General features: G+C 67.7%; 32 protein-coding genes, 4 pseudogenes and 1 riboswitch. Of the genes and pseudogenes, 15 read left to right on the plus strand and 21 right to left on the minus strand.

Features of this window, described 5'->3' with window-relative positions:
- The first annotated feature begins 479 nt into the window (after positions 1-479).
- The 6 genes from ACIHCQ_RS41835 (at position 480) to ACIHCQ_RS41860 (ending at position 6,079) form a co-directional block, all read left to right on the plus strand.
- Positions 480-1,046: an ATP-binding protein gene (locus ACIHCQ_RS41835; protein WP_399674247.1), complete on the plus strand. Its 567-nt coding sequence runs from the start codon at positions 480-482 to the stop codon at positions 1,044-1,046.
- A gap of 349 nt (positions 1,047-1,395) precedes the next feature.
- The gene (locus ACIHCQ_RS41840) at positions 1,396-2,298 is read left to right on the plus strand and encodes a hypothetical protein (RefSeq protein WP_399674248.1); all 903 of its coding nucleotides are present in this window, start codon (positions 1,396-1,398) and stop codon (positions 2,296-2,298) included.
- Between the two features lie 173 nt (positions 2,299-2,471).
- Positions 2,472-3,371: an endonuclease/exonuclease/phosphatase family protein gene (locus ACIHCQ_RS41845; RefSeq protein WP_399674249.1), complete on the plus strand. Its 900-nt coding sequence runs from the start codon at positions 2,472-2,474 to the stop codon at positions 3,369-3,371.
- Positions 3,372-3,643: 272 nt separating this feature from the next.
- Positions 3,644-4,288 (plus strand): hypothetical protein, encoded by a 645-nt coding sequence (locus ACIHCQ_RS41850; RefSeq protein ID WP_399674250.1) that lies wholly within the window; start codon positions 3,644-3,646, stop codon positions 4,286-4,288.
- A gap of 487 nt (positions 4,289-4,775) precedes the next feature.
- Entirely contained in the window at positions 4,776-4,928 is a 153-nt protein-coding gene (locus ACIHCQ_RS41855) for a hypothetical protein (RefSeq protein WP_399674251.1), read from the plus strand.
- Complete coding sequence (locus tag ACIHCQ_RS41860; protein WP_399674252.1) at positions 4,925-6,079, plus strand: MFS transporter; 1,155 nt, start codon at positions 4,925-4,927, stop codon at positions 6,077-6,079. Before ACIHCQ_RS41855 ends, ACIHCQ_RS41860 begins: the two co-directional genes overlap by 4 nt.
- A 637-nt stretch (positions 6,080-6,716) precedes the next feature.
- Here ACIHCQ_RS41860 and ACIHCQ_RS41865 read toward each other — a convergent pair.
- Entirely contained in the window at positions 6,717-7,388 is a 672-nt protein-coding gene (locus tag ACIHCQ_RS41865; protein WP_399674253.1) for a hypothetical protein, read from the minus strand.
- 250 nt (positions 7,389-7,638) lie between these two features.
- Between ACIHCQ_RS41865 and ACIHCQ_RS41870 the strand changes: the two genes are divergently transcribed.
- The 3 genes from ACIHCQ_RS41870 to ACIHCQ_RS41880 are packed head-to-tail and all read left to right on the plus strand — an operon-like array spanning position 7,639 to position 11,954.
- The gene (locus ACIHCQ_RS41870; protein ID WP_399674254.1) at positions 7,639-9,126 is read left to right on the plus strand and encodes a DUF4331 domain-containing protein; all 1,488 of its coding nucleotides are present in this window, start codon (positions 7,639-7,641) and stop codon (positions 9,124-9,126) included.
- Positions 9,123-10,415, plus strand: a complete 1,293-nt coding sequence (locus ACIHCQ_RS41875; RefSeq protein WP_399674255.1) for a tetratricopeptide repeat protein — start codon at positions 9,123-9,125, stop codon at positions 10,413-10,415. Before ACIHCQ_RS41870 ends, ACIHCQ_RS41875 begins: the two co-directional genes overlap by 4 nt.
- 3 nt (positions 10,416-10,418) lie before the next feature.
- The gene (locus tag ACIHCQ_RS41880; protein ID WP_399674256.1) at positions 10,419-11,954 is read left to right on the plus strand and encodes a nickel transporter; all 1,536 of its coding nucleotides are present in this window, start codon (positions 10,419-10,421) and stop codon (positions 11,952-11,954) included.
- Between the two features lie 388 nt (positions 11,955-12,342).
- On the opposite strand, the gene ACIHCQ_RS41885 is transcribed toward ACIHCQ_RS41880, so the two are convergent.
- Both ACIHCQ_RS41885 and ACIHCQ_RS41890 read right to left on the minus strand, forming a co-directional pair.
- The gene (locus ACIHCQ_RS41885; RefSeq protein WP_399674276.1) at positions 12,343-13,824 is read right to left on the minus strand and encodes an IS1182 family transposase; all 1,482 of its coding nucleotides are present in this window, start codon (positions 13,822-13,824) and stop codon (positions 12,343-12,345) included.
- A gap of 83 nt (positions 13,825-13,907) precedes the next feature.
- Complete coding sequence (locus ACIHCQ_RS41890) at positions 13,908-14,501, minus strand: dihydrofolate reductase family protein (protein WP_399674257.1); 594 nt, start codon at positions 14,499-14,501, stop codon at positions 13,908-13,910.
- Between the two features lie 220 nt (positions 14,502-14,721).
- Here ACIHCQ_RS41890 and ACIHCQ_RS41895 point away from each other — a divergent pair, with 220 nt between their 5' ends.
- Entirely contained in the window at positions 14,722-15,303 is a 582-nt protein-coding gene (locus ACIHCQ_RS41895) for a TetR/AcrR family transcriptional regulator (protein WP_399674258.1), read from the plus strand.
- A 144-nt stretch (positions 15,304-15,447) separates the two neighbouring features.
- Here the strand turns inward: ACIHCQ_RS41895 and ACIHCQ_RS41900 are convergent, their stop codons facing one another.
- Positions 15,448-16,347: a NucA/NucB deoxyribonuclease domain-containing protein gene (locus ACIHCQ_RS41900; protein WP_399674259.1), complete on the minus strand. Its 900-nt coding sequence runs from the start codon at positions 16,345-16,347 to the stop codon at positions 15,448-15,450.
- Between the two features lie 625 nt (positions 16,348-16,972).
- On the opposite strand from ACIHCQ_RS41900, the pseudogene ACIHCQ_RS41905 reads away from it, so the two are divergent.
- Positions 16,973-17,173: pseudogene (locus ACIHCQ_RS41905) on the plus strand (IS1380 family transposase); the annotation flags it as partial.
- A gap of 286 nt (positions 17,174-17,459) precedes the next feature.
- On the plus strand, positions 17,460-17,759 hold the full coding sequence (locus tag ACIHCQ_RS41910; protein ID WP_399674260.1) for a hypothetical protein: 300 nt from the start codon (positions 17,460-17,462) through the stop codon (positions 17,757-17,759).
- A gap of 325 nt (positions 17,760-18,084) precedes the next feature.
- Here ACIHCQ_RS41910 and ACIHCQ_RS41915 read toward each other — a convergent pair whose 3' ends face one another.
- Positions 18,085-18,978 (minus strand): DUF5655 domain-containing protein, encoded by an 894-nt coding sequence (locus ACIHCQ_RS41915; protein WP_399674261.1) that lies wholly within the window; start codon positions 18,976-18,978, stop codon positions 18,085-18,087.
- Positions 18,979-20,723: 1,745 nt separating this feature from the next.
- Between ACIHCQ_RS41915 and ACIHCQ_RS41920 the strand changes: the two genes are divergently transcribed.
- Positions 20,724-22,094: a hypothetical protein gene (locus ACIHCQ_RS41920; protein ID WP_399674262.1), complete on the plus strand. Its 1,371-nt coding sequence runs from the start codon at positions 20,724-20,726 to the stop codon at positions 22,092-22,094.
- A gap of 394 nt (positions 22,095-22,488) precedes the next feature.
- Here the strand turns inward: ACIHCQ_RS41920 and ACIHCQ_RS41925 are convergent, their stop codons facing one another.
- From ACIHCQ_RS41925 to ACIHCQ_RS41960, 8 genes and pseudogenes are all read right to left on the minus strand, one after another.
- Positions 22,489-23,193 carry a transposase gene (locus ACIHCQ_RS41925; RefSeq protein ID WP_399674263.1) on the minus strand — a complete coding sequence of 235 codons (705 nt, stop codon included), beginning with the start codon at positions 23,191-23,193 and terminating at the stop codon, positions 22,489-22,491.
- Positions 23,194-23,440: 247 nt separating this feature from the next.
- Entirely contained in the window at positions 23,441-23,908 is a 468-nt protein-coding gene (locus ACIHCQ_RS41930) for a hypothetical protein (RefSeq protein WP_399674264.1), read from the minus strand.
- Complete coding sequence (locus ACIHCQ_RS41935) at positions 23,905-28,509, minus strand: putative T7SS-secreted protein (protein ID WP_399674265.1); 4,605 nt, start codon at positions 28,507-28,509, stop codon at positions 23,905-23,907. Before ACIHCQ_RS41935 ends, ACIHCQ_RS41930 begins: the two co-directional genes overlap by 4 nt.
- A pseudogene (locus ACIHCQ_RS41940) lies at positions 28,509-29,152 on the minus strand (hypothetical protein). The gene ACIHCQ_RS41935 and the pseudogene ACIHCQ_RS41940 overlap by 1 nt, the downstream one beginning before the upstream one ends.
- Complete coding sequence (locus ACIHCQ_RS41945) at positions 29,149-29,643, minus strand: SseB family protein (protein WP_399674266.1); 495 nt, start codon at positions 29,641-29,643, stop codon at positions 29,149-29,151. The pseudogene ACIHCQ_RS41940 and the gene ACIHCQ_RS41945 overlap by 4 nt, the downstream one beginning before the upstream one ends.
- Positions 29,644-30,492: 849 nt before the next feature.
- On the minus strand, positions 30,493-31,698 hold the full coding sequence (locus ACIHCQ_RS41950; protein WP_399674267.1) for an MBL fold metallo-hydrolase: 1,206 nt from the start codon (positions 31,696-31,698) through the stop codon (positions 30,493-30,495).
- 83 nt (positions 31,699-31,781) lie between these two features.
- The gene (locus ACIHCQ_RS41955; RefSeq protein WP_399674268.1) at positions 31,782-32,222 is read right to left on the minus strand and encodes a PPOX class F420-dependent oxidoreductase; all 441 of its coding nucleotides are present in this window, start codon (positions 32,220-32,222) and stop codon (positions 31,782-31,784) included.
- A 128-nt stretch (positions 32,223-32,350) separates the two neighbouring features.
- Complete coding sequence (locus tag ACIHCQ_RS41960) at positions 32,351-32,935, minus strand: hypothetical protein (RefSeq protein WP_399674269.1); 585 nt, start codon at positions 32,933-32,935, stop codon at positions 32,351-32,353.
- A 157-nt stretch (positions 32,936-33,092) separates the two neighbouring features.
- Between ACIHCQ_RS41960 and ACIHCQ_RS41965 the strand changes: the two genes are divergently transcribed.
- Entirely contained in the window at positions 33,093-33,971 is an 879-nt protein-coding gene (locus tag ACIHCQ_RS41965) for a carbohydrate kinase family protein (protein ID WP_399674277.1), read from the plus strand.
- A 54-nt stretch (positions 33,972-34,025) separates the two neighbouring features.
- Here the strand turns inward: ACIHCQ_RS41965 and ACIHCQ_RS41970 are convergent, their stop codons facing one another.
- The 3 genes from ACIHCQ_RS41970 to ACIHCQ_RS41980 all read right to left on the minus strand — a co-directional run bounded on the left by ACIHCQ_RS41970 (position 34,026) and on the right by ACIHCQ_RS41980 (position 38,498).
- A complete protein-coding gene (locus ACIHCQ_RS41970) occupies positions 34,026-34,829 on the minus strand; it encodes an SGNH/GDSL hydrolase family protein (RefSeq protein WP_399674270.1) in 804 nt (267 codons plus the stop codon).
- 128 nt (positions 34,830-34,957) lie between these two features.
- On the minus strand, positions 34,958-35,917 hold the full coding sequence (locus tag ACIHCQ_RS41975) for a peptidoglycan DD-metalloendopeptidase family protein (RefSeq protein WP_399674271.1): 960 nt from the start codon (positions 35,915-35,917) through the stop codon (positions 34,958-34,960).
- A gap of 4 nt (positions 35,918-35,921) precedes the next feature.
- Positions 35,922-36,093, minus strand: a riboswitch (cyclic di-AMP (ydaO/yuaA leader).
- Between the two features lie 311 nt (positions 36,094-36,404).
- On the minus strand, positions 36,405-38,498 hold the full coding sequence (locus ACIHCQ_RS41980; RefSeq protein WP_399674272.1) for an alpha-galactosidase: 2,094 nt from the start codon (positions 38,496-38,498) through the stop codon (positions 36,405-36,407).
- A gap of 178 nt (positions 38,499-38,676) precedes the next feature.
- On the opposite strand from ACIHCQ_RS41980, the gene ACIHCQ_RS41985 reads away from it, so the two are divergent.
- On the plus strand, positions 38,677-39,495 hold the full coding sequence (locus ACIHCQ_RS41985) for a tyrosine-protein phosphatase (RefSeq protein WP_399674278.1): 819 nt from the start codon (positions 38,677-38,679) through the stop codon (positions 39,493-39,495).
- Between the two features lie 22 nt (positions 39,496-39,517).
- Here the strand turns inward: ACIHCQ_RS41985 and ACIHCQ_RS41990 are convergent, their stop codons facing one another.
- The 5 genes and pseudogenes from ACIHCQ_RS41990 to ACIHCQ_RS42010 all read right to left on the minus strand — a co-directional run.
- Positions 39,518-39,679 (minus strand): DUF6126 family protein, encoded by a 162-nt coding sequence (locus tag ACIHCQ_RS41990; RefSeq protein WP_399674273.1) that lies wholly within the window; start codon positions 39,677-39,679, stop codon positions 39,518-39,520.
- Positions 39,676-40,264, minus strand: a pseudogene (locus tag ACIHCQ_RS41995) (helix-turn-helix domain-containing protein). The gene ACIHCQ_RS41990 and the pseudogene ACIHCQ_RS41995 overlap by 4 nt, the downstream one beginning before the upstream one ends.
- Before the next feature lie 71 nt (positions 40,265-40,335).
- The gene (locus ACIHCQ_RS42000) at positions 40,336-41,757 is read right to left on the minus strand and encodes an aspartate aminotransferase family protein (RefSeq protein ID WP_399674274.1); all 1,422 of its coding nucleotides are present in this window, start codon (positions 41,755-41,757) and stop codon (positions 40,336-40,338) included.
- A 3-nt stretch (positions 41,758-41,760) separates the two neighbouring features.
- Positions 41,761-43,635 (minus strand): 1-deoxy-D-xylulose-5-phosphate synthase, encoded by a 1,875-nt coding sequence (gene dxs, locus ACIHCQ_RS42005; RefSeq protein WP_399674275.1) that lies wholly within the window; start codon positions 43,633-43,635, stop codon positions 41,761-41,763.
- Positions 43,636-43,658: 23 nt separating this feature from the next.
- Positions 43,659-43,800 (minus strand): annotated as a pseudogene (locus ACIHCQ_RS42010) (4-hydroxy-3-methylbut-2-en-1-yl diphosphate synthase); the annotation flags it as partial.

Consider the following 43,800-nt stretch of genomic DNA (forward strand, 5'->3'; position numbering starts at 1 on the left):
CTTCACCGTGGACACGGTCCGCCGACCAGCGCGAGCATGCCAAGACGCCCGCACACCAGACCCGTGACCTGCAACTTCACGATGCACACCGCTCATTGCTGCTGAGCCGGTACGTGGCTCCGGGGAACGCGCTTGGTCTGATCTCTGGTCGACCTTCGTTCCGCCGGGAGCGTCGATGACGCTGTCTGCGCTGCCCGCTGACGAGCAGGACCGCTATTTCGCTCAATAGCGACAAGCGTCAGTGGTCGCAGCAAATGGGAGCCTGGTTGGCGGGGGCGTAGTGACATTGCCGCAGTGATATCACCACAGAGGTTGGGAGTTTGGGCAATTCTTGGGCATGGTGGTTGCCCGCCGCCTGACCGGGATTCCACTGGAGGCACGGTTCTGAGGTACTTCCCGGTGAGGCTGGCAAGCGATCCGTTCGCCTGTGGGAGATCGCGTTGATGTCCTGGCTCACTGCCCCACGAGAGGTCTCAGCCATGCCACGCCCGCTCCAAGAGTTGCCTCACGGTTTCAAGGTCCCCGCCGCCCTTGAGGAAGTGGCAGCGGCGCGCAGACGCGTTGTCGAACAGGCTCGGCACCTTGGCGTAGTCGTGGACGATCAGATGCAAGGCGACCTGGAGCTCTTGGCCGGAGAGGTGATCGCGAACGCCGTCTGGCACACGGCGGCACCGTGTGTAGTGGGCGTGCAATGGAACGGGCAGCGGCTGCGTGTGGAGGTGACCGACACTGGCGTCGACTCCTGCGAATTGCGCGCATCACAGGCTGGGCCGGAGGACGAAAGCGGACGCGGCCTCGCCATCGTGGACGCGCTGGCGACCGCTTGGGGGACGCAGCTGCACTCGGCCTCGTCGAAGACCACATGGTTCGAGTTGGCAGCCCGCTCGGCCGCGCAGGTTTCGCAGTCCGCCATAACGGCGTCGTCCGCTACAACGCCTGCACGGCGTGTGGTCTTCACCTGCACGGATGGGTTCGGCTCCTCGGCACCTGTAAGTGCGCCTGTGCCGATATCGGGCCGAGTACTGCACCGCTACGAAGCTGCCTGACGGTTGTCTTTGGCTGGACTGAAAAGGCCGAATACGACGTTCTGCCAGACCGCCTGCTACTCCAGCCAGCGGTCCACCAGTTACTTCCTATCCCCAGTCTGGCATCCCCGCGGCGGGTACGGCCACTCGGTGCGCTCCCAGCCCTCCAGCCGCACGCGGTAGGAGCGTCCGTCCTCCACCAAGTCGACATGCACCGGTGGCGGGGAGCTCCTCTTTCGAGACAGACCGGACTCGAAGGGCCATTGAGCCGTTGCACGGTCTCCCCGGCAGGGTGGCACAGAAAGGACAGAGCCCCGTGTCGCTGACACGACCACGTACGTGTGGCACACGTATTCCCCTCACCCGGAGCATGTGGCGCCCGGCCAGCGACGCCGCGCCGGGCAAACCGGGACTGGCACGCAGCTCCATCGTCTGCGAACTGGCAAAGCACACCGACACGGCGCAGCACTGCGGAATTGCCCGGGAGTTCCCGGGACCGCTGGGAGGCGCGGTGTGGGCGGAGTGGCTGGACGGCAGGGAGCCCCACTTCCCAGCCCGGGAGGACTGCGCTGGGCGGGTGTCGTTCCCGGACGGTCCAGACGATGTGTGCGCGCTGTTTGCCGACCATCCGGAACCGTGCATGTCCGCCCTCTCCAGCGTCTACCGCGAGAGCCCGGCGCGGCTTCCCCGGATTCTCGATGTACTGGGCGTACTCGGCCACGGCGACCGGCACGAGCCTGCGGCCGTGCAGGCCACCGCCGAGGAGGCGGTACTGCTCGTCTGGGACGAGCTCACGGCTCGCGACGCCTGGGCACCGATGGCCGACTGGAACCACGCGGCTATGTACCGGCTGTTGAGCTGGGCACACTCGCGAGAGTCGAGCCCTGACCTCCTCTCCGCCCTGTCGGGCGGACTGGCCGATTTCGCCCGGCTCTGCACAACACCATCAGAATATGCGTGCCGCCGCGGCGAGGATGCTGCGGCCATGCTCACGTGCATTCGTGACCTGCCTCAGCCGTGGCAGGTCACAGTGCTGGGAGGGCAGCGCAAGCCGAAGTGCCGCGAGTCGAGCTACTACGACCCTGATCCGCGTCCATCCACGCCTCGCCGCGGTCTTGCTGAGGCGCTCGCAGACGCGACCGAGCGCGCGGGCAGAAACGAGGACCCGCCCCGCCCCCACCCGAACTACTCACGCTCCGACTGGGATCTGGAGGAAGACTGCCGTCTCGGCGCCACCGCGCTTGAACGGCTGTCGGGGTTGCCGCACGGGTGACAAGTGGATGCCGTACGACAGATCGCCTCAGGTGCCGAAGCTCTCTCGGCCGTATCTGACGCGGGCCAAGGCATCAACATCATCCGCACCTTCGGGGTGTACGTCGCCTGATGCGCACCGCACCAGCCCCGCCGGACGCCGCCTGCCGAAGACGCCGATACGTAGGAGTCCCCTTGACCACCCACGAAGAAGAGTTACGCGTCGCGAGCTGGAACATCGAGCACAATGGTCGCGGACGTGACGGCGGTGAGGACCACCGCCACCTGGCGCACGACATACTCGCTGAGTTCCGGCCGCACGTCCTGTTCCGCCAGGAGCTCACCGGCGCCTGGGACAACGGGAAGCGAGACCTGTACGCGGAAGCGAACCGTCTCGGGCTGATCCCGTTCATGTCCCTGCCCAAGGAAGGCCGGAGCCGTAATCCCGTCGGCGTGATGATCGACCCAAGCCTCTTCCTCACGGACGCCCACTTCGATCACGACCTGCCGTGGAAGGCGATCTGCAACCCGCAGGTCCGCCTCAAGGGCTGTCCGAAGCAACTCTGCCTCGCTTCGGCGCACTTGTGCCATTTCGACCCCTCGCTGCGCGAGACCGAGGCCAGGAGGCTCACGGTCCTGGCCGACAGCGGCCGTAGCGCCCTGTTCGGGATCGACGCCAACAGCTACCCCCACCGGATCGGGGAGGAGGCAGTCTCCCTCCCGGACTGGCAGCAGGTCGCAGACCGAGTTCACTACGAGCACCGCACGGTTGAACGGAATGGGCAGCGCGGCTCCGACACCCGCCCGGACGAGATTCTCTCCGGCGGCAAGGGCGTGTTCGTCGACCTGGGCCACTACGCGGGCACGGTCCTGAAGCAGCCCGGCGCTCTGGCCGCAACAGCGAGCCTCAAGCGGACTGACCAGGGCCCAGCACAGCGCATCGACCGCATGTACTGCACCCCTGACCTTGTCCCTGCCCTGCGCCACTTCGAGGCCGTCGTCACCGACGAGGTAGGAGAAGTGTCCGACCACGCGCTGCTGGTCGCGCGCTTCGACCTTGCCGTGCTTCGCCGCATCCTCACGCCCACGCACTGACCAGACCCAGGGGTACCCGTGATCATCAACGTCGCGAGCTGCAACTTCGAGAACAACGGAGGAGGCGATCGCGAGCTCTGGCAGCGGATGCACGACCGGCTGCGCTCACTCGACGTGCACCTGCTGCTCCGGCAGGAGATGTGGGGCGCGGACGCCAATGACGGGGAACTCGCGGACGCGGCCGAGGCCGTGCTCGGCATGCCTGGTCTCATCGGGGAACGCTGCTGTACCGCCGTCTACCACGCCCCCGACCTCTTCACCCCCGTGCGCGAATGGTCGAGTACCGGACCGATGTGGGTGCTGCCCCCGCCGTCCGGAACCTGCGGCTGGCCGGCACCCCCGAGACCGCGGCGCCGCTCGTGGTCGGCTCGTACCACCTCAACTACGCCTCGACCACCACGAGGCTGGCCGAGGCCGAGTGGCTGACGACGTGGAACGACAAGTGGGAGCGCAGGGGGAACCGGCGGATCAGGCTGCCCGCACTGCTCGGCGGAGACAACAACAGCTATCCGGAGCCCGGCGCCGACGTCGACCCGGCTCTGCCGGTCCTGGAGCACATCCAGGACCTGCCCCATCGGGCTCACCGTTCCTACCAAGGCCCTGACAGCACACGGCTGATGGACACCCGGCCCGACAACGTTCTGCGTACCGCGGGCCTGGAAGATGTCGCACGCTACCTCGCCGTCCGCAAGGGCATCGGCTCCGCCGTGACCTCAACCGTTGACGCCTACAAGACCCACGGCCCGCAAGCCCGAATCGACCGCATCTACGCCAGCGAGCAGCTGCTCCCCGCTGTGGTCGACGTCGAGGTCGTCGACATGAAGGGCCTGTCCGACCATGACACGGTGCTGCTCCGCCTGGACCGTGACGTGCTCGCGGACATCCTTAACAACCCGATCACTCAGGAGGCCGCATGACGTCCCGGAGACGGCGATAGGGACACAGGTTCGACCGCGTCGAGACCGACGCGCGCCGGGCCCGTCTTCCCGGGCGGAGGGGGCGGCGCAATGCCCGAAGTGAGTGACCGCTCACCGGGAGGGCGAATCGCACACCTCCTACCCCGGCCGCGGCCTTCGGGCAGACCGGCGCCACCCCGTAGACCGAACTCGAATTCGAGGAATCGCCCCGAGATGGGCGTGACATCCCTCGGTTGGACGTCGTTTCGCCATCACCCGTTCGACGCGAGGAGCAGCGATGGACGAGCACCGGGCAACCTCTTCGAAGGGGTGCGGGCGATTCGAACGGCACGTCCACACGGCGCAGTAGCACGAGGACAAGGGAGTGCAACGTGAACGGCCTCGCCATGGGCGTCCGCAAGCTGATCGGCACCGTGGCCCAGGACCTCAGCGTCGTCGGCGCGCGGACGTGGAGTCGGCGAGGGCACGCTGGGCAAGGGCGGCTGGCATGAGTGACCACTGCCGCCGCGCAGTCGGCGTTCTGTTCCTCCAGCGCGACGGCTGCCGGCCCTTCACCCGCGAGTTCCTGCCCAACTTCGGTGCCCGTCAGCCCTGCGCCAACATCACCGCCCCGGAGCGGGAGGCAGGTGGGGCGGTGTGATCACATTTGGCAAGGAGCCGCCCGCGACGGCGTGGCACCACCGCGGCTTCCGCTCGTTCCTCGCCGGCCAGTGCGCAAGCCTGTCCGGTAGTGCGGTCAGCTCCGTCGCCGTGCCCGCCCTCGCCGTCCTCGACTTGGACGCCACCACCACCCAAGTCGCCACCTTGACCTTCCTTGGGCAGCTGCCGAACTTTCTCATTGCGCTGCCCGCCGGCGCGCTCTGCGACCGCCGTCCGAAGCGCCCTTTGATGGTCTTCGGGGACCTGGCTGCCGCCATCGTCCTGGTGAGCGTCCCGGCCGCCGCCGCGCTGGGCACGCTCACGATCGGCCACCTGTACGTGGCCGTCCTCCTGCTCGGCGTCTCCAAGGTCATCCACGACGCAGCCGCCATCAGCTACCTGCCTGGCCTCGTCGGACCAGAGCTGGTGCAGAACGCCAACTCCAAGATGGGTGCCGCCTTCTCCGTGGCCGACAGCGCGGGCCATAACGCGGGCGCCATCCTCGTCGGCGCCCTGGGCGCAGCCCGATCCGTGCTCGTCGACGTGCTGTCGTACCTGGTCAGCGCCTGGTGCATGTGGCGTATCCGCACCCCCGAGCCGCCCCGTCGCCCAGCCCGGCACAGCCTGGTCGCTGAGGTCGCCGAGGGCCTGCGCTACGTCGCCCGGCACCCCACGATCCGTTCCTTGATCCTTGCCCTGTCCTTGCTCAGCTTCGCGCTGGGCATGATGAACACCTACTGGACTTTCTACTTGTTCTCGACGCTCCATTGGAGTCCGACCGCCCTCGGCGTCGTGATGGGTGTGGGCGGCGTCGGCAGCCTGGCCGGCGCGCTCTGCGCTCCGTGGACCGGGGACCGGATCGGCCCCGGGCCGCTGATCATCGTGGGGTTCGCGCTCACCCCGCTCGCCGAACTCCCCCTATTATTCGCCCACCCCGGGCGCGGCTGGCAGATCGTCCTGGCCGCGGCCCTGGTGGTGCAGCTGTTCAGCGCGACCGCCGCTGGGACTACTCAGCGCTCGGCCCGCCAAGTGCTGTGCGAGCCCGGCCTCCAGGCGCGGCAGCAGGCCGCCAGTACCTGGCTCACCGCCGGGTCTCGCCCGCTTGTAGGTTCCGCGTTTCGATGGACACTGCTCATGCGAGATGGACAGTGAATGGGCATTTCCGCGTTTTCGTGGGCACTGGCTGCGCTCAGTAACTACGGTCGATCGTATGGCCGTTGAGAGTCCAAGGCGATCCGGAAAGAAGAATGTGCCGGTCCTGGCGTCGATCCGGTACGACGACGCGTCGGTGCGCCCCAAGCACACTGCTCGCGACGAGACGCGTCAGCGACGATGGACGGGCCGTGGCCGAGAGTCGGTTGGAACTCGCCCGTCTACTCCTAGCCGACATGGATCCTGCAGTACGCGGGATCTACGCCCAGCCGTGCCATCTGAGTGCCTGTGCCGGCGACCGGGTGCGACATCATGCGCCGGACTTCCTGTGATCACCGCTCAGGGACGGCCCGGGTGGTCAACTGGGAACATGTGCGACCTCATAGGCGCCATCAGCCACGTCCGACGGACCCGCCCATCCTGGCTGGCTGAATCAGAACGGGGCCCCGGGACAATCTCCGGGACCCCGTATTGGTGATGGGTGTTCGCTGGTTGAGAACCCGGCTGCTTCCGCCGCTCGCTTTCCTTCAGTGCCGTGATGTGCTCTAGCAGGGCGCGGGGCCAGGAGGGCGGCTCATCGTGCTGGACGAGTTCGACGATGAGTGACGAATCAATGAGGGCTCGGGACTGCCGCCGATTACGCCGTGGGGACGTAGTCGAAGTTGGGGGTGAGGGTGCCGAACAGGGCACCGACGCGCGGGGCTTCGCCCCCTGTCACCGATGCGAACATCTGTGAGGCTCCCGCGGTCATGTAGAACGGTGCCTGCTTGATGCGCCAGCCGGTGAAGCTCGGTCGGGCTCCGGCGATGACCTCCGCGTAGGTGGACTCGGCGACCGTGAGCTCGTCGGAGAACGTTTTGCCGTCGACCGTGATGCCTGCGCTGTAGGCGGGCGTCGGCATGACGCGGATGTAGGTCGGCATGAGGGTGATGGTCTTGCCGGAGGGTGCGTGGTGGAGCTTGAGACCGCCGGGGTAGAAGATCCGACCCTTGGAGTCGAGGCCGTCACCGGCCGTCGAGCCGATGGGCATGCTGAAGCCTTGGGCGTCCGCGTCCATCGCGAATGGGCTGATGGCTTCCAGGGTGATGTCCTCGCGGGCCATCCATGCCAGCATTTCGTCCCCGAGCTCCACCTGCGCGTCGCCCCACGGGGAGAGGTAGAGGCCGGGGAACGGGTCGGAGGCTGCCGCGGTCCGGGTGGCGGTGGCCGGCTGCGGAGCGGCCGCTCCGGCCGAACCCAGACCCAGCGGCACGGATAGTGCGGCTACGGCGGCGAGGACGGTGAGACGGCGGAGTCCGTGCATGAACATCAAACGTGTCCTGTCTGTGAGGGGTGGGGGCTGGAAGAGTTCTGCGGACCGAACCCAACAGGTATGTCAGGGACCACGAATCATCAGCGGGCGGACGCAGATCTCCTGGTGCGCATGCCTATCAATGCATAGATGTGCGGCCAAATGAAAGCACCATTGGGCCAGTCGGGTGAAAATGTCGTACTACGGTCAAATCGAGATCGCCACCACTCCAGACTGAAGCGACTGCCCCTCACTACTGGAGAGCCGCATGCCTGGAATCGCCGGAAGAACAGGATCAGTTGGACTGTCGCGTCGGAGGCTCGCCGCCCTGACGACGGCCACCGCCGCGCTCGCCACCGCCTGCCTGTGCGGGCAACTGACGGGCGTCAGCGAGGCCGGCGGGCACATCGACGCCCCGTCGTCGGTGCTTGACTCACCGGCGGATCTGACCGATGTCTACGCCTTCACCAGCCCCGACGATGCGGACATGGTCACGCTCATCGCGAACGTCCGGCCCTTCCAGGTGCCGGGCACCGCGGCCAACGCGCTCGTGGACTACCCGTTCGCGACCGGTGCCCGGTACGAGATCCACACGGACGCCGACGGTGACGGGGCGCCCGACACCACGTACCGCTGGACCTTCCGCGACGAGGACCGCAGGCCCTTCGGGATCGGGCCGAAAGTCGGTCCGCTGCCGGTGAATTCGCTCGACGACCGGTCGCTCGGCGTGCGCCAGAAGTACACCCTGGAGAAGATCAGGGCAGGCGGCTCCACCGAGACACTGCTGCGGGACGCGATCGCCTCGCCCACCAACACCGGCCGGGTCCTGATGCCCAATTACGGCAAGCTCCGGACACAGGCGATCCGCGAACTTCCCGGCGGCGGACGGACGGTGGCCACCCAGGCAGCGGAAGCCTTCAAGGCCGACACCCAGGTCTTCGGCCTCTACACGGTCGGCACCAGGGGCCCGGTACCGGGATGGCTGCCCGATGCCCAGCCGCTGTCCGCGTTGAATGTGAACAGCCTCGTCCTGCAGGTGCCCAAGCGTGACGTTGCCCTGAACGGCGATTCGAAGCGCAACCCGGTCGTGGGCGTGTGGGCGACAGTCTCCCGGCAAGGGGCGGACCTGGGCCGGAGTCTGTCCGCGCAGGCCGCCACGTTCCGGCAGGTCTCCCGGCAGGGCACCCCGCATATCGCCTTCGGGCTGTTCGGCTCCACCATCGGGCTGGCCAGGCCCGGCGGGCCCGAGGACCGGCTCCAGGCGCGCGCGCCGAAGGACGACCACCTTCAAGCCGACTTCCTGGCCGCGACACTCGATCCCGTACCGCCACACCGCATCGAGCGGGCCCAGGGACGCAAGGCTCCGGCGACTCCGCGTCGTGACATCCAGGCCCTGTTCATGAAAGGCATCGGCAAGGACAACGGGGCCGCGTTCGGCTTCGACCTCAACACCCACACGATGAACGCCGACGCCGACCCGAAGCGCATCGTGCTCGCCGAGGAACTACGGCTGAACCTCAGCACCCCGCTCACGGCCAACCCCAAGGCGTACGGGGTCCTCGACGGAGACCTCCAGGGCTTCCCCAACGGGCGCCGCCTCAACGACAACATCGACGGGCCACTGATCCGGATGCTGGAGGGTGAGCCCGCCGGGCCGTCCGCCGCAGATCTGCTGCCCAAGCCAATCGTCAGCCTGGAACCCGCCGACGCACAGAGCACCTTCCCCTACCTCAACCTCCCGCACGCAGGCCCGTGAAGCCTCTGATCACCGCCGCGGGCGCAGCGGTGGCCGTAGCCGGGTGTGTGGCGGGACTTCTGTACCTCGGTCCTGACACCGCCCGGCCACAGCCCAATGCTCCGCCCGCCGGAGCGGACAGCGGTTCCATGGCTGCGGGCAGCGATTCGATTGCCGCGGTCGGCGCCGCCCGGGAGCGTACGCGGGCATTTCCCAGCGATCCGGCGGCCTGGGCCGGCCTGGGCCGCGCCGAGATCGAGCAGGCCCGCACCACCCTCGACGCGAGCCGGCTCGACGCCGCTGAAACGGCGCTGGGCCGCTCGCTCACCCTCGACAGCACGGACAACTACGACGCCGTAACGGGCCAGGGGCTGCTCGCCAACGCCCGGCACGAGTTCGCCCGCGGGCGTCAGTACGGGCTGCGCAGTACCCAGATGGCGCCCGACCGGCCGGACGGCTACGCCGTCCTGGCGGACGCCGAGATCCAGCTCGGAAACTATCCCGCGGCGCGGACGGCCGTACAGCGGCTGCTCGACATCGCCCCGACCGCGGCCGCCTACAGCAGGGCCGCCTACGACCTGGAGACCCACGGCAGGCCCGAGGACGCCGCCATCGCGCTTCAGCGGGCCGTGGACAGTGCGAACACAGCCGACGAACGAGCCTTCGCCGAGGCCCGCCTGGGCGACCTGGCCTGGTCCTCAGGCAAGGTGGACCTCGCGGAACAGCACTACCGGCGGGCACTGGACGCCGTACCGGATCACCTGTACGGGCAGGCCGGAATCGCCCGTATCACCGCGGCACGAGGACACCCGGACACGGCACGTGAGCTCTACGGGCGGCTGACCGAGCGGACGCCGTTGCCTCAGTTCCTGCTGGAGGCGGTGGAACTGCGGCAGGCAGCAGGGGCCTTTGGCCAGGGAAACGAGGGGGCCGCGCTGGCGGCTCAGGTGCGGATGGTGCGCGCGGACGGTGGTCCCGTCGACCCCCATCTCGCCCTCTACACCGCAGACCACGGAGATCCGAAGATCGCGGTGGACCTCATGCGAAGAGAGTGGAACCACACGCGAAGCGTGATCGTCGCCGACGCGCTGGGGTGGGCACTGCACCGTGCGGGACGGGACACAGAAGCCCTCACCTACGCCCGGCAAGCGGCCACAACGGGGTGGCGAAACGCGCTGTTCCGCTACCACCGGGGCGCGATCGAGCAGGCACTCGGCATGCCCGAGGGAACCCGCCGTCTGCGCGAGGCCGCCGCACTGAACCCGCACCTCTTCCCGCACCGACCGCAGGAGGATGAGGAGGATGAGTAGGTCATGAAGCGTCTTCACTGGGCGGCGGCCGTCTCGGCACCCGTGCTGGTGCTGCTCTGCCTGACCACGCCACCCACAGCCCATGCCCACCCGCTGGGCAACTTCAGCGTCAACCACCACGACGGGCTGCGGCTGTCGCACGACCGGATCGAGGACACTGCCGTCATCGACAGTGCGGAGGTCCCCACCGCGCAGGACAAGGAGGCCACGGACACCAACCGCGACGGGACCATCTCACCGGCGGAGGCAGCGAACCGGGCCGCCGAGCGGTGCACCGAACTCGCCCGCCGCACAAGGGGTTCGGTGAGCGGTAAGCAGATCGTCTGGCGCTCGGGACGCTCCGCCCTTGCGTACGGGAGCGGGGCCGCGGGCCTGGCGGTCGCCCGGCTGACCTGCGCGCTGCTTGCCGACGCCGACCTGTCACAACGGGCCGAAGTCACCTTCGTCTCCGGGGCGGACCCGGCGCGGACCGGCTGGAAAGAGATCACAGCAGTCGCGGGAGACGGAATCCGGCTGGCCAAGTCATCAGCCCCGTCCAGAAGCCCCAGCAATGTGCTGACCCGGTATCCAGCGGACGAAGGCGAACACCCCCTCGACACAGCCGCTGCACAGTTCCGCACAGAACCGGCCGCTTCCGGGGCCTCCGGACCCTTGAAACAGGGGCAGGCGCCGGCCGTTCACGCGGTGGACCGGGGCGCCGTCCTCTTCCCGGCGCTGGAGAACCGGCTCACCAACCTGACAGCGGGACGGGACCTCACCCTGCCCGTGGGCCTCCTCTCCGTCCTGCTGGCCCTGCTCCTGGGCGCCGGCCATGCGACACTCCCGGGACACGCCAAACTCGCGGTCGCCGCCTGCCTGGCCCGCCGGGAAGGCGGTGTACGGGCCGCACTCGCGGTCGGGACGACAGTAACGGTGACCCATACGGCCGGAGTCCTGGCCATGGGCCTGATCTTGACCGCGGGAAGCGGATTCCTGGGAGAGCGGCTGCTGGCCGGGCTCAGCGCGGCCAGCGGCACGCTGATCGCGGTACTGGGCACCCTGCTCGCCATCACAGCGGTACGGACCCTAAGAACGGGACGACCCGCGTCGCACTCGCACTCGCACCACGGACACAACCATCGCCATGCCCACGCGCACACACACGGGCATGACCACGCGCACCCGCACGAAAACGGTCACAGGCACGACAGCGCTCACCACGACCGGAAAAAAACCGGCCGCGCCGGCCTCCCCACCCTCCTAGGCGTGGGGCTCGCGGGCGGCCTGGTACCCAGCCCATCAGCCCTCGTCGTGCTACTGGGCGCCATCGCGCTGAGCCGCACGGCCTTCGGCGTCCTGCTCGTCCTCGGCTACGGCCTCGGCATGGCCCTCACCCTGACCACCGCCGGCCTACTGCTCTCAGACGGCACCAGCAGACTCGCCACCCTAGGTCAACAGCGCCTGCCCACTCTGCGCCGCTACACCCCCTACGGAACCCTCCTGACCGCACTGGCCGTCCTGACCGTCGGGATCGGGCTCACCCTGCGCAGCCTGCTCTGAAAAGGTGCTCGGTGTGGGCGAATCGTACTTTATCGGCGCAAGGAGCAGAGCCCAGCGTCGCCAGCACCATCGAATGAGACGCGACAGGCACTTCTGCCGACCTCGGGTGGGCGAGCAATTCGGGAGCGTCTGGAATCTCCTCGCCTTTCAGGCACGCTCCAACCTCGTGAGTGCAGTTGGTAAGAGCTGGTCGTGATAGCTAACGGTACTGGGCTGGAACAGCGGCGGGCTAGGAGCGTGTCTCAGTAACGAGCAAGCGGCCCGCTGGCCGTGATCGATGGGATCCGGTCGCGGCCGTCCCGTCAGCACCTGTGAGGCCGTGGCTGGGTCCTGACAGGCAGGTGTTCGGCCAGTAGGGCCCGTGGAGTGGGCCAGGGTGCCTGGCTGGTCAGTCGGCCAGGGCGGCGAGCCCGGCGGTCCCGGCGTGTCGGAAGATCTTGCGGAGGTTGTGGCAGGCGGCGAGCAGGCGCCATTCACCGCGGGCTCCGTCTTCGCCGCGCAGGTGGAGCCGGCGGCCGTTCTGGCAGGTCATGATCTGTCCGAAGACAGGTTCGACGATGGCCTTGCGGCGACTGTAGGCGGCCTTGCCGGGTTTGGTCCGCAGCTTGCGGGCCATACGTTCCTTGAGGGTGGCGTCCTTGGGGATGCGTCCGCGGGGTGCGGGCGGGACCTGCTCGTCGTGGGCAAGGCGGCCGGTGGCCATGAACGTGTTGGTGCCGCAGGCGAGTTGGCGCTCTCGCGCGGCTTCGAGGTTGGTCTCGGAGCAGTAGCCGGCGTCGACCAGGGCCTGCTTGGGGTGGACGCCGGTATTTGCCGCGGACTGGTCGAGCATCGTGGTGTAGTTCAGCGCGTCCGAGGGGTTGGTCGTCACGTCGGCGGCGGTGATGACCTGGTGCTTGTCGTCGACGACGGCCTGTGCGTTGTAGGCCTGGATGTAGGCGCCGTCGCTGTTTTTCATGATCCGCGAGTCGGGGTCGGTGAAGTTGGCCTGGGCCTTGGGCTTGGGCCGCGCCTTGGCTGCTGCCCGCCCGCCCGCGTCGGTGATGGCCCGCTCGTCGCCAATGCCGGCACGCTCCTGACGGCGGCGTTCGGTGCCCTCGGCGTGAGCGCGTGCCTTCTCGGTGGCTTCGGCCTCGATCTGCGCGCGGGCTGCCTGCAGCTTGGCCAGGCGCTTCTCACGCCGGTCCAGCTCGGCGGGCAGGTCCGCCTCCTTGCCGTCCACGCCGAAGGTCTGGTCCTCGGCTTCGTCGGCGGCCTCCGCGTCGGCCAGCAGGCCCTGGGCCTTCGCTTCCAGCTGGGCGGTCTCGGCTTCGATGCGTCCTTCCTTGTCGATCAGGCGGCCGTAGCTCATCGCCTTGTGCTTGGAGGCACTGGCCTCCAGTTTGGTGCCGTCCAGCGCGACGCGTCCCATCTTGACCATGCCGAGCTTGGTCGCGAGGTGCAGGGACTGGGCGAACAGGCCGGCGAGCGCATCGAGGTGGCGGCGGCGGAACCGGGCGATCGAGCGGAAGTCGGGGGCCAGGTCGGCGGCCAGGAACCGGAACGCGACGTCGTCGGCCAGGCGGCGCTCGATTGCCCTGGAGGAGCGGACGCCGGTGGTGTAGCCGTAGATCAGCAGCCGCACCATGAGCCGCGGATCGTAGGGCGGGTAGCCGCGCTTTTCGGTGTAGTCGGCCAGGATCGGCCCGAGGTCGAGCACCTCGTCGACCAGGTCGGCGACGAACCGGGCCAGGTGGCCCTCGGGCAGCCAGTCGTCCAGCGACGGCGGGAGCAGTAGGACCTGATGCGGGTCGAACGCCCGAAACGTCTTGTCCACCGCCGCCAAAGGGCCCTGCGGCCGCTTCTTGCCGACCGGCTCGACCTCGAACAGCCCATCCCCATCACGCATACCGAGATCATCCCGCATGAATGATCACGAACCGCAAGCGGGTTGCCGGCTACTGAGACACGCTCCTAGCGGTTCCTGGCGTAGCTGAGGAGGGCCGTGCCGCTCTTCAGGACCGTGCTGTCGGTCAGCTCGTACTGGACGGGGTCGAAGGCGGCCAACGGGGCGAACAGCGGAGTGCCGGAGCCGAGGGTGAGCGGGGCGAGCTTGATGATGAGTTCGTCGATCTCGCCGTACAGCGCCGCGGCCAGCTTGCCGCCGCCCATCAGCCAGATGCCCTTGCCCTCCTCCTGCTTGAGCTCACGTACCTTCGCCACCGGGTCGGTGCCGACCAGCTCCACGCGAGGGTCGGGGCTCTCGGTCAGCGTGCGGGAGAAGACCAGATGCCGCAGGTGCGGGTAGGCGTCGGTGATCCCGGCATCCAGCCCGTTCTGGTACGTCCGGCGGCCCTCGAGCACGGTGTCGAAGTGGGTGCCCTCCGCCGTGACGCCGAGCGCGTTCCTGGCCGGGGCAGGCAGGATCTCCGGGTAGACGGCGGCGAGATGGGCCACATAGTCCTCTCCGATCGGCCAGAAGCCGTCCGGGCCCGTGGGGTCGCTGCCGTCAGGGGCGGAGATGAAGCCGTCGAGTGAGCTGGCGATGCAGTAGGTCAACTTGCGCATACGGGTACCTCTTTCGGTGGGGTCGATCGAAGTCGAGGGTGCATCGGGCGGGATCAGTGAACCGAGCCGGGCTTGGGCAGCGGACGGGCCGGGGCGCCGAGCGCAGCTTGGGTGCCGGCGGTTCTGCGATAGGCCCTGCGGCTGATGTACTTTATTTGAAGTGGTTTGAACGTAGTACTGTACTCGCAGTGGTGTCAACGACTTTCTACGGAGAAATTCCTTGCGACAGAACCCAGCGCGCCGGACCGCCCTGCTCGACGCCGCCATCGAAGTCCTCGCCCGCGAGGGATCACGCGGCCTGACGTTGCGGGCGGTCGACACGGAGGCCGGCGTCCCCGGCGGCACCGCGTCCAACTACTTCTCCAACCGTGCCGAGTTGCTGCGCCAGATCCTGACCCGCACCCACGAGCGCCTCACCCCCGACCCGACTGAACTGGCCTCCACCATGCAGGCGCCACCCTCACACAAACTGGTGGTCACCCTGCTGCACCAGCTCGTCGGCCGGATGCGCGCCGACCGCAGCAGCCATCTGGCCATGCTGGAATTGCGCCTGGAAGCCACCCGGCGCCCCGAGCTGCAGGCCGACCTGACCCGTACCTTCAGCGCGATACTTGAGGACAACATCGGCTGGCACCTCGACGCCGGCCTGCCCGGCGACCGCACCACCGTGGTGCTGCTCTACCTCGCCATGCTCGGCCTGATCGTCGACGACCTCACAGTGCCCGAGCTGCTCTCCCCTCACCCTTTCGACGACCTGCTCACCGAGCTGGTGGCACGCACCCTGCCACCGGCCGCTCCTTAACCCGAAGTCCGCGGGCCGATGGCGGCTTCCCGTGGCATCTCCTCGTACCGCACAGCTCGGCCGCCCCCTGCGCAGGCCCCGACGTCGCATCCCGCATGAATGATCACGAACCGCAGGCGGGTTGCCGGTTACTGAGACACGCTCCTAGCTGATGTGCACGTAGAACTTGTCGAAGTGGAGGGTCCGGTCCGCCACATACCAGTTGTTGAGGTCGGTTCCGGCATTGCCGTTCTGTGTGCCGTCCACGTACTTCACTGAGAACATGGGGCCGCTGCCGGCGCCCTCCCATGTCGATGCGAACGGGTACTCGTCACACTCTTCTCCGTCCTGGTGAGGAAGGTTCGCGCATGTGGCCCGCACCGTGTTCCGGTTGTCCGCGTACCGGTTGGCGACAGCGGTGTCCCAGGTGGACATGAGCCTGTTGAGCGTCCTGCCGGAAGCGATGCTCCCGGGAATGAGCTTGGCACTGCCGTCCGGAAGCGGCGGGTAGGTCGCGTTCGGGTTGGTCTGGGCGAGCTGGACGTGGCGGGCCACCGCCCCGTTGCGGGTCGAACTGGTCGCGTATTCCTGCATGATGGGGACGACGCGATCGAAGATGCCAGCTCCGTTGGAGCCGAGATACGAGGCGGAATCGAATCGCACCCCGGTGCCGCCGTTCAGGGTCTCGCTGGTGCCGCGTACCGTGAACCAGTGCGCGATGCCGCAGCGGGATATGTAGTCGCGACTGTACCCGTCGGTCTTCGCCGAGGAGATCGTGTAGATCGCGGTGCCGCCGGCCACCCACTGGGCGACATCCCTCGGCCCACTGCCGCTGACACCGCAGGGCTTGTTGCTGTTGGTGCCGTCGTTATAGCCGCCTGTAGTCCAGGTGACGCTCAGGTCGGAAGGCCCCGTCTCCCCGGTGAACTTGAACTGGTCCATCCCGGTGGTGAGACGGACGACCCGGGAACCCTTCGTGCCTTCGCCGGCGTATGTCGTACGCCAGGTGATTTTCCCGACAACGACTCCGTTGCGGATGAAGTTGATGCCAGCGCCCTTTTGCACGAAACAGCGGTTGTAATGATCGAGTATTTCTTCGTAGTAGTCGCGGGTTCCGGCCCTCTATCGGCAACTGGCGAGCGTGACGGGTGCACGAGTCTTGGAGCCACTTGAGTAGGTGACCCCAAGGCGTTGTGCTGTCGCGTCTCCCGTTTCCGTGAGCGTTCTCGGTGGCGACGGCGCCACGATCGACTGCTCTGTGCGGAATCGCTCTCCGATCGCCGAAGCGTCTTGTCCCGCGGTGAAGGGAACCGCGGTGAGACCCTCGTCGGCGCCCGCCCCGGAGACGCTCGAGACTGTGGTTGCCAGCAGAGAAGCGGCCACGAATACGGCCGACAATGTACGACGCATTGACCCCCCAGTGTGAAGCCGTGAGTTGACGAGGCGGCACAGTAGCAACACGTGTACGCACGAGTCGCACGCAAACTCGAATTTGAGCCAAGATCGGATTTCCCCTGTCGATCATTCCTGGCCGGTGGGATATGGCTGCGTTTGGTCGTGAGCGGGCCTGGGCACGGGGGATCGCAACGGCACAACGGGACTCCCGAGGAAAGGATCAACGATCGGCGAGGAAAGTCGATCATTCAGTCTCGGGAGTCCCGTTTACAGGAGAAGCCTGTCGTCCCCCGTCTGGCGCCACCACCCGTTCTTCACCGACAACCCCGCACCGGTCCTCCAGGCCGAATGCGAACACCGACACCACGCCGTCATCCAGCAGGTCATCGCCGACAGCAAATCCTCCGCCCTGGCCCACCTGCCCTCGGGACACTTCAACGCCAACGCGGCCTGGCTCACCCTGTGGGCGATGACCTACAACCTGCTACGGGCAGCCAGGGCGCCTCGTCGCGTACGGCCGAGGTGCGCTCGGCCCACTGACCGGTGCAGAACCGTTCCACCCGGCGGCGTAGCGCGTCCAGGGCACCCGAGCGCCACGCTCCGGAAATGAGTGGGGGAGATTCCCGGGAGCGGCGTCGAGGGTGTTGTCATCACCGCGGACGGCAGACAGCCGACCATACGAATGCCCAGCCCGACGTGCGGCGTGGGGCCTGCGGGAGCACGCTGGTCCTGGAGCTGTCTGTCCCTTCGACGGGCAGTCGGCCAGGGAAGGATTGGCAGCGATGTTCGCGAGGCTGAGCACCTATCAGGGGTCACCAGTTCCTCAAGGGGGAGACCTGACCGCCAATTGGGAATCGATTCTCCAGCAGGTCAAGGACGTTCCCGGCTTCCGGGGCGTGTACTACCTCGTCGATCGGGCCGCCGGGAAGGCCAGGTCGCTGACGCTGTGGGACGACGAGCAGACCATGCGGGACAGCGAGAACCTGGCAAACCGGATCCGCGAGGAAACCGCACGGAGGGAAGGCCAACAGATTGTCTCGGTCGAACGCTTCGAGGTGGGATTCAGCCACCTGAAGCCGTAACAGCGCGGACCGCCCGCTCGCCTGCGCTGCTGACGGCTGCGTGCGCACATAGGTCCACCGGGCGGTCGAACTACTTGAGTTGTCGGACCCTGGCCGACCGAATTGGACGATGCGCAGAGCACCAACTGCTCAGAGCACCTCGCTCAGCAAGGTTGGAACAGCGCGCAACATAGCGGGGGATCGCCGGTTAGCCAAACCGGCGATCCCCCGCATCATTGATAGTCCACCGCCGCTCTCTGCCCGCACGTCGAAAGGCACCACCACCACGACACACCCACAACCGCACGGTCACGCGGCCATGCATCCCTACGGACCCACGAGACGACTAAACCGCCGCGTAGCTGAGCCGGAACAGGTCCTGGGCACGCTCCAGGTCCCGGTCCGTACGCAGCTGCAGCTCCAGGTCGCCTGTGCCCTGGTGGCCCAGCCCCGTCACGTCGCGGGTGAACCCGGGTACGAGGTCGACCTTCGTCGGGTCAGCCTTGAGGTAGACGAGGAGCTTGGTCTTCTGCGGCGGGCAGACGCACGCGAAGTTCCGCAGCCGCTGGTAGGCGCGGTAGGTCTTGTTGTGGACCTGCGTGATGTCGTCGCCGAGCCCGAGCAGGGCCTCATCGACGGCAGCGGCCAGCTGCGCCATCGCCCCGTCCGTCCTGCGCGCACGCGGCGCCTCGGCCGCGCGGCGACGACGCGTAGTCCTGGGGGCAGCCATCTGCCCGGTGACCGAGGCCACCGTCTCAAGGCCGACGTGGTCGCTGCCGAAGAAGCGGTAGCGGACCAGGTCGATGCTGCGCCGGTGCTCGCGCACGGCGTGGACGTCGTAGCGGGTGAAGTCGCCGGCCACGCAAATCAGTCTGGGCGCGCTCCACAGCACCTGGGCCGCGACCGCGGCACCGAGCCGGTCGCGGACCAGGTGCCGGAAGGCGTCTCTGTGGTCCATCAGCCACGCCATGTAGTAAAGGCCCTGGTGGATGACACCCGCGTCAGTGCCGCGCTTGTACTCGACGACCACGGGTGCCCCGTTCTCGTCAATTCCCAGCGAGTCGATTCGCCCGCCGTGCACAGGACCGGTGCTGTACTCGCTCGCCAGGAACCGCACCCCCAGCATCGTCTCCATGTGCGCCTCGATGAGGTCCTGCACATCCGCCTCGACCTCGGCCAGACGCGGCGTGACCTCGGTCACGCCGCTCGTCGTCGTGTGAAACAGCTTCAGGCCCGACACCTCCCCCTCCTCGGCTCGTAGATCATTAACGCCGGGCGGGTGCGGAATTGTTTCCGCGAGGGGCTTCGGGGCCGTGAAGATAATGTGAGGCCCTACGTACGACCTGACCAGGGAACGCCTGCGTCCCCCGGTCACCAGGGATCTACGATTCCCCCATGCGTCCCCCACGCCCCGGGGGACAGCGTAAGGAAGCCGCGTTTTCGCAGGTCAGCCCCCGTAGCTCAGTGGATAGAGCAGGCGCCTTCTAAGCACCTGCTCTACCACCTGTCACAGCCTTGGTCACACGTTGCGCGCAGCAGACCCCCACGGCAATGGATTGGTCGCTGTAGCGCGTCCATCCCGGTTCACCCCCGCCTTCGCGGGGACCACTACTGGGCGCCGTACAAGGCGTGCCGCCCGGCGGTTCACCCCCGCGTCGGCGGGGATGGTCCCTCGCCACCCTGGTCCTGCTCCTGCGCGCCACCGCCGGTCCAGGGGTTCGCCTTCCTCCAGAATGACTGGGACGCCGTCGTCAACGGCCTGATACTGCAATGGAGCTCGTTTGAGGAGCACGTGCACTGCGTAGGCCAGTTCGAACCCCATCCGCCATCCACCCTAGCCGGAGCTGACGGATCGTAAGGTAGGCACAAGGTACAGCTGCCGTCGTGCAGCAATGCCTACGGGGGACAGAGATCCCAGCGAGGGACTTGACGAGCTCACCGAGTGGACGCGGTGGGCAGCCACATCAAGTCGGATGGCCGGAGGATCCGCCCTTGCCCCGGAGACCAGGGGCATTGCTGGCCCTTCACCCTGGCCGCTCCGCGAAGGCTCTTGCCGTCGACCGCCAGGCCGCGCAGTCGGCTCTCGGCTCGGTTGCGGCGGTCGGCGAGCCAGCGGCCGACCGCCAGGTCCAATGCGTCGCCGTCGATCCGGGCCAGCAGTGGTCGAGTCGCACGCCGACGTGGGGCGGAGCGTCGGTGATCCATTCGCCGACGCCAGCAGCGACGTTGCCCCGCCGGCACCGCGCAGGCCACCAGGGCATGGACACCGACCAGAGCGTGGCGCACTCCACGCGGATCACGCGGATCGGGCACCTGGGCGAGGCGGCCCAGCTGTCCGGGCACTCTTCCGGCGCGACCTCTGGATGCTCGCGGAGTTGGTCAAGGGCAGGCAGGATCAGCGATGACGCCTCGGCAGGCACGGTCTTCCAGGCAGGTCACGGGGCGTCGAGAACTCCATAATCTTGGAAGCCGTGCCTGTGCCGCTCTCCCGGACCGATCAACCTGACAGACGTCATGAACCGGATGCCCGGCGACTACGCCGAAGCCCTGACTCATATTCGCGCGACTCCGGGCAAAGCACCATATAGGTCGCAAAGTCGGACTGGAGTACTAACCGGAATTCCGGTACCTCACTTTTCCCCGATGCTGCCACCATTTCACGGGGCCAGCTGTCACCTGTACAACATCGCCTACTTTGCGCTGACGCGGGCGGGTCTACCAGGACCATGGTCGCTTCTGCGCGCTGCGGCCAAGAGAGGGTGACATCGTCGCGATGATGATTAGTGCCAGCCGCGTCAGGTGCCGCTCTACGACTCATAGGGGGAACGAATGCGACCGAATATTTTAACGAGGACACTCGTCAGTGTCACTGCCGTTGTCGGGATTGCCGCCGGGAGCCTGGCGGAAGGAAAGCCAGAGCCACCGTCGGGGTGCCCCTGAAGAAGGAGATAAGCGTGGCGTTACAGAGAAGACTAGGGACGGACCTTGATCGGTAAATCGGAAGGGGGAAGCAAATCCGTGTTCTCACTAAGATTCTCGATGGCGGCCGCTGCGGCGATCGCCATCCTCTCAACCCTATTGGTGAATGCGCCAACGGCACACGCCGACTGGGCGCACGACAAATGCTCGTACGCTACGCTTAAGGAAACAACGCACCGCACCTCGTATGTGACCGAGGTCCCGGGTGAACGAATGTCCGTCGGAGAGTTTGGTAGGGCCGACAGCATGCACTACCAGCGCACCGTAACCAGAACAGAGAGCGCCACTCTCACAGCTGGTGGCGATGCAAGTATCTCCCTCGGCAAGATATTCGAGCTTGGCGTTCAGGCCGGGTATCAGCTGAGCCAGTCCGGCTCATATAGCGTAACGGCCTCAGAGACGTTCACCACCAAGCCCGACGAGTTCCTCTACATCTCCCCGGTAATGATCTGGGATCTCGTGGGTACAATTCGCCGCTGGGAAACTCCTGGTGGCAGCACATGTGCGTCAAGCATGACATCCGCACTGTTCCCAAAGGCACTGAAGATATGCGGCTGGTCGCAAAGAGCAACCTTCATTCAGAACGAATGCGCGGTACCGCGGGGCGGGGCAGGCGGCGGCTCCGGGGGTTCGTCCCCGGAAGAGGCGTGGCACTTCGGTCCGGTTCCACCGCCAACCGTCACTGTGTCTCGGTTTGCCTTTTCGAATGGCGCCGGAGTGGTTTTCGCGAAGGATGGTCGGGACGCGCCGTGGGTGACGCTGAATCCGGGCGGGCGAGCGAGTTCCTATCAAAGTGCGGGGAATCGTATCGGGGCTGTCCTTGACGGTGATCTCCACATCAAGGATGGTCTGTACGGCAGCTGGCACAAACTCACTGACGGAGGCGATGTCAAGTCGTTCAGGCTGAGCGGTAACCGTATTGCGTTCAGGAACTCCTCCGGTGTCATTTTCGCCAAGGATGACCGTGACGCGCCTTGGGCGACACTGAACCCTGGTGGTCAGGCCAGCGATTTCGTCCTGGAGGGCGACTGGATCGGTGCCATCCTCGACGGTTCCTACTACGTCAAGCAGGGCATCAACGGTCAATGGTCCACACTGGCCGGTGGCGGTGACGTGAAGAAGATCGCCATCAAGGGCAACCGCTTCGCCTTCTCCAATTCCTCCGGTGTCATTTTCGCCAAGGACGACCGCGACGCGCCTTGGGCGACACTCAACCCTGGTGGTCAGGCCAGCGACTTTGTCCTGGAAGGTGACTGGATCGGCGCCATCCTCGACGGCTCCTACTACGTCAAGCAGGGCATCAACGGTCAATGGTCCACCCTGACCGGTGGCGGTGACGTGAAGGACATCAGTGTGGGCCAGTACCTGACCTACTAACGAACCATAAGAGCTCCCAACACGACCTTGCGGAGCCGGATAAATCAGCTAGCTGATTCGGCTGTTCGTGAGGTGTGAGTACTCGGCCATGAATCGTGGACGACGGATTGTGGGAGCTGACCGAGCCGTTGCTGCCGCCCTGGCCAGAGAAGAACCCAGGGCGGCAGCCGGTGGACCGGCTGTGCCTGCGGGACATCCTCCAAGAACGCAGTCGCGCGATCTCTTCCCGGATCTTCCCTTCCCGGGCCTCCAGCAGACCGAGCACCGACAGCACCAGGCACCTCCGCAAGCGACGCGAGCAGACGAATCACGCTCACCTCTCCCGCTGTAGACCGGAGTTCATGCCCACCCAGCCCGCAGGGCTTCGTCGTAGTGGCTGACATCCGTTTTGTGATCACGCGAGTCCGAGGATCGCGAGAGGGCGGCGGGCGTCACGCGCGTTGTGGCGAAGGGCGGCGGCGATGTTCCTGACACCGCCCAGCCGGAGGGCGCCTATGGCGAGGTTGCGCCAGGTCGCCATGGCCCGGGGAGCGTTCCCGGTCCGCAGTTGCGAGGCGTCCTCGGCGAAGGTGGTGTCGCGGACGTGATGCATGGCCTCGATCTTCCAGTGGTCCCGGATCAGCTTCGCGAGCTGGGCCGGGGTGGCCTGCTCGGCGGTCAGGCTGGTGACCGCATAGACGGTGGCGATGGTGACCTTGCCGGTCTTTCGGTCGGTGCGGCGGCGCTTGATCTGGACCGCCTGGCAGGCGCCGGGGAAGAGCAGGTTACTGACGGTGGCGTCGCCGCACCACCGTGGCGGCGCGGCGGCCGAAACCGTCCCAGGTAGGCCAGCGCGCTGTGGCGCCGTCACTCCGGCCCTGTCCGGTCGGCAGGGCCGGGCGCGGCAGTCGCGGTGCGTGTATGGCCCCTGCGGGTGCTGGCGGGGTCTGCGTGATCGGGTGCTGCATGGCAGCCCTGGTGGCGGCGTGCCCTCTGGTACGTCGTTCTGGGGCTCCCCCTTGCCGCGTGGCTGCTGGTCGAGCCCCGCGTCCTTGGGCTCTGGGCCCGGTTGTTGCTGCCGCTGAGCGTCGCCGCGCTGCGCTTCGAGGTCCTGCTGCATTGTGCATCGCGTAGCCGAGATGGTCAGTGATCTCACGCTCCAGCGCGGACTCCAGCACCCGCTTCGTCAGCTGCTGCAGCACACCCGTCAGATGAATTCCGCACAGCGCTTGCGGTCAGGGACGGGCTTGCGGCCCCGGATACCAGAACGCTGTTCCTTCTTCGGCAGCAGCGGCACGATCCGCCGCCACAACCCATCCGACACAGTCCACGGCGGCGGCCGACGTGGACCGATCTACCTCATTGTGTCAGCCGTTGTAAGGGGGCGACGCCGTCCCCTCGGCCAGCATTCGGAAATCGTTCAAGGCGGCAAGATAATCAAGTCGCACCGCATCCTCCTCGGGAAGCTGAGAAAGATTCGAGACCGCAAGCTTCTGGGCAGATTGGAAGATTGTCTGTGCGAGTTCCCCTCGACTGACTCTGCCCAACATTTCACTCTTCGTGGAGACCGAGATGATTCCCTTGCGATCCCTCCTGAAAATAAGTGCGAAAGATGTGTCGATTCCTACGAATTTAACCACCTTTTCACGATCCCTCAAGAGTGGCCTGAGGCCGTCCAGGAGAAGCGTCACCGATGGATAGATCATCATGCCCTGGTCCGGGGTATGCCCGGTTGATCCCGCCTGTCCAAGGTCACCCTCGCAAAAGATGTCCCCGAGGTCGAACCCGCTGGGTTCACCCTGCCCCGGGCGTACGGAAAACGTCATTCTGATCACGGGGTATAGCTCTTTCCTACCGGGAAGAAGGTAATGACGCGATTGCCGTCCGTGGAGTCGACAACGAGCCGATATCTAGCCCGCATTCCATCTACAGTCATCCGCTTCTCGAATGTCTGGATAGTGCGGTCCGGATCGGAGATGCGCGTACCTCTTTCGACGAGCTTTTCGGCCGCCGCTTCCACCTGCGCCCGTGTTGTTGTGGGTGGCATAAGATCACCATGGCCGCCGGCCGCGGTTCCGCTGATGTGGCGCTCATTAATATGCTGCCACCCTTGTTTGGCGTTCCCGTCCTCCAACCTGGGCTTCACTCGGCACAGCTGCAGGCCGAGGGGATCGATCCAGGTGTGCGGGTTGGGTCCGTACCAATGCGGATTCGGCCCTCCCTCCAGACCGATCGGGTCAGGACTTGAGTACCGGGCTATTTCGGGGTCGTAGTAGCGGAAGTAGTTGTAATGAAGGGCGGTTTCGGGATCACAGTACTGCCCCGGAAATCGTAGTGGCGTGTACGCCGTGCTGGCCACTTCCCAGGTCGTTGTGCCCCACAGTGTGCTGCGCGTGCGCCAGGCCACGTCGCCGGACTCGTCGATGAGTTCGCTCGGGGTGCCAACCAGATCCGTGACGATGGTGAAGAAGCGTTCATCGATGACCTCTTGAGGCGCCCCGGCCGCCAAGATGCGTTCCGATTGGGTGACCGGTCGCAGGCCGTCGTGTTCCCAGGTGAGCGTGACGGGATTAGGCAGTTCTTCGCTGCTCGTTGTCTGCTCGCAGAGGGTGGTGCCGTCCCAGGTGAAGGCGACCTGTTCGAGGACAGTGTTGCCGTCGTCGCCGAGGCGCTGTTTGGCTGTGCGACGGCCAAGTGCGTCGTACTGGTAGCGCCACACACTGCCGTCCGGTGTGATGACACATGCGAGTCGGTCTTCCCCATCCCATTCGTACCGCCAGATGTCCGGCTTACGAGAAAGCCTCGTCTTTTGTCGCAGTACGATCCGGCCCTGCCTGTCGTGTTCATAGCGGACGCTACCGGCGCGAATGATCTGCGTCCCCGTGTACGCGCGCACGCCTGTGGCCTCCTGGCCTGGATGTGCAGCGGGCCATGAGGCCTCGATCTGGTTGCCTGCCGCGTCGTACGCGTATCGCTCGGTCCAGTTCGCGGCGTGTACCGCCGTGACTCGGCCGGCGTCATCCAAGTCGAAGGTCGTGTTGCCGCAGAGTTGGTCGTTGATGTTCATGAGGGCGCCGTCCACGCGATACGTGTACGCGCGCCGCTGAAGGCTACGGCCCCGGCCGGTGACGTGCTGATCAGTGAGGCGGCCCATCGCGTCAAACGCGCTCCTGATCGAAACGGTCGTGCCTATGTGGCGCGCCAGTTCCTGACCTCGGGCGTCGCGTTCAAAGGTCAGCGTGCGGCCACATGTGGTGAGTTCACTGCAACGCCCAGCCGCATCGTACGACCATCTGCTGACCGCACCGCCTGGTGTTTTTCTAGCGACACGGCGCCCGAGGGCGTCGTACTCGAACGAGAGTTTGCGACCGTCCACAGTCTCGGACCTCAGGCGTCCGAACCGGTCCCGGAGCCGGGTGAGTGTCGCATCCGGACCAGAGGCCACGGCCAGCTCGTCGAAGATGTCGTACTCATACTCGGTGACCGCGCCCTCCGCATCCTTGCGGACAACCTGGCCGAGCGTGTTGTGCTCGAGCCGGGTCGTCTGGCCAAGGCTGTTTGTCCGGGAGACGAGGCGGCCCGCCGCGTCACATGTGTACATGAGCTGCCGGTCGTCGAAGTCACTCTCGGAAATGACACGGCCCGCCGGGTCGTACTCGTAGTCCCAGGCGAGCCCCTGCGGATTGGTGACCTGAGTGAGTTGGAGATTAGTGTTGTGGCTGAACTCGTATCGGACACCATCCGGGCCGGTTCGGGTCACGAGCAGGTCAAAATCCGTGTACTCCCAGGTAGAGACGCCACCCATGGTGTCGATGTGGGTGAGGCAGTTGCCTTCCCCGTCGTAAGTCCACAACTGCTCGCTCCCGTCGGGCTCGATGCGGCGTGCGAGGTTGCCCTCAACGGTCCATTCGAAGCGGCTTACCGCTCCGAGCTCATCCGTGATGGACACAGGGCGGCCGAAGGCATCCCGTTCATACCGGGTGGATGCGCCGAGCGGATTGGTGCTCTCAATCATCAGACCCGACTTGTCGCACTCCACGACAGGGGTGTTCCCCAGAGCGTCCGTCACCGATACGAGGTGTCCTGCTTCGTTGTACGAGAACCGCGTCACCGCGCCAGAGGCATCAGTGACCGACGTACGGTTGGCTCGCTCGTCGAAGGTTTGGCGTGTGACCGTCCCGTCCGGGCCAGCAATGCGTACCGGACTCCCTATGGGGTCGTACTCTGCGGCCAACCTCCGTCCATCCGGAAGGACCAGCGTGGTCTGGCGGCCTTGCTCGTCATAGGTCGAGCAGGTCGTGTGCCCGAGTGGGTCCGTGACGGACAACAGTCGGTGGTAGCGGTCGTACTCGAAGCGGGTGACCGCGCCCAGCGCGTCGATCTCGGCGACCACCTGGGTGCGGTCGTTGATCACGAATCGCTTGGTGTGGCCCAGGCCGTCGGTCATGGACGTCATGCGCAGTCCGGTGTCCGGGTCGGTGTCGTCCCACGTGAAGCGGGATTCGACGTGGCCGTTCGTGCCCGACTGGTATACGCAGCGGTCGAGGTCGTCATAGACGTAGTCGTAGTGACTGCCGTTGGTGTCGGTCCAGGACGTGATGCGGCCGTGCTCGTCGTAGCCGAAGCGCACGGGTCGGCCGCAGGAGTTGGTGACCTCTGTGAGGTGGCCGTTGGTGTAGCCGTAGCGGAGGATTTCCTGGTCGGTGCCGTCCGCCGCTGCTCCCGCAAGGTGCAGGGCGGTGACCCTTCCTTCGCTTGTGGTGAGCTTCAGGTGGTAGCCGCCGTGGTGGACGATCGACGTCGGGGCCGCTGCCTCGTCGTACTCGAAGCTGATCCAACGGCCGTTGCGGTCGTGGATCTGAGCGAGCAGTGCCAACTCCGCACTGTGGTCGATGAAGTGCCAGACGCGTCCGGTCTCCGGGTCGGAGATCGTGTAGCCGTCGTCCACCCGGTCCAGGGGCCAGCGCCGGCCGTGAGTGGGCATGACAGGAACCCCGGGTGCGGGGTGGGGATACGCCAGCAGGCTGCCCTCGTCGCAGCTGAAGACCACACCTTCGGAGTCGATCTCCAGGTGCTGGTCGACGGTGCTCGACCAGGTCGGGCCGAACCAGCCACCCGCACGGTAGGAGGAGTCGAAGGTGCGCTGGAACACCAGCGGCAGTGAGCCCGGTAGTGCGATGTCGGTCTGCGGCAGGAGCATCCGCCCGGACGCGACGTCGACGGGGTCTCCGTCGCACTTGGTCTCACTGCATTTCTTGCCCTTGCCATCAGGGTCCTGATGGTGTCCATCCCGCCCCTTGCCCTTCGGGTTGTCGGCAAGGTCCTTGGCCAGGCGTGGGAGGGACTTGGCAATGCCCGCGCCCTTGGTGCCCAGGAGTTCGGGCAGGAGGCAGCCCCCGAATTCGCCGGGGTCCGACTTGAAGGCTTCCCACGCGCCCTTGAGGGCCCGGTCCGGGTTGGCCGCTGTGGACGCCAGGCCGGCGAGCGTCGTATTCACGCCCTTCCAGTACTCGGCCGGGTGGGTCAGGTTGTACGGGTCGATCGGGTTGACCGAGCGGACGAAGTTGACCAGGCCAGCGGTGCCTTTGACGACGCCGCCGCCGACGTGCGCCAGCTCGATGGACTGGCCCAGGCCATAATCCATGAGCTCCAGCTTGGCCCGCTCCCGGCCCGTCGGCTCCTTCGGGGCGTGGGCCAGGGCCGCTCTGACCGCCGCCTTCGCCGTCTCGGCCGCCTCATTACGGGCGCGCCGGGCGTCCTTGAGGATCTCCTGCGCCCGCGCCCGCTGAGCCTTGCCCGGGTCAGTAAAGGGGCCGGGCCTGGGCGGCGGACTGTCGCTGTTGCGGGCGGCGTTGTAGGCGTCGACGTCCTTGTTGTACTCCTCTGCGGCCGTCTTGGAGGACTGGTTGCCCGCCTTGTACAGGGCGATGGCCTCCTTGGCCCTGCCCTGCGCGCTCACGACCGTCTCGCAGTACGTCTCCAGCGCCTTTGCCGCGTCCTCGAACGCATCAGCCGCGCGCAGCCAGTCCGTGGGCAGCGTCTGGAACTTCTCCCGGAACGCGTCGGCCGCCGCACCCTTCCAGTGACCGGAGTCGAGCTTCTTCATCCCGCCGCCGACCAGATCGAACGCCTTCTGGAAGTCCCGCAGGTTCTTCACCGTCGCAGCGATCTTCCCGGGGTTGCCGTGGATCAGCTCATTGACTTCCTCGCTCTGGCCGAGCTGCTGCTCGCCCACCTCCGCACCCAGCGAGGAAGCGGTCTCATCGCCCCAGTCCTCAACAGCATCCGCCCAGTCGTGCGCGCCGACCTTCTCCAGGCCCTCGCCGACCTTGTCCGTCGCCCAGTCGACACCCTCGCCGACCTTCTCCTTGCCCGCATCGACAAGATCGATGCCCTTGTCGATCGCCCCGTCGACCAGCCCTCCCCAGTCCGGCATCAGCGCTCCCCCCACCGCGGCTGCTCAGCCTGCGTGATCGTTTCCTGAGAGGGATCGAGCGTCTCCTTGAGCTGCTCATCCATCGCCTCACGCAGCTCCGGATCCAGCGCACCCGAGCGTTCCATCGAGTCCAGCAGCGAATCCTCCACGTCGTACGCGGTGTTCTTCCAGGTCTGGTTGACCTCCTGCTGCGCCTGCGAGAACGACTCGGCGCTGTAGTCCGGGTTGTCGAAAGCGCTCTGGGTACTGATCTTGTCCCAGCTCAGCGCCTTGACCTCGTCCTCGCTCAGATGCGGATTCCCGTTGACCGAGTTCACACCGATCTTGAACGAGTCCTTCAGGTACCGCTCCTGCTCGGCGAACGAACCCGCCGACAACCCCACCCCCTGCGCGAAACCATTCCCCCGCAGCGTCAGCGCCCGCACCCCCCACTCCCACCGGTCGCAGAACGTCCCGAACTCCGACGACAGCCCCCATGCCCCAGCTCAAGACCCGACAGCGCCAGATCCGACACTCCCCGTCCCGTCGACGCCTCACCGATCATCCCGAGCTCCTTCAACTCGGCATGCGCCAAATTGATGCCTTTCGCGATCTCCGCCAACGCCGACTCCGGCGCAGCCAGATCAGGATCGTTCCCACTCACTGCATCCCCCCGAGATCAACCGCCACCGCATCGGGCACGACGCCCGCAACCGGCGGAAACAACATCCCCTCATCACTGCCCGCGTCCAGCGCCACCCCAGCCGGGACCTTCAGCAGCGGCACCATCACATCCAGCAGCCGCGCACCCAGCACCGTCCGGTACGTCCACTCACGCCCGGCGTCCCCCTGCCCCCGCGCGAACCGGGCCAACGCCGCCTCATCGGAGAACGCGCAGATCCACCGCACACCATTCTGATCCGCCGACCACAAACTGCCGCGCCCATCCAGCGGAACCAGCACCGCCGTACGCCGGAACTCCCCCAGCAACACCGCAAACCCGCGCCTGGCAAGAGCCAGTTCATCCGCCTCGGCAACTGGCGTCGACACGGACGTCGGCGGGCCTGACGGCTCCTCCGGCGCAGGCCAGTCGGCCAACTCGGCAAGTCTCGAAGGGAAGTCACGCCCCGCTGTGTCATCCCCGTCGTCATCCACAACCCAGATGCTGTCACGCCAAACTTCCCAGCAGCAATGAGGAAACAGGGCACCATGCATGCGGAACGTGCCCCCTCGCGGAGGCCAGAAACCCACCACGTACCCACCATCCAGGTAAGCCAATCAGCGGTCGCCACCAATGACCTGGACCGTCCCGCCGTCAGATACAGCTTCTGGGCGCGAGTCCTCACGGGGCAGCCAGATCCACCCCGTGCGAGCCACGCCAGCATGCACAGTAACTCTGCATCCATCGGCGCGGTGGCGATCGCTGACTCATCCGAGCTACCTGATGAGCCCATCAGGACAAGCTGTCACGTGAGTGTCAGAGTGCTGCCACCGCACGAACACGTTTTGAGTATCGCTCGTCACGCCATTCGGTAAACGGCAGCTCAGCAAGCCCTGTTGCGCGAGAGGCAACCTGACCGACGCGCGTGCTCCACCTGCTGGAACACTGGATACCGTCGAGGTCCCTGCCGTGCCCAAGAAACCGCAGGTTGAGGCCTTTACCATGGGCTCGAGGATCGCGACGCACCGCACGTGATGCGTCATCGGAAAGGCATGAAGCTTGTCGCCGCTTCTGCCAGCGATCTCGCCAGCCCACACACGCTCTCCGGATTCATCGCGGGAGCTACGTAGGCTCGTGGGATTCGACGATGCGGCTCCGTACCGGGAACGGGGAGCGTCCCGCCGAGGCAGGCAAGGGCGTGTACTGCCGGGACTCTGATTGCTTCCCGGCCCGAGGAGGACCGTCGACGGCGCGCAACACTGCTTCTCTCTCCGTCGCCGACATGACAGCCAGGACCTGCGCCACCCGCATCCGACTGCTGTCCTCTTCGCTCTGCGGCGTCATCAGTCGGCCGCAAGATCCAGCTCAGCCGATTCGGCGAACGGCGCAGCCGATTCCACCGGCGGCCATACCGGCCAGCCACCCGCCACAGGCTCGGCCACCGACCGCCACCACGGAACCACCGCCGACCTGTCAGCCGGCTCGAACGGCTCACCCGGCCGAGGCCCGGCACTGGCTATACCAGCCGCGTGCGCGGCCAGCATGGTCTGCTCAGCAGGCTCCGCCCACGAGTGGAAAGCCAGATTGAACGTCCCCCAGTGGATCGGCAGCATCGGGCCTGACTGCGCCACGCCGCCCTGGAGGTCGAGGTGGGCCTGTATCCCCTCTTCGGGTGTCATATGGATGTCGGGCCAGTACTCGCTGTACGCGCCGATCTGGATCATGGTCGCGTCGAAGGGTCCGTGCTCCGCGCCGATGTCCTTGAAGCCGGGGAAGTACCCCGTGTCACCGCTGTGATAGATCCGGTGCTCGGGGCCCGCGACGACCCAGGACGCCCAGAGCGTGTGCTGCTGATTGCGCAGACCGCGCCCGCAGAAGTGGCGCGCGGGGGTGGCGGTCAGACGCAGGCCCGCCACCTCCGCCGACTCGTTCCAGTCCAGCTCGCGCAGCCGGTCGGCGGGCACGCCCCAGCGCTCCAGGTGCGCGCCGACTCCGAGCGGCACCGCGAAGAGCGTGTCCGTGGACGCCAGGGCGCGGATGCTGGGCAGATCGAGGTGGTCGTAGTGATCGTGCGAGATGACCACGACGTCGACCGGCCCGAGGTCGGCGAGCGGTACGGGCACGGGGTGCAGCCGCTTGGGGCCCGCGAAGGGGACCGGCGAGCAGCGCTTGCCCCAGACGGGGTCGAAGAGCACGCGCCGGCCGTCGATCTCGGCGAGGACGCTGGAGTGCCCCATCCAGGTGAGCCGGAGCCCGGAGGCGGGCGGTTCGGCGAGGTCGGCCAGGGTGGTGGCGTGGACCGGCACGACGCCTGCCGGGGACCGAAGAGCCCGCTCCTCCTTCCGGAAGTAGATCTTGGCGAATTCGAGCATGGAGCCGCCGGACGGGCGGGTCTTGGCCCCCACGGGGTTCTGGAAGACGCCGTCGGCGAAGTTCGGTGAGCGTCGGATCCGCTCCATCCGCTCTCCGGTCGGATCCGCGCCGAACGCGACGGGTCTCAGCGAACGCAGCCGGGAGCTCAGCGAGTGGGAAGAACCAGCGCCGGTCACGGCACCTCCTGATGTCGGTGTCTCTGATCTCATTATGTGCGGGGGGTATGACAGCGCGGGATCGGTGCGGTATCAGCGGCAGCTCAGCGGCGCGGCTGCCCATAGGCCCGCTCGACGCGCAGCCGCAGCACCACGCGCCTGTCGCGGACCATCGCGCGCCGGTAGTCGTCCCAGTCCGGGTGCTCACCCTGGACATCGCGGTAGAGGGTGATCAGTTCCTCGACGGTGGCGTCGTACGGGTCGGCGGCGACCGGGGAGAGCTCGGCGGTGCCCTCGACGGCGGTCCAGGCCCAGCGGTCCTCGCTGGTGACGTGGTACGCGGCACGGGGGTCGCGCCGCAGGTTCTTCGTCTTGGCCCGGTCCTCGGTGATGGACACGCGGATGGTCGCCTCGTCCGGGTAGTACGCGTGGTTCACATTGGACAGCTGGGGCCGGCCGTCGCGCTTGAGGGTGACCAGTACGCCACCGTCGTACTCGCCGACGAGCTTCAGCAGCGCCTGTTGCTGTGCGTCCGATTCGGTCATGCCCGAGCAACGCCCGCTCGCGCGCGAGTGTTCCTGAGAAGATCCTTCCTCTTGGATGTCACATCCTGCGCCACCTCATCCGTCGTACCGGTGCCCCGCGCCGAGCCCCCGCACGCGCACTCACCGCGCTAGACCCTGGTCCAGGCCGCCACCAGCCGGTGGCCGCCCAGTACCGCGGAGAGCTCGTCGAGGAAGGCGGCCGAGAGCATCGGCCAGTTCCAGAAGGTCAGTCCCAGCTGCGCGACGGCGATGGGCGGCGAGAAGTTCCAGTCGAGGAAGGCGGCCTGCTCTCCGCACCGTACGCATGCCGCGTGGTCAGGTCCGCCGCCGCCGAACCACGCGTAGACCGCGTCGAGCAGCGGCAGCCACTCGTCGGTCCACCGCCCGTGGCCGTCCGTGGCCGACTCCTCGGTGCGGGCGCCGCAGTGCGGGCAGCGGGCCGTCCAGATGTCCGCGCAGACGTAGACGCGGCGCTCGACGTCCACGCCTGTGCCGTTCGCCCCGCTGCCGGCGAGGGAGCCGTCGTCCTCGATGAGGGCGCGCGCGTACCGCGGTCCCGGCGCCCGCCCCAGCTCGTCGCCGAGCAGGCAGTGCGTCAGTTCGCCGACGATGACGCCCTGCTCCTCGAGCCAGTGCACGACCCGGCCCGCGAGCGCCTCCGCGTCCTGTGGCCCGGCGTCCGTGTCGGCCACCCATACGTACCCATCACCCATGCATGGACGGTATCCAAGATCCCCAGTGTGGGATGACCCGGTGTCGGGTGACGCGGTGTCGGGGGCCCGGACCGCAGCCCCCATACTGTCGACTGTGGAGCAGCAACCGGATCAACTCGCCCAGGAAGTACGGGATGTACGGCACGTACGAGATGTACTGGTCGTCGGGGGCAGCGGTGTGGACACGGTTGTCCGCGTCGACTCGCTCCCCGTCCCCCTCGCCGATTCCGTCGCGGTCGGCCCCATCCTCGAATGGCCCGGCCACACCGGCGGCAATGTGGCCCTGGGCTGCCGGGCCCTCGGGCTGGACGTCACGTTCCTCGACTACATCGGGGACGACTATCAGGGCGGCCGGCTCCGGGAGCGGCTCGCCATGGGCGGGGTGGACTTCCAGCCGCTGATCTCGCCCGCCGGGACGCGGCGCGCGGTCAACCTCGTGGACCCCTCGGGCCGCCGGATGTCCTTCTACGACGCCCGCGAGCCGGAGGAGTCGGTGATGCCGCGCGACTTCTACCTTCCCCATCTGCGGCACGCCCGTCATGTCCATCTCTCGATCGTGAACTTCGCGCGGCACCTCTACGACGACATCGAGAAGCTCGGCGTCCCGGTCTCCACCGATCTGCACGACTGGGACGGACTGGCCGACCACCACCGCGAGTTCGCGCTCCGCTCGGACCTGGTCTTCCTCAGCGCGGCGGGCGCGGGCGAGCGCATCGCGTCCGTGATGCGGGAGATCCTGCGCGACGGGCGGGCCGAGGCGGTGATCGCCACGGCGGGCGCGGGCGGCTCGTACCTCATGACCCGCGACGGCGGATCCACGCCGCGCCCGATCCCGGCGACCGCGCCACCTGGGCCGGTGGTGGACTCCAACGGCGCGGGTGACGCGTACGTCTGCGGGTTTCTGTACGGGCGGCTGGCGGGCCGGGACCTGGAGGAGAGCGCACGGATGGGCGCGATGGCGGGCGCCCATGCCTGCACGGGCTCGGGCGCTACGGCGCTGATCGGCCCCGAGGGGCTCCGGCCCCCTCAGGCCTGACGCGCTGACGGCGCTGACGGCACTGACGCGCCCACTACAGCCAGGCCACCGCTGTCACAGCGGCAGCAGATCCGGGCGCTTGGCCGCGACATGGTCCCCGGAGCTCTCGCCCCGCAGCCTCCGCCCGATCCACGGCACCAGGTGCTCACGCGCCCACTGGATGTCGTCGCGCCGCACCTCCAGCGGGCCGCGCGGCGGCGGGGGCGGCCAGGGCTGGTCGGGGTCGGCAGGCACCTCCAGACCGAGGACCTGGGCGGCGCGCAGCGCGACGCGGGTGTGGCCCTCGGGTGACAGATGCAGCCGGTCGGGGCCCCAGGCCCGCCTGTCCTGGACGGACTTGAGCGACCAGAGGTCGAGTACGGGGCAGTTGTACCGGTGGGCGATGGCCCATACATGCGCGTTGTACGTGGCGATCTTGCCGCGCAGCCTGCGCAGGACCGGCAGCTCGCGCGTATCGATGCCGGTGGTCACCATGACGGTGCCGACCGCGCCCGTGAGGTCGGCGACGGCCCGCTCGAACCGCTCGGCCACATCGTCGGGGTCGGAGCCGGGCCGGATGATGTCGTTGCCGCCGGCGCAGAACGTCACCAGATCGGCGGCGAGTTCCTTCGCGCGCGGGACCTGCTCCGCGACGATCTGGTCGAGGAGGCGGCCGCGTATCGCGAGATTGGCATACCTGAAACTGTGCTCCGGCATACGGTCGTCGAGCAGGACCGCGAACCTGTCCGCCCAGCCGACATAGGTCCCGTCGGGGCCGAGGTCTCCGACGCCCTCGGTGAAGCTGTCACCGATTGCCGCGTACGACCTGTACGACCCGAACACACCACTGCTGTCTTCTGTTCTCGAATCGTCTGCCACGAGAACTCATCATTCCCCTGCGGATGTGACCTACGCGACCGTACGGAGGGATTGACGAAGCGTGATATTTACCACCGCCCCTCGCACCGCGGAAAGCGGCGCGAGGGGAATAAAAACGTGTCGGCGCGTCAGATCGAGACGCCGTGCTGGCGCAGGTAGGCCAGCGGGTCCACGTCCGAGCCGTAGGACGGTCCGGTCCGGATCTCGAAGTGCAGGTGCGGGCCCGAGGAGTTGCCGGTGGAACCGGAGAGCCCTATCTGCTGACCGACCCGCACGCTCTCGCCCGAGGAGACGGAGAGGGAGGAGAGGTGGGCGTACTGCGAGTAGTTGCCGTCGCTGTGCTTGATGACGACCTCGTTGCCGTACGAGCCGCTCCAGCCCGCGGAGACGACGGTGCCCGGGCCGACGGCCTTGACGCTGGTGCCGGAGGAGGCGGAGAAGTCGACGCCGGTGTGGTAGCCGCTGGACCACATGGCGCCGGAGGCGCGGTAGGGCGTGGTGACGCCGGCGGACACGGGGGCGGTGAAGCCGGAGCCGCTGGACTGCGCGGCGGTGTCCGCGGAGTCACCGGACTCGTTGGACGCCGTGGACGCCCGCGGCGCAGGCTCGGGCGAGGCGGGCGATGCCTTCGCCGAGGACTGCGTCGCGGGAGCCTTCGCGGGTGCCGGAGCCTTCGCCGGTGCGGGGGCCGCCGCCTTCGACTTCGCGCCGAGGGTGAGCTTGAGGCCGGGGTGGATCAGCGCGGGGTCGTCGCCGACGACCTGGCGGTTGTCGGCGTACAGCTTCTGCCAGCCGCCCTGGACGCGGTGGTCTGCGGCGATCTTGGACAGATAGTCGCCGCCGACCACGGTGTACATGGCGGGGGCGGCCTTCTTCGCCGTCACCGGGGCCGCGGTGGCGGACCCTGCGGCTGAGGACACCGCGGTCGGGGCGGTGGAGGCAGCGGCGGGCGCGGTGTTTCCTGCCGCGTGCGCGCCGGTGGCGCCCAGCAGCGGCAGCGCGATGGCGGCGCCGCCCGTACCGGCGACGACGAATCCGCGCGTGATCGGGTTGGCCTTGGGACGGCGGTGCTTACCCTTCGCGGGCATGACAAAGTCCTCTCCGGCGCCTACGAGGTGAGCTGTCGGGTTCGGGCTGGAGCTGCCCGGCCGCGCGAATGCGCGACTTCACCCCTAGCCGGTCCGGAAATCCGGGACGGCGTTCTACCTGGGTCCCCCGCTCCTGCCACACGTCTGGTGGGTGGAATTCCGGGCGGTGGCAGGATTAGGCGGTCCGTCCGGATTGGTCGTGACCGTAAGCGAGCCGCCCGGATCGGAACAAGCCGTTCCGTTTGGCGATCAACCATTTCTGTGAATTCGCCCAGGAATTCCAGTCACCCTCCGTGGAGCAACGCTTTCCGCTTTCCGGGCGCACAAAGGAAGTTGACTCCGCCTCGCGGCCACACACCGTCACGAATGAGACGCTGCTCACGGGCCGTGCCCCATCTCCCGTGCAGATGGGGCACGTTATGCCGAAGCGGCTAATTCGGACAGCACATTCCTTATCCGGTCGAGTCGTCGGGCGAGACCCATCGGTTCAGAGTCGTCGCAGGCGGATCACGGCAGCGTCCAGATCCCCCTTGAGCCCGGTGTGCAGACCGTGGTGCATCAGCACGGACCCGCGGTGTACGGCGCCGGTGTCCAGGCACTCGTACGCCGCCGCCGGGTCGATCCCGCGCAGCCGCAGCCTGGGCGGCAGCTCGCCATAGTGCTGCGCCTGGAGCCAGGCGAGGACGACGGTCTCCGCCCCACGTACGTACTGCACGGCGCTCAGCCCGCCCTCGGGCGCCCGCAGCCGGTACAGCTCACCGCCCTGCACCACCGGCCTGATCGTCTTGTACAGCTCGACCCAGCCCCGCGCCTCGGCGAGCTCGTCCTCGCTCCACTCCGTCAGGTCGCCGCCGACCCCGAGCACTCCCGCCATCGCGCTCACAAAACGGAAACGCAGGGAGGTCGACCGGCCGTTGAGCTGGACATTGGGGCTGTCGGTCACCCAGGCGGCCATCACCCGCGCCGGGTGCAGCTGGGTGAAGCCGTGCTGGATGGCGAGCCGGTCCAGCGGATCGGTGTTGTCGGAGGTCCACACCTGGTCGGTACGGGAGAGGATGCCGAGGTCGATCCGGCCGCCGCCGCCCGAGCAGGACTCGAAGGCCACGGACGGATGCGCGGCCCGCAACCGGTCGAGCAGCGCGTACAGCGCGCGCACATGCTCGACCCACAGCTTCTGCGGGTACTCCTCGCCGGGCCAGCCCGCGTCCGTGAAGCAGCGGTTGAAGTCCCATTTGACGTAGTCGATGGGCGCACTGGAGAGCAGTTCGTCCAACTGGGTCCACAAATAGTCCTGTACATCCTCGCGCGCCAGGTTCAGTACGAGCTGATTGCGCAGCTCCGTACGCGTCCGGCCCGGGTGGTGCTGCACCCAGTCGGGATGCGCCCGGTAGAGGTCGCTGTCGGCGTTGACCATCTCCGGCTCGACCCAGATCCCGAACCGCATGCCCATCCCGTGCACGTCGTCGGCGAGCGGCTTGAGGCCGTGCGGGAAACGCTCGGGGTTGGGGGTCCAGTCGCCGAGCCCGGCGCGGTCGCTGGTGCGCTGCCCGAACCACGCGTCGTCCACCACGAACAGCTCGACGCCCATGTCCCCGGCCCGCCGGGCGAGCGCCCGCTGCTGATCCTCGGAGATGTCGAAGCCGGTGGCCTCCCAGGAGTTGTAGAGGACGGGCCGCTCGGTCGTCGCCCCGTCCGGGACGACATGGGCCAGCTGCCAGGCGTGCCACGCCCGGCTGGCCCCGCCGAACCCTCCCTCGCTCCACAGCCCGGCGAAGACCGGTGAGGTGTACGACTCGCCGGGCGCGAGCCGCAGCAGCCCGGAGTCGTCGTAGCCCGCGCCGCCGGTGATCTGCACCAGGCCGTCGGGGAGCTGCTGTACGCAGATCCGCCAGGACCCGGACCAGGCCAGGGCGCAGCCGTACACCTCGCCCCGCTCCTCGGTGGCCCCGTCCGCGTCCAGCGCGACCCAGGGCAGGTGCTGGTGCCCGGTGTGGCCGCGGCGGCTGCCGATCACCTTCTCGCCGTACGTCAGCTCCGACCGTACGAGCAGCGACTCGGCGGCCCACCGGCCGTGCAGCTGACTGAGGCGCCAGCTGTCGCGCTGCGGCAGCGTCCAGGCGGCGGCGTCGGCGCGCAGCAGTTCCAGGGCGGGGCCCTCGCCTTCGTGGGCGACGGTGATCCAGCGCTCGATGACGTCGGCGTCGTCGCGCATCCGGTGGTGCAGGGTGAGCCCGAGGCCGTGTACGGGGTCGGTGAAGCGGAGGCGCAGCTCGTCGCCGTCCGTCTCGTCGCCGTCGAAGGCCCACTCCGTGCCGCGAACGGCGTCACTACGAACAGACAGCGCGGGGCGTGCGAAGCGCGGCCCGCCCTCGACCGGATACTCCTCATGCCCGTCGAGCTGCGACTCGAAGGGCCAGTAGGGCGGCAGGCCTTGCGCCGCGAGCGCCTCGGCGTCCGCGCCCGAGATCCGCGGCCCCCAGTGGAGATGCAGCAGCTCGTCTCCCTGGGTGAGGTGCAGCGCATAGCTGCTCGCCACCCCGGAGAGCACCCACGTACGCCCGTCGCCAACGCGCTCAATCATGCAGACCCCTCAGATGTTCACAAGTAGCCACAGGTTCGCACATGCTCCGATGAGGAGCCCTGCCGGGCAATGACCTCGTGACCGACGGCCAAGATGATTGCCCAATGAAGCCATGTCGTATCGTCAAAGGCGCGCCATCGTCGGCGAGAGCGCCGACGGCAGTCACTCAGGAGACACCGTGACGCAGCAGCTGCCGCAGGTCCCGTCGCCGTCGACAGAGCCCGAGCTGTCGGGAGTACGCAACTTCCGGGACGTGGGCGGGCTGCCGACCGTGGACGGCAGGCGCGTGCGGTACGGGCGGCTGTTCCGCAGCGGTCATCTCGCTGACGCCACGGCGAGCGACGCCGCGTTCCTCTCCGAGCTGGGCCTGCACACGATCTTCGACTTCCGCAACGCCGCCGACCAGAGGCTGGAAGGCCCGGACATCGAGCTGCCCGGCGTACGCAATGTGAATCTGCCGCTCACCGATCCGGCCGACGGCGCGGAGTTCTGGAAGATGGTCCGGGAGGGTGACCTCGACCTGCTGAAGTCGATACTCGCTGACGGCAAGGGCGCTGAGCGGATGTCGGCCTCGTACCGGATGATCGTCAAGGAGCGCACCGCCGAGCACAGCCGCGTCCTGCACGCGCTCGCGGACGACAGCGTCCCGGCGCTGATGCACTGCGCGGCGGGCAAGGACCGGGCGGGTATCTCGATCGCGGTGTCCCTGCTGGCCGTCGGCGTGGAGCGCGACGCGATCGAGGCGGACTATCTCAAGTCCAACGACCCGCACCGCCGTTACCGGGTCCGCCGCAGTGACAATGCCCCGGCCGGGATGTCCCCGGAGGTGATGGAGCTGCTGAACCCGCTCTTCGACGCGCGCGCCGAGTACCTCAGGACGGCCTTCGAGACGATCGAGCAGACCTGGGGGACGACGGAGCGCTACCTCACCGAGGGGCTGAAGATCGGCCCCGAGACGCGCGAGCGGCTGCGGGAGCGGCTTCTCGACGAGGCGTGACCCGGCGCGTGGCGGCTTCGCCCTACTGGTTCTGGCCGCCCAGCGTGAACAGCAGGTAGAGGAACCCGGCGAACAGATGGCCCGCCACGAGATAGGCGAAGAGCCGGATGACGAGCCCTCGGGGGAAGGTCCGCTCCTCGTTCATTTCGGACATGACGGCCTTTCTGGTGGTTGAGGGGGTCATGCGTGGGGGTGAAGGTCCGGGCTCCGCAGCAGCGTGTGGACGAACAGCAGCTCGGTCCCCTCGCGCGTGGCCGCCGCGATGCGGTGCGGGGTACGAGTCGAAGTGCGCGCTGTCGCCGGGGGCCAGGTCATGCACCGTCTCCCCCAGGGTCAGGCGCAGCGGCCCGGTCAGGACGTACAGCCACTCCTCGCCGGGGTGCACGCGGACGAGATCGCCCTGCGTGCCGTACGGAACCACCAGCCGCAGAGCCTGCATGGCGCGGCCGGGGCCGCCGGCCCGGTGGTAGGTCCAGCCGTCGGCCGCGGCGGGCTCCCGGCCGCCGCCGCGGATGATCGGGTCGCGCTCCGGCGCGAGCTCGCCGAGCAGCTCGCCGACCGTCGTACCGTAAATCCTGGCGAGCGCGAGCAGCATCGGCAGCGAGGGCTGGCGGCGGCCCGTCTCCAGCCGGGACAGATGGGCGGGCGACAGCCCCGCCCGCGGGGCCGCGGCTTCCAGGGTGAGTCCGCGGCGGCGGCGCAGCTCCCGTAGCCGTGGCGCGACGTCGGGGAGCGCGGCGCCGACCGCCGCTCCGGGTGGAGTGCTCATGACTCCATTGGGCCAGGAGGTTTCCTCCAGGGCAAATTTCTTACCTCAGAGGCAATAATCAGCGGCAATAATCAGCGGTTGGCGACCGCCTGCTTGACCAGGGTCTTGCCGAAGTCCCACATCAGCCCGCCACCGCCGTGGGCGTCGTCCATCACGGCCGTGAAGGCCTCCACGAACCGCTCGACCTCCCGCTCGCCGATGGTCAGCGGCGGAATCAGCTTGATCACTTCCAGGTGGTCCCCGGAGACCTGGGTGAGGATCCGGTGTTTGTGCAGCAGCGGCACCACCACCAGCTGCGCGAACAGGCCCTTGCGGGCCGCCTGCAACATGGTCCAGCGGCTGCGCAGTCTGAGCGAGTCCGGGCGGCCGAACTCGATGCCGATCATCAGCCCGCGCCCGCGCACCTCGTGCAGCAGTTCATAGCGGCCGACCAGCGCGGCCAACCGGACGCGCAGCAGCTCGCCGGTCGCCCGGGCGTTGGCGACGACCTGCTCGTCCTCGATGACCGAGAGCACCGCGAGCCCGGCGGCCATGGCCTGGGCGTTGGAGCCGAAGCTCGCGGAGTGGACCAGCACCCGGTCCATCGAGGAGTAGACCTTCTTGAAGATCCAGTCCTTGCCGAGGGTCGCCCCGACCGGCACATACCCGCCCGAAAGCGCCTTCGCCACACAGACCAGGTCCGGCTCGACCCCCGCCTCGTGCTGATACGCGTAGAAGTCGCCGGTTCTGCCGAGGCCGGTCTGCACCTCGTCGGCGATCAGCAGCGCCTTGTGCCGGCGCAGCAGCTCCTGCGCGGCGAGCAGGAAGCCGGGCGGCGTCGCGTGCACTCCCTTGCCCTGGATGGGCTCCACGACGAAGCCCGCCACATCGCCGCGGGCCAGCTCCCGCTCCAGCGCGGCCAGATCGCCGAGCTCGATCGCGGTGTCGGGCAGCAGGGGCGCGAAGCCGTCCCGGAAGCCCGCCTCTCCGTTGACCGAGAGGGAGCCGGTGGTCAGCCCGTGGAAGGCGTGCGCGCAGTACACGATCCTCGGCTTCCCGGTCGCGTACCGGGCGAACTTCAGCGCGGTCTCCACCGCCTCCGTACCGCTGTTGCCGAAGAACACCCGGTCCAGGTGCGGGCTGTGCGCGAGCAGTTTCTCCGCCAGCAGTCCGGGCAGCGGCTGGCAGTCGAAGCGGGTGAGGTCGGCGAGCGAGGCGTCGAGGACGTCGTGCAGCGCCTTGCGTACGACGGGATGGTGCCGGCCGAGGCCCATCACCCCGAAGCCCGCGAGCATGTCGAGGTAGTCGTTGCCGTCGGCGTCCCAGAAGTAGGCGCCCTCGGCCCGCTCGTAGACCTGGTCGAAGCCGATGGTGTGCAGCATGCGCGGCAGCTGGTGGTTGAGATGTCGCGCATGCAGCTCATAGCGCTCGGCCCCGCGCTCCGCGAGAAGCCTGGCCAGGTCGAAAGGCTCGGGTTGCTCGGGTTGCTTGGATTGCTTGGGCGGCTCGGTCATTCGTCAGTTCTCCTTGGCTGCCAGGGCGGCACTGATCCGTCCCGCGATCTCGACCGGAGTGAGCCCGATGTCGGCCAGCACCTCCCCGCGTTTGGCGTGCGCGAGGAACTGCTCGGGGATGCCGAACGTACGCAGCGGCACATCCACACCGGCGTCCCGCAGCGCCTGCCCCACAGCCGAACCGACGCCGCCGCTGCGGCTGTTGTCCTCCACCACCGCCACCAGCCGGTGGCGCTCGGCGAGCGGCACGAGCTCCTCGTCGACGGGCTTGACCCAGCGCGGGTCCACAACGGTGCAGCGGATGCCCCGGCCCTGGAGCAGCACCGCGGTCTGGAGGCAGACAGCGGCCAGCGCGCCCACCGACACCAGCAGCACCTCGGGGTCCTCGGCCCGGTGCAGTACGTCCATGCCGCCGATCCGGTCGATCGCCTCGACCGGAGCGCCCACCGACTCCTTGGGGAAGCGCACCACGGTCGGCGCGTCGTCCACCGATACGGCCTCGCGCAACTCCTGGCGCAGCCGGTCGGCGTCGCGCGGGGCGGCGATCCGCAGTCCCGGGACGACCTGCAGGATCGACATGTCCCACATGCCGTTGTGCGAGGGTCCGTCGGCGCCGGTGACCCCTGCCCGGTCGAGTACGAAGGTCACGCCGCATTTGTGCAGGGCGACGTCCATCAGCAGTTGGTCGAAGGCGCGGTTGAGGAAGGTGGCGTACACGGCGACGACGGGGTGCAGCCCGCCGGTGGCGAGCCCGGCGGCGGAGACCACCGCGTGCTGCTCGGCGATGCCGACGTCCCACACCCGGTCGGGGAACCGCTCGGCGAACTCGGTGAGACCGACGGGGTGCAGCATCGCCGCGGTGATCGCCACGACATCCGGCCGCTCCGCGCCGATCGCGGCGATCTCCTCGCCGAACACCGAGGTCCAGGAGGCTCCGTTGGAGGGCGCGAGGGGCTCGCAGGTGAGCGGGTCCATCACCCCGACGGTGTGGAAACGGTCGGCATCGTCCTCCAGCGCCGGCTGGTAGCCGCGCCCCTTCTCCGTCAGGCAGTGCACCAGTACGGGGCCGTGGAAGCGTTTCGCGCGGCGCAGCGCCGACTCGACGGCCCCGATGTCGTGGCCGTCGATCGGACCGACGTACTTCAGGCCCAGGTCCTCGAACATGCCCTGGGGCGCGAAGGCGTCCTTGAACCCCTTCTTCGCGCCGTGCAGCGATTCGTACAGCGGGCGGCCGAGGACGGGGGTGTGCTGGAGGACCTCCTTGCCCCAGGCCAGCGCCCGCTCGTAGCCGTCGGTCGTACGGAGGGTGGCGAGGTGGTTGGCGAGCCCCCCTATGGTGGGCGCGTAGGACCGCTCGTTGTCGTTGACCACGATGATCAGTGGCCGGTCCTTCGCCGCGGCGATGTTGTTGAGCGCCTCCCAGGCCATACCGCCGGTGAGCGCGCCGTCTCCGATGACCGCGACGACATGGTCACGGCCGCCCAGCACCTGCTGTGCCTTGGCCAGCCCGTCCGCCCAGCCGAGCACGGTGGAGGCGTGGGAGTTCTCGATGATGTCGTGCTCGGACTCCTCGCGGGACGGATAGCCGGAGAGCCCTCCCTTGCTTCGCAGCTTGGAGAAGTCCTGCCTGCCGGTGAGCAGTTTGTGTACGTAGCTCTGGTGGCCGGTGTCCCAGAGGATGCGGTCCACGGGCGAGTCGAAGACCCGGTGCAGGGCGACGGTCAGCTCCACCACCCCGAGGTTCGGCCCGAGGTGGCCCCCTGTCCTGGCCACGGCCTGGATCAGGAACTCTCTGATGTCCTCGGCCAGTTCTTCCAGTTCCGCGGCGGTCAGCGCCCTGAGATCGCGCGGCCCCCGGATGCTCTCCAGTATTGTCACGGTCGGACCCCCTTCACATGCTGTCAGCTCACAGTGACGGCGGGCTGCCCGGAGGCCACCCCCGCGTCCCCCATCTGTTCGGCGATCTTCAGTGCCTCTTCGATGAGGGTCTCCACGATCTTCGACTCGGGCACGGTCTTGATGATCTCGCCCTTGACGAAGATC

The sequence above is a fragment of the Streptomyces sp. NPDC052236 genome (assembly GCF_044548015.1).
GTDB lineage: Bacteria > Actinomycetota > Actinomycetes > Streptomycetales > Streptomycetaceae > Streptomyces.

Excerpts from the sequence above, each read along its gene's own strand:
- ACIHCQ_RS41835 (WP_399674247.1), top strand. The coding sequence starts at position 480 with ATGCCACGCCCGCTCCAAGAGTTGCCTCACGGTTTCAAGGTCCCCGCC.
- ACIHCQ_RS41840 (WP_399674248.1), top strand. The coding sequence starts at position 1,396 with ATGTGGCGCCCGGCCAGCGACGCCGCGCCGGGCAAACCGGGACTGGCA.
- ACIHCQ_RS41850 (WP_399674250.1), top strand. The coding sequence starts at position 3,644 with ATGGTCGAGTACCGGACCGATGTGGGTGCTGCCCCCGCCGTCCGGAAC.
- ACIHCQ_RS41855 (WP_399674251.1), top strand. The coding sequence starts at position 4,776 with ATGAGTGACCACTGCCGCCGCGCAGTCGGCGTTCTGTTCCTCCAGCGC.
- ACIHCQ_RS41865 (WP_399674253.1), bottom strand. The coding sequence starts at position 7,388 with ATGTTCATGCACGGACTCCGCCGTCTCACCGTCCTCGCCGCCGTAGCC.
- ACIHCQ_RS41870 (WP_399674254.1), top strand. The coding sequence starts at position 7,639 with ATGCCTGGAATCGCCGGAAGAACAGGATCAGTTGGACTGTCGCGTCGG.
- ACIHCQ_RS41880 (WP_399674256.1), top strand. The coding sequence starts at position 10,419 with ATGAAGCGTCTTCACTGGGCGGCGGCCGTCTCGGCACCCGTGCTGGTG.
- ACIHCQ_RS41890 (WP_399674257.1), bottom strand. The coding sequence starts at position 14,501 with ATGCGCAAGTTGACCTACTGCATCGCCAGCTCACTCGACGGCTTCATC.
- ACIHCQ_RS41910 (WP_399674260.1), top strand. The coding sequence starts at position 17,460 with ATGTTCGCGAGGCTGAGCACCTATCAGGGGTCACCAGTTCCTCAAGGG.
- ACIHCQ_RS41925 (WP_399674263.1), bottom strand. The coding sequence starts at position 23,193 with ATGCAGCAGGACCTCGAAGCGCAGCGCGGCGACGCTCAGCGGCAGCAA.
- ACIHCQ_RS41935 (WP_399674265.1), bottom strand. The coding sequence starts at position 28,509 with ATGCCGGACTGGGGAGGGCTGGTCGACGGGGCGATCGACAAGGGCATC.
- ACIHCQ_RS41955 (WP_399674268.1), bottom strand. The coding sequence starts at position 32,222 with ATGACCGAATCGGACGCACAGCAACAGGCGCTGCTGAAGCTCGTCGGC.
- ACIHCQ_RS41960 (WP_399674269.1), bottom strand. The coding sequence starts at position 32,935 with ATGGGTGATGGGTACGTATGGGTGGCCGACACGGACGCCGGGCCACAG.
- ACIHCQ_RS41975 (WP_399674271.1), bottom strand. The coding sequence starts at position 35,917 with ATGCCCGCGAAGGGTAAGCACCGCCGTCCCAAGGCCAACCCGATCACG.
- ACIHCQ_RS41980 (WP_399674272.1), bottom strand. The coding sequence starts at position 38,498 with ATGATTGAGCGCGTTGGCGACGGGCGTACGTGGGTGCTCTCCGGGGTG.
- ACIHCQ_RS41990 (WP_399674273.1), bottom strand. The coding sequence starts at position 39,679 with ATGACCCCCTCAACCACCAGAAAGGCCGTCATGTCCGAAATGAACGAG.
- ACIHCQ_RS42000 (WP_399674274.1), bottom strand. The coding sequence starts at position 41,757 with ATGACCGAGCCGCCCAAGCAATCCAAGCAACCCGAGCAACCCGAGCCT.